Origin of the sequence: Hamadaea tsunoensis DSM 44101, assembly GCF_000428945.1 — a bacterium.
GTDB lineage: Bacteria > Actinomycetota > Actinomycetes > Mycobacteriales > Micromonosporaceae > Hamadaea > Hamadaea tsunoensis.
This window is the reverse complement of the sequence record NZ_AUAX01000038.1, coordinates 1-57671: the sequence shown is the minus strand read 5'-3', so window position 1 is coordinate 57671 and position 57671 is coordinate 1. Positions and strand designations below refer to the sequence as shown.

General features: G+C 71.8%; 47 protein-coding genes, 1 pseudogene and 2 riboswitches (1 of these 50 running past the window's edge). Of the genes and pseudogenes, 9 read left to right on the top strand and 39 right to left on the bottom strand.

What is annotated here, in order from left to right:
- A protein-coding gene (gene dnaE / locus G401_RS0135500) for a DNA polymerase III subunit alpha (protein ID WP_027346219.1) crosses the window boundary here: on the top strand, nucleotides 1–694 show its final stretch. It extends 2840 nt beyond the left edge of the window; 694 of the gene's 3534 nt are visible here — the last part of the coding sequence; its start codon lies beyond the left edge, outside the window; the stop codon is at nucleotides 692–694.
- A 45-nt stretch (nucleotides 695–739) separates the two neighbouring features.
- Here the strand turns inward: dnaE and G401_RS50735 are convergent.
- The 27 genes and pseudogenes from G401_RS50735 to G401_RS0135360 all read right to left on the bottom strand — a co-directional run.
- Nucleotides 740–1573, bottom strand: a pseudogene (locus tag G401_RS50735) (MinD/ParA family ATP-binding protein); the annotation flags it as partial.
- A gap of 291 nt (nucleotides 1574–1864) precedes the next feature.
- Entirely contained in the window at nucleotides 1865–2674 is an 810-nt protein-coding gene (locus tag G401_RS50730) for a hypothetical protein (protein WP_051367668.1), read from the bottom strand.
- Nucleotides 2671–3603, bottom strand: a complete 933-nt coding sequence (locus G401_RS0135485; RefSeq protein WP_027346218.1) for an RluA family pseudouridine synthase — start codon at nucleotides 3601–3603, stop codon at nucleotides 2671–2673. The genes G401_RS50730 and G401_RS0135485 overlap by 4 nt, the downstream gene beginning before the upstream one ends.
- Complete coding sequence (gene lspA / locus G401_RS50725; RefSeq protein WP_051367666.1) at nucleotides 3600–4217, bottom strand: signal peptidase II; 618 nt, start codon at nucleotides 4215–4217, stop codon at nucleotides 3600–3602. The genes G401_RS0135485 and lspA overlap by 4 nt, the downstream gene beginning before the upstream one ends.
- Nucleotides 4218–4661, bottom strand: coding sequence for a TraR/DksA family transcriptional regulator (locus G401_RS0135475; protein ID WP_027346217.1), 444 nt, complete (start codon nucleotides 4659–4661; stop codon nucleotides 4218–4220). It abuts the gene before it with no gap.
- Between the two features lie 992 nt (nucleotides 4662–5653).
- Complete coding sequence (locus G401_RS0135465) at nucleotides 5654–7171, bottom strand: potassium/proton antiporter (protein WP_027346216.1); 1518 nt, start codon at nucleotides 7169–7171, stop codon at nucleotides 5654–5656.
- The gene (locus tag G401_RS0135460; protein ID WP_027346215.1) at nucleotides 7172–7468 is read right to left on the bottom strand and encodes a DUF167 domain-containing protein; all 297 of its coding nucleotides are present in this window, start codon (nucleotides 7466–7468) and stop codon (nucleotides 7172–7174) included.
- A gap of 73 nt (nucleotides 7469–7541) precedes the next feature.
- Complete coding sequence (locus G401_RS0135455; RefSeq protein ID WP_027346214.1) at nucleotides 7542–8159, bottom strand: hypothetical protein; 618 nt, start codon at nucleotides 8157–8159, stop codon at nucleotides 7542–7544.
- Between the two features lie 184 nt (nucleotides 8160–8343).
- Nucleotides 8344–9141: a DivIVA domain-containing protein gene (locus G401_RS50710; RefSeq protein ID WP_034594084.1), complete on the bottom strand. Its 798-nt coding sequence runs from the start codon at nucleotides 9139–9141 to the stop codon at nucleotides 8344–8346.
- Between the two features lie 51 nt (nucleotides 9142–9192).
- The gene (locus G401_RS0135445) at nucleotides 9193–9492 is read right to left on the bottom strand and encodes a YggT family protein (protein WP_027346213.1); all 300 of its coding nucleotides are present in this window, start codon (nucleotides 9490–9492) and stop codon (nucleotides 9193–9195) included.
- Between the two features lie 26 nt (nucleotides 9493–9518).
- Nucleotides 9519–10289, bottom strand: coding sequence for a cell division protein SepF (locus G401_RS0135440; protein ID WP_027346212.1), 771 nt, complete (start codon nucleotides 10287–10289; stop codon nucleotides 9519–9521).
- Between the two features lie 125 nt (nucleotides 10290–10414).
- Nucleotides 10415–11137 carry a YggS family pyridoxal phosphate-dependent enzyme gene (locus tag G401_RS0135435; RefSeq protein ID WP_027346211.1) on the bottom strand — a complete coding sequence of 241 codons (723 nt, stop codon included), beginning with the start codon at nucleotides 11135–11137 and terminating at the stop codon, nucleotides 10415–10417.
- A gap of 67 nt (nucleotides 11138–11204) precedes the next feature.
- On the bottom strand, nucleotides 11205–12308 hold the full coding sequence (gene ftsZ, locus G401_RS0135430; protein ID WP_027346210.1) for a cell division protein FtsZ: 1104 nt from the start codon (nucleotides 12306–12308) through the stop codon (nucleotides 11205–11207).
- Nucleotides 12309–12560: 252 nt separating this feature from the next.
- Nucleotides 12561–13334: a cell division protein FtsQ/DivIB gene (locus tag G401_RS0135425; RefSeq protein WP_027346209.1), complete on the bottom strand. Its 774-nt coding sequence runs from the start codon at nucleotides 13332–13334 to the stop codon at nucleotides 12561–12563.
- A gap of 22 nt (nucleotides 13335–13356) precedes the next feature.
- Complete coding sequence (gene murC, locus G401_RS0135420) at nucleotides 13357–14805, bottom strand: UDP-N-acetylmuramate--L-alanine ligase (RefSeq protein WP_034594083.1); 1449 nt, start codon at nucleotides 14803–14805, stop codon at nucleotides 13357–13359.
- 20 nt (nucleotides 14806–14825) lie between these two features.
- A complete protein-coding gene (gene murG / locus G401_RS0135415; protein WP_027346207.1) occupies nucleotides 14826–15938 on the bottom strand; it encodes an undecaprenyldiphospho-muramoylpentapeptide beta-N-acetylglucosaminyltransferase in 1113 nt (370 codons plus the stop codon).
- Nucleotides 15935–17365: an FtsW/RodA/SpoVE family cell cycle protein gene (locus G401_RS50705; RefSeq protein WP_064741939.1), complete on the bottom strand. Its 1431-nt coding sequence runs from the start codon at nucleotides 17363–17365 to the stop codon at nucleotides 15935–15937. The genes murG and G401_RS50705 overlap by 4 nt, the downstream gene beginning before the upstream one ends.
- 11 nt (nucleotides 17366–17376) lie before the next feature.
- Nucleotides 17377–18831: a UDP-N-acetylmuramoyl-L-alanine--D-glutamate ligase gene (gene murD / locus G401_RS50700; protein ID WP_064741938.1), complete on the bottom strand. Its 1455-nt coding sequence runs from the start codon at nucleotides 18829–18831 to the stop codon at nucleotides 17377–17379.
- 75 nt (nucleotides 18832–18906) lie between these two features.
- Entirely contained in the window at nucleotides 18907–20025 is a 1119-nt protein-coding gene (gene mraY / locus G401_RS0135400) for a phospho-N-acetylmuramoyl-pentapeptide-transferase (protein ID WP_027346206.1), read from the bottom strand.
- Nucleotides 20022–21419 carry a UDP-N-acetylmuramoyl-tripeptide--D-alanyl-D-alanine ligase gene (locus tag G401_RS0135395; RefSeq protein WP_027346205.1) on the bottom strand — a complete coding sequence of 466 codons (1398 nt, stop codon included), beginning with the start codon at nucleotides 21417–21419 and terminating at the stop codon, nucleotides 20022–20024. Before G401_RS0135395 ends, mraY begins: the two co-directional genes overlap by 4 nt.
- The gene (locus G401_RS0135390; RefSeq protein WP_084557994.1) at nucleotides 21416–22984 is read right to left on the bottom strand and encodes a UDP-N-acetylmuramoyl-L-alanyl-D-glutamate--2,6-diaminopimelate ligase; all 1569 of its coding nucleotides are present in this window, start codon (nucleotides 22982–22984) and stop codon (nucleotides 21416–21418) included. Before G401_RS0135390 ends, G401_RS0135395 begins: the two co-directional genes overlap by 4 nt.
- A gap of 55 nt (nucleotides 22985–23039) precedes the next feature.
- Nucleotides 23040–25070: a peptidoglycan D,D-transpeptidase FtsI family protein gene (locus G401_RS0135385; protein WP_064741937.1), complete on the bottom strand. Its 2031-nt coding sequence runs from the start codon at nucleotides 25068–25070 to the stop codon at nucleotides 23040–23042.
- A complete protein-coding gene (locus G401_RS50695) occupies nucleotides 25070–25558 on the bottom strand; it encodes a hypothetical protein (protein ID WP_051367661.1) in 489 nt (162 codons plus the stop codon). The genes G401_RS0135385 and G401_RS50695 overlap by 1 nt, the downstream gene beginning before the upstream one ends.
- The gene (gene rsmH, locus G401_RS50690) at nucleotides 25555–26532 is read right to left on the bottom strand and encodes a 16S rRNA (cytosine(1402)-N(4))-methyltransferase RsmH (RefSeq protein ID WP_034594096.1); all 978 of its coding nucleotides are present in this window, start codon (nucleotides 26530–26532) and stop codon (nucleotides 25555–25557) included. The genes G401_RS50695 and rsmH overlap by 4 nt, the downstream gene beginning before the upstream one ends.
- Nucleotides 26533–26734: 202 nt before the next feature.
- The gene (gene mraZ / locus G401_RS50685) at nucleotides 26735–27208 is read right to left on the bottom strand and encodes a division/cell wall cluster transcriptional repressor MraZ (protein WP_051367659.1); all 474 of its coding nucleotides are present in this window, start codon (nucleotides 27206–27208) and stop codon (nucleotides 26735–26737) included.
- Between the two features lie 501 nt (nucleotides 27209–27709).
- The gene (locus tag G401_RS53730) at nucleotides 27710–28459 is read right to left on the bottom strand and encodes a C40 family peptidase (protein WP_051367657.1); all 750 of its coding nucleotides are present in this window, start codon (nucleotides 28457–28459) and stop codon (nucleotides 27710–27712) included.
- Nucleotides 28460–28465: 6 nt separating this feature from the next.
- Nucleotides 28466–28640: riboswitch (cyclic di-AMP (ydaO/yuaA leader) on the bottom strand.
- Between the two features lie 242 nt (nucleotides 28641–28882).
- Entirely contained in the window at nucleotides 28883–29563 is a 681-nt protein-coding gene (locus G401_RS0135360; RefSeq protein ID WP_051367655.1) for a C40 family peptidase, read from the bottom strand.
- A gap of 4 nt (nucleotides 29564–29567) precedes the next feature.
- Nucleotides 29568–29709, bottom strand: a riboswitch (cyclic di-AMP (ydaO/yuaA leader).
- Between the two features lie 319 nt (nucleotides 29710–30028).
- On the opposite strand from G401_RS0135360, the gene G401_RS0135355 reads away from it, so the two are divergent.
- The 4 genes from G401_RS0135355 to G401_RS0135335 all read left to right on the top strand — a co-directional run bounded on the left by G401_RS0135355 (nucleotide 30029) and on the right by G401_RS0135335 (nucleotide 33302).
- Nucleotides 30029–31228, top strand: a complete 1200-nt coding sequence (locus G401_RS0135355; RefSeq protein ID WP_084557992.1) for a MurT ligase domain-containing protein — start codon at nucleotides 30029–30031, stop codon at nucleotides 31226–31228.
- Nucleotides 31221–31928: a type 1 glutamine amidotransferase gene (locus G401_RS0135350; RefSeq protein ID WP_407636966.1), complete on the top strand. Its 708-nt coding sequence runs from the start codon at nucleotides 31221–31223 to the stop codon at nucleotides 31926–31928. Before G401_RS0135355 ends, G401_RS0135350 begins: the two co-directional genes overlap by 8 nt.
- Before the next feature lie 185 nt (nucleotides 31929–32113).
- Entirely contained in the window at nucleotides 32114–32776 is a 663-nt protein-coding gene (locus tag G401_RS50675; protein WP_034594082.1) for a TVP38/TMEM64 family protein, read from the top strand.
- Nucleotides 32777–32837: 61 nt separating this feature from the next.
- Nucleotides 32838–33302 carry a DUF2231 domain-containing protein gene (locus tag G401_RS0135335; protein WP_027346199.1) on the top strand — a complete coding sequence of 155 codons (465 nt, stop codon included), beginning with the start codon at nucleotides 32838–32840 and terminating at the stop codon, nucleotides 33300–33302.
- A gap of 276 nt (nucleotides 33303–33578) precedes the next feature.
- Here the strand turns inward: G401_RS0135335 and leuS are convergent, their stop codons facing one another.
- Nucleotides 33579–36407 (bottom strand): leucine--tRNA ligase, encoded by a 2829-nt coding sequence (gene leuS, locus G401_RS0135330; protein ID WP_027346198.1) that lies wholly within the window; start codon nucleotides 36405–36407, stop codon nucleotides 33579–33581.
- Between the two features lie 422 nt (nucleotides 36408–36829).
- Here leuS and G401_RS50670 point away from each other — a divergent pair, with 422 nt between their 5' ends.
- The 3 genes from G401_RS50670 to G401_RS0135315 are packed head-to-tail and all read left to right on the top strand — an operon-like array spanning nucleotide 36830 to nucleotide 41590.
- Entirely contained in the window at nucleotides 36830–37810 is a 981-nt protein-coding gene (locus G401_RS50670; protein ID WP_051367651.1) for an AAA family ATPase, read from the top strand.
- Between the two features lies 1 nt (nucleotide 37811).
- Complete coding sequence (locus G401_RS0135320) at nucleotides 37812–39119, top strand: DUF58 domain-containing protein (protein WP_027346197.1); 1308 nt, start codon at nucleotides 37812–37814, stop codon at nucleotides 39117–39119.
- On the top strand, nucleotides 39116–41590 hold the full coding sequence (locus G401_RS0135315) for a transglutaminase TgpA family protein (protein WP_027346196.1): 2475 nt from the start codon (nucleotides 39116–39118) through the stop codon (nucleotides 41588–41590). Before G401_RS0135320 ends, G401_RS0135315 begins: the two co-directional genes overlap by 4 nt.
- 86 nt (nucleotides 41591–41676) lie before the next feature.
- Here the strand turns inward: G401_RS0135315 and G401_RS0135310 are convergent, their stop codons facing one another.
- From G401_RS0135310 to G401_RS50650, 9 genes are all read right to left on the bottom strand, one after another.
- Complete coding sequence (locus tag G401_RS0135310; protein ID WP_027346195.1) at nucleotides 41677–42072, bottom strand: DUF3040 domain-containing protein; 396 nt, start codon at nucleotides 42070–42072, stop codon at nucleotides 41677–41679.
- Between the two features lie 220 nt (nucleotides 42073–42292).
- Nucleotides 42293–43600, bottom strand: coding sequence for a DNA polymerase IV (gene dinB, locus G401_RS50665; protein WP_064741936.1), 1308 nt, complete (start codon nucleotides 43598–43600; stop codon nucleotides 42293–42295).
- A gap of 10 nt (nucleotides 43601–43610) precedes the next feature.
- On the bottom strand, nucleotides 43611–44765 hold the full coding sequence (locus G401_RS50660) for an alkaline phosphatase family protein (protein ID WP_034594081.1): 1155 nt from the start codon (nucleotides 44763–44765) through the stop codon (nucleotides 43611–43613).
- Nucleotides 44765–45460 carry a class I SAM-dependent methyltransferase gene (locus G401_RS0135295; protein WP_027346194.1) on the bottom strand — a complete coding sequence of 232 codons (696 nt, stop codon included), beginning with the start codon at nucleotides 45458–45460 and terminating at the stop codon, nucleotides 44765–44767. The genes G401_RS50660 and G401_RS0135295 overlap by 1 nt, the downstream gene beginning before the upstream one ends.
- Before the next feature lie 59 nt (nucleotides 45461–45519).
- Nucleotides 45520–46266 (bottom strand): PASTA domain-containing protein, encoded by a 747-nt coding sequence (locus G401_RS0135290; protein WP_027346193.1) that lies wholly within the window; start codon nucleotides 46264–46266, stop codon nucleotides 45520–45522.
- A gap of 85 nt (nucleotides 46267–46351) precedes the next feature.
- Nucleotides 46352–47635: a chymotrypsin family serine protease gene (locus G401_RS0135285; protein ID WP_027346192.1), complete on the bottom strand. Its 1284-nt coding sequence runs from the start codon at nucleotides 47633–47635 to the stop codon at nucleotides 46352–46354.
- 301 nt (nucleotides 47636–47936) lie between these two features.
- Complete coding sequence (locus tag G401_RS0135280) at nucleotides 47937–51344, bottom strand: error-prone DNA polymerase (RefSeq protein ID WP_027346191.1); 3408 nt, start codon at nucleotides 51342–51344, stop codon at nucleotides 47937–47939.
- A 9-nt stretch (nucleotides 51345–51353) separates the two neighbouring features.
- Nucleotides 51354–52910 (bottom strand): Y-family DNA polymerase, encoded by a 1557-nt coding sequence (locus G401_RS50655; RefSeq protein ID WP_051367649.1) that lies wholly within the window; start codon nucleotides 52908–52910, stop codon nucleotides 51354–51356.
- 5 nt (nucleotides 52911–52915) lie between these two features.
- Entirely contained in the window at nucleotides 52916–53572 is a 657-nt protein-coding gene (locus G401_RS50650) for a hypothetical protein (protein WP_157546703.1), read from the bottom strand.
- A 138-nt stretch (nucleotides 53573–53710) separates the two neighbouring features.
- On the opposite strand from G401_RS50650, the gene G401_RS0135265 reads away from it, so the two are divergent.
- Nucleotides 53711–54694, top strand: a complete 984-nt coding sequence (locus tag G401_RS0135265) for an Acg family FMN-binding oxidoreductase (RefSeq protein WP_245601982.1) — start codon at nucleotides 53711–53713, stop codon at nucleotides 54692–54694.
- A gap of 13 nt (nucleotides 54695–54707) precedes the next feature.
- On the opposite strand, the gene G401_RS0135260 is transcribed toward G401_RS0135265, so the two are convergent.
- Nucleotides 54708–55493: a class I SAM-dependent methyltransferase gene (locus tag G401_RS0135260; RefSeq protein ID WP_027346189.1), complete on the bottom strand. Its 786-nt coding sequence runs from the start codon at nucleotides 55491–55493 to the stop codon at nucleotides 54708–54710.
- Nucleotides 55494–55538: 45 nt separating this feature from the next.
- On the bottom strand, nucleotides 55539–57014 hold the full coding sequence (locus G401_RS0135255; RefSeq protein ID WP_169734289.1) for an FAD-dependent monooxygenase: 1476 nt from the start codon (nucleotides 57012–57014) through the stop codon (nucleotides 55539–55541).
- Nucleotides 57015–57671: the final 657 nt, after the last annotated feature.

The window sequence follows — 57671 nt, the reverse complement described above, 5'->3', positions numbered from 1 at the left end:
CATGCCGACCGAGGACACCGTGGTCGGGCTCAACCTCAACATCCGCGACCAGGAGTGGGACCGCAAGACCCTGCTCACCTTCGAGCGCGAGATGCTGGGGCTCTACGTCTCCTCGCACCCGCTGGCCGGCACCGAGCGCATCCTGCGGTCGGCCGCCGACCGCACGATCACCGAGCTGCTCGACAGCGAACCCTCCGACGGTACGCAGGTCTCGCTGGCCGGCATGCTGGTCGGGATCCAGCGGCGGACCACGAAGCAGGGCAAACTGTGGGCGTCGGCCACCCTGGAGGACCTGGCCGGCTCGATCGAGGTGCTCTTCTTCCCGAACACCTACGAGCTGGTCGGCCAGCAGCTGGCCGAGGACCTGATCATCGCGGTCAAGGGCCGGATCAACAAGCGCGACACCGGTACGCTCTCCGTCTTCGTGACCGACATGGCGATCCTGCAGGTCTCCGACGCCGACCTGGACGCGCATCCGCCGGTGGTGCTCTCGATCGCCATGGAACGCGTGACCAGGGACTTCGCCGACGACCTCCGCAAGATCGCCGACACGTACCCGGGACAGCACCCCGTGCACCTGCGGCTGCGTACGCACGGCGGGGGCGGGCTCTACGCGCTGCCGGTCAACGTCAACCCGGACGGGGCCTTCCGCTCCGAGATCAAGCACCTGATCGGGGCGGGCGCCTTCGCCTAGCGGTCCGAACGGCTCAACGGCTGAACGGCTCAGCGACTGAACGGCTCAGCGGCTGAACGGCTCCAGCATCAGGGCGGCCGCGGTCAGCCACGCCCGCCTGGTCACGGGCTGCAGAGCGGTGTACTCGATCGACGACCCCGGCTCCAGGGCCGGGTCGTAGGGCACGACGGCGACCCCGCGCGTACGCGTCGCGAAATGCGCGCGCAGGTCCTCCAGCAGGGCGGACGGCCCCGGCGTCGGGCAGGACAGCAGCGTGACCGCGTTGTCGGCGAGCCGGCCGAGGCCGACCTCGTGCAGCAGGTCGATCATCCAGTCGGCGGTGAACGCCGCGTCCTCGCGGGGCACCGTGGTGACCACGAGCTGGTCGGCGGCCTGCAGGACGGTCTGCCAGTTCGGGCTCTCGACGTTGTTGCCGGTGTCGATGCAGATGACCTCGTGCGTACGCGTCAGCAGGTCGAGCACCCGCCGCACGGTGTACGAGTCGAGGCGCTGGGCGAACCGCGGGCTCTCCTCGCCGGCGAGCACGTCGTAGGAGCCGTCCGACGCGTGCCGGAGGTAGGCGTCCAGCAGCTCGGGGATCTCGTAGCTCGGCGCGTTCTCGATGCTGACCAGGTCGGCCAGCAGATGCCGGATCGTCCGCGCGTGCCGGGCACTGCCCGCCCGCAGGCCGAGGGTGCCGCGCAGCTCGTTGTCGTCCCAGGCGATCACGCCCCGGCCGCGTACGCTGCCGATGGTCGCGGCCGCGAGGACGGTCGCGGTGGTCTTGTGCACGCCGCCCTTCGGGTTGGCGAAAGCGATCACCTTGGGCCCGTGCAGCTCGCCGCGCAGCATCGCCAGCTCGCGCTCGGGGCCGCCGGTCGGCTGCGGGCGCCACTCGATGCCACCGGGCATCGGGCCGCCCGGCATCGGGCCGCGCTGCGGTGGGAGCGCCCGATCGAGCAGGACACGCCAGCGCGAGGGATCCTGCGATGGTGTGCCTTCCACGATCTTGTCCTCCCAGTGCAGCCCGCTGCCCCGGCCGAGTGCCGACGGCCGGGGTACCCGGTCAACCTTAAGCGGTCGGCCCCCCGTTGCCATCCGGCCGTCGGCCTATTGTGGGGCCGCTGCTTGTCGAAGATCCGGCTCCTGCCGATGATCCGGGACCTGCCGAAGATCCGGCTGTCCGCCGGTCTAACGATCCGCTCCGGCGGCCGGAGTTCCCTCCACCGGGGTCGCCCGGTCCCGCTGCTCGGGCAGCGGCGGCAGGAAGACCGCCCGGTCCAGGCGTACCACCTCCGGCGCCGGGTCCACGATCCGCACGTTCGCGCGCTGTGCGAGCTGCGCCAGCAGCATCGGGGTCGCGCGCACCACCGCGGCGTACGCGCAGGCGCAGTGAGCGGCGTACGCGGCCTGCTCGGCGCCGGCCATCCGCTCGCCCCGCTGGTAGACGGCGGTCATGTCGGCGTCCTGCACGGTCTTCAGGCGGTCGGCGTAGTCCGCGGCCTCCTGGCGCTTGCGGGCGGCGACCTCGTCCATCCCGGTCACGACGTCCACCGGTACGCGGTTCGCCGGCACCCGGACGATCTCGGTCTGCTCCCCCGCGATCGGTACGCGCACGTACACGGCCGCGATGCTCAGCCCGCTCAGGATCGGGACCAGGCCGTCGGGCGCCACGTAGCCGGAGAAGCTGACCAGGGCGTAGGTCTCCGCGGCCGGACCGGTCCCGGCGGCGAGGCCGGCCAGTCTCCGGCGGCTGCTCTCGGCGTACTCGGGAATGGAAGATCCCTGAGTGACGCCGACGCGGACGGACTGGCCGACGGAGGTGTCGGGGGCGGGCGCCGCGCGGTCGGCCTGCCAGACGGCGACCGAGACGGCCGCCGCGACGACGAGGCACGCGGCGACCGTGAGACTGTGCGGGCGGGGACGGTCGGCGAACAGCCGCCGCCAGCCGCGGGCGATCGGGGTGAGCAGCAGCTCGTCGAGCGCACGCAGACGGTTCACCCGGCGGCCCGCAGCAGGGCGAGGGCGTGCGCGAGATCCTCGGGGTAGGGCGAGACGAACCGGACGGTCTCCCCGGTCGCGGGGTGCTCGAAGCTCAGCTCGCGGGCGTGCAGCCACTGCCGGGTGAGCCCGAGCCGCGCGGACAGGGTCGGGTCGGCGCCGTAGGTGGTGTCGCCGACGCACGGGTGGCGCATCGCCGAGAAGTGCACCCGGATCTGATGCGTACGCCCGGTCTCCAGGTGCACGTCGACCAGGCTCGCCGAGGGGAACGCCTCCAGCGTGTCGTAGTGCGTGATGCTCGGCTTGCCGCCGGACATGACCGCGAACCGGTAGTCGTGGTTCGGGTGCCGGTCGATCGGCGCGTCGATCGTGCCGCGCAGCGGGTCGAGATGGCCCTGCACGACGGCGTGATAGCGCTTGTCGACCTCGCGGTACTTGAACGCCCGCTTCAGGGCGCTGTACGCGTGCTCGCTCTTGGCCACGACCATGACGCCGGTCGTGCCGACGTCGAGCCGGTGCACGACGCCCTGGCGCTCGGCGGCGCCGCTGGTGGCGACGCGGTGGCCCATGGCCGCGAGGCCGCCGATGACGGTCGGGCCGGTCCAGCCGGGGCTGGGGTGCGAGGCCACGCCCACCGGCTTGTCCACCACCACGATGTCGTCGTCGCTGTAGATCACGACGAGGCCCTCGACGTTCTCCGGCACGATCTCGACCGCGTTCGGCGGGGCGGGCATCGTGACCTCCAGCCACGAGCCGCCGTTGACCTTCTCCGACTTGACCCGGGCCGCGCCGTCGACCAGCACGTCACCGGCCTCGACCAGATCGGCGGCGACCGTCCGGGAGAACCCGAACAGCCGGGAGACCGCCTGGTCCAGGCGCATGCCGTCGAGCCCGTCGGGAACCGGCAGCGAGCGCTGCGGACGGGTCATTCGCTCTTCTCCCCGGACTTCGGCGCACCGGAGTTCTGGGCGGTGGCCCGGGTGCCGTCGCGCATCCGGCCGGTGAACTCCAGCAGGATCGCCAGGATGACGCCGAAGGTCAGGGCCATGTCCGCGACGTTGAAGATCGGGAACCGCTGCCCGTACGGATTGAACAGGCTGATGAAGTCCACGACGTGCCCGGAGAACGCGCCCGGCGTACGGAACAGGCGGTCGACCATGTTGCCGAGGGCGCCGCCCAGGATCAGGCCCAGCGCCACCGCCCACGGCAGCGACCGCAGCTTGCGGGCCATCCAGCCGATCCACACGGCGACCGCGAGGGCCACGATCGGGAACACGAAGGTGTATCCGCTCCCGATGCTCCACGCGGCCCCGCCGTTGCGGGTGAACGACAGGTACACGGCCCCGCCGAGCAGCTTCACCGGGCTGTGCCCCTCCAGCGAGTTCGTCGCCAGTTCCTTCGTGAGGCTGTCCAGTCCGATGATGCCGACCGCCACCACGGCGAGCGTCAGCACCGCCCGGCGTACGCCGACCCGCCGGGCCGCGGCCGGGGCCGGTACCGTCTGTCCGCCGTCGACCACCGTCGCGCTCCCCAGGTCACTCATTCAGCGCCGCTCCTCCAACTGCTTGCACGTCACACAGAGTGTGGCAGACGGGAAAGCGGCCAGGCGCTCGACCGGGATGGGATTGCCGCAACGCTCACACCAGCCGTAGCTTCCCTCGTCGAGTCGCTCCAGGGCACGCTCGACCTGGTTGATCCGCTCCAGGATGTTGTTCGCGAGCGTGATCTCCTGCTCCCGTTCGAAGGTCTTCGTGCCGGTATCGGCCTGATCGTCCCCGGCCGAGTCGGTGAGCCGGTCGCGCTGCGACTCCGCGGCGGCGACCAGGGTCTCCTCGTGCTCCTCGCGCAACTCGTCCCGGCGGGCGGACAGCGCGGCCCGGATCTTCTCGGTGTCCGCCGCACTGCGGGTCTGCTTCACCGCCGTCCCGGCCTTCGCGGTGGTGGCGCCGGCGGGGGTGGCCGTCTTCGGTGTGGTCTGCTTCGCCATCATCGCTCCCTTGGCCGCGCTGCCGGCGGCACTCTCGTGTGCTGGGACAGGGGGTGCTTGCTTCGCGGACGCCTTCTTCGCGGTTGCGCGCTTCCCGGCTGCCTGTTTCGCCGGCGCCGTCTTCGCCGGCTCCCGCGGTGCCGTCGCCTTCGCGACCGGCGCCTTCTTCGCAACGGCCGACTTCGCCGTCGGTGTCGCCTTCGGTCCCGCCGTCGCGGCGGGCTTCGCCCCGGCGGACGCCGCCTGCCCGGCCGGCGGCGCCTGCGCGGCCCGGACGGCCTTCTTCGCCGGTGTTCGCCGGTCCGGCGCGGCCTCGCGCGCCGGTTGCTTCTTCGGTGCGGCCTTCGCCGTCGACCGCGTCGCGGTCTTCTTCGCGCCGGGCTGCGCGCCGGGCTGCGCGGTGGCCTTCTGCGCGGTGGCCTTCTGTGCGGTGGCCTTCTGTGCGGTGGCCTTCGTCGCGGCTGCCTTCGTCGCGGTGGTGATCTTCTTCGCGACGGTCTTCTTCGCGGCCGGTCTCGTCGTGCGGTCCGGTTCCGTCCCGTGCGCCGGCTCCGTCGTGCGGTCCGGTTTCGCCGCGCGGACCGGCTTCGTCGCGGGCGCGGCGGATTTCACCGGTGTCGCGCTCTTCGTACCGGCCTTGGCCCGGCCGCCCGCGGCGGCCTTCTTCGCACCCGAAGCGGCCTTGCGCGCCGAAGCGGCGGCCGCGTCCGACGTCCGCACGGCGGCCTGGTCGCCACCCGCGACGGCCTTCGCGGGCGCCTTGCGAGCTGCGGTAGCAGCCATGGGACACCCCCACATGCAAAACGGGCGCGCGGCGGGCGCCGCGCACTCGGAGTAGGTTGGCAAGAATACGGAAGCCGGTGGCCACCGACAAACATGCCACTCGTTGTGTGCCGAAATCGGACAGTGCCGCCCCGCCCCGTCCGGCCCGCCGACCGGTGCGGTCCGGCGGCTCCTACCGCGCCGGTTCACTAGGTAACGGACATTAGCCGCTAATTTTCCACCGTGCCCGCTTTTCCGGTAATCCAACGCGCGAGTCTTCCTGCCTTACCCACCTCACGCAGGCGTTGAACGGTGGCCTCGCGTACTTCGTCGGTCGCGACGATCAGCAGGCTGTCGCCGGTACGCAACCGGGTCTGCTCATGCGGAACGAAGCCGGTCCCGTCCCGGAGCACGAGCGTGATCACCGCCCCGACAGGCAGCCGCAGTTCGTCCACGTGCACGCCGGACAGCTGCGATCCGACCGGGATCTCCAGCTGCATCAGGTCGGCCCGCATCCGTTCCAGCGGGGCGGTCTCGACGCGCAGTTCGGTCGGCTCGGCGGCCGCGGTGACGCCCAGCCGCCGGGCGAGCGGCGGCAGCGTCGAGGCCTGGGCGAGGGTGAACACGACGACGAGCACGAAGACCGCGTCGAACAGCCGTTGCGCCCCGGGTACGCCCATCGACTGCGGAATCGTCGCCAGCACGATCGGCACCGCTCCCCGCAGACCGGCCCAGCTGAGGAACACCTTCTCCCGCCAGCCGAAGCGCAGGACCCGGCGGACGGGCAGGAGGGACAGCACCACCGAGACCGGCCGGGCGAGCAGGAGCAGGGTCACGCCGATGACCAGCGCCGGGACGAGGGCGCTCGGCAGCCGGCTGGGCGAGACGAGCAGGCCGAGCAGGACGAACAGGCCGATCTGGGCGAGCCAGGCCAGGCCGTCGGCGAACCCGAGGATCGCCTGCCGGTGCGGCAGCCGGGCGTTGCCGAGGACCAGCCCGGCCAGGTAGACCGCCATGAAACCGGAGGCGTGCAGGACCGTGCCGGCCGCGTACGCGAGCACGGTCAGGCCCACCGCCGCGAGCGGATAGAGGCCGGCGGCGGGCAGGGCGGCCCGCAGCAGCGTCCAGCGCCCCGCGAAGCCGACGGCCACGCCGATCAGGGCGCCGACCGCCAGCTCGTACACGATCTTCTCGGCGTCCGTCAGAGCGCTGTCGCTGAACGCGTGGCCGAGGCCGGGCGTGGCCAGCAGGGTCACGAGCAGGACGGCCGGGGCGTCGTTCATGCCCGACTCGGCCTCCAGCGTGGCCATGATCTTCGGCCGCAGCCGCAGCCAGCGCAGGGTCGAGAAGACCGCGGCCGCGTCGGTCGACGAGAGCACCGCGCCGATCAGCAGGCCGTCGCGCAGCGAGAAGCCGAGCAGGTAGTGCACGACGACCCCGACGACGGCGGTGCTGACGAAGACGCCCAGCGTCGCGAGGCTCACCGCGGCCGGCAGCACCGGCCGGATCGTGGACCACCGGGCGGTCAGCCCGCCTTCGGCGATGATCAGGACCAGCGCGCAGGTGCCGAGCGTACGCGTCAGCGCGGCGTCGGAGAACTCGATGCCGAAGCCGGACTCGCCGAGCACCATGCCGAGCGCCAGATAGACGAGCAGGCTGGGTACGCCGAGCCGGGTCGAGAAGCGTACGGCGGCCACGGCGACCAGCAGGACGGCCGCGCCGACGAGCAGGGAGACCTCGAACGTCATCTAGGCGTCCCGCAACGCCGCCGCCCGGGCGGCCACCGCGGCGGCCTCGCCGGGACCGGGACAGTCCACGGTGAACAGTTTGTCGCGGCCGGTCGCGCCCTTGTGCAGAGCCACGTCGCGGGCCGGGAGATCGAGGGCGGCGGCGAGCGCGACGCGGACGGCCTCGGTGGCCTTCCCGTCGACGGGTGGCGCCATGACCGCGATGACCAGGGCCGGACCGAACACGCCTTCGTGCCGGCCACCCACCCGCGTACGCGATGATCCCGGCTTGACCCGCACGGCGATCGTCGTGACCATGCCTCATCCTAGGGGCCTCATCAACGAAGCAGGCCCGCCGCCCCGGGGGGAGCGGCGGGCCGAGGACGGTGCGTCAGACGCGGCGCGCGTCGGCGAGCAACGCGCTGTCGGGCTCACACAGCCCGCAAGGGCTGAAGCCCAGCTCCACGGCCTCGTTGACCGGGAGCGGTTCGTTCGGGCGACCGAGCAGGTGCACACAACCGGCGACGTGGTAGCGCGGCCGCCCGTCGATGACCAGGACCTCGGTGCTCATCCGGGCGATCCGGGCGGCCTCGGCGGGTGCCACCCGCTGCGCCACCGGCTCGTCCGGCGGGTCCTCGTCGTCTTCCGGGTCGGTGAGCGTGCCCACCTGCGCGGGAATGCTCACCCCCGCGGACTCCGCCAACCGGCGCTCCGGTTCGCGGATGACCGGTTCACGGACCGCGGTCTCCCTGACCGCGTCCCGTGCCCCCCGCGACCGGACCGGCTCTTCGTAGTCGTCGCCATAGTCGTCGTCGGCGTCCTGCGCGTCCTCGCCGTACTCCGCCTCAGCACGGGCGGCGGCGGCCTGCCGCGCGCCCACCACGAGGGCGACCGCGGCGAGCAGGCTGGCTCCGATGGAGGCGACGAGCAGTCCGCTCGCGCCGTTCACCAGACCCAAAACCAGCAGAACGACCGCGACGACGATGAGCAGCAGACTTGCGACAATCACAGCTCACCCCCGCCGAGATCGGCATCCAGGTGTCATCCCGGCTCGGGGTTCCGCGCCGGGTCTCACAGTGGGTGTCGGGGTGGTACTTGTGGTGCGGACCGCGAGGGGTCGCGGCCATGGAGGGGCCTGGCGCGGGCCGGATCGACCCGCACCAGGATGGTGCGACTTGCTACCCGTGCGCGGCTTAGCGGCTCGCGCCGAAGCCGGCGCCGGACGTCACGCCGGCGGTCACCGCGCGGCCGTTCTCGGCCCGGGTGATCTCCGCCTCCAGCCCCTGACCGCGACCCTCGAGGTCGCGCAGCTGGCTTTCGAGGTACGCCTTGAGCCGCGTGCGGTACTCGCGCTCGAACTGCTTGAGCTCCTCGATGTGCTTCGACAGCGCCGTACGCTTCGCGTCGAGGCCGCCCATGGCCTCCTGGTGACGCTGGCGGGCGTCCCGCTCGAGGGCGTCGGCCTTGGCGCGCGCGTCCCGCGTGACCTCTTCCGCCTTGGCCCGCGCCTCGGAGAGGACCTTGTCGGCCTCCCGGCGCGCGTCGGAGACGTGGTCGTCGGCGGTGCGCTGCGCCATCATGAGGACGCGCAGTGCCTGCTGCTCGCCATCCGGTCCGACGGCCGCCAGGCCGGCGTTGCCGGGGGGGCCGCCGGCGGGTCCGCCCGTGCGGACGGAGTCCAGCTCGGCCTGCATCGACCGGGCGGCGCGCTCGGCCTCGGCCTTGTCGCGCTGCGTCCGGTCGAGCTGCATCTTGAGCTCGTTGAGTTCGGCCGCCAGCCGCGGGTCGGCGCCGGGGCCGGCCGGAGGACGACCGCCGCCACCACCACGCTCGACCTGGGCACGCAGCTCGTTGTTCTCTTCGATCAAACGAGCGAGCTCGCGCTCAACCTCGTCGAGGAAGGCGTCGACCTCCTCCTCGTCGTACCCCCGCTTGCCGATCGGGGGCTTCTTGAAGGCCACGTTGTGCACGTCGGCCGGGGTGAGCGGCATCGAAACTCCTCGGGTCAGTTGCGGCCGCGTCGGGCGGTGGTCATCGGGTCGCTAGCCTGCCGGTATCAATCTCTGGGCGATCGTCATCAGGACCCAAAGAATAACCAACAGAATCAGCGACGCCAGGTCGACGCTTACGGTACCAATCCGCAACGGTGGGATCACACGCCTCAACGCCTTGAGGGGCGGATCAGTGACGCTCCAGACCACTTCGAGGGCAGCCGCCGACCCCCGACCCGGGTGCCACCATCGCCCGTACGCGAGGATCATACTCAGCGTAAACCGGGCCAAAAGGGTCAGCCAAAAGGCGTACAACGCCAGATATACGACTTGGAACACGATCGAGAACACGTCTGATGCCAGGTCCCTCGCGCGGGTTAACTGTGGTGATACCCACCTTCGGCGATCTTGGCCTTCTCCTCCGCGGTCACGGTGACGTTGGCCGGAGAAAGCAGGAACACCCGGTGGGTAACGCGCTCGATCGTACCCCGAAGACCGAATGCGAGTCCTGCGGCGAAGTCGACCAATCGCTTCGCGTCGGCCTCGTCCATCTCCGTGAGGTTCATGATCACCGGCGTACCGTCGCGGAAGTGCTCCCCGATCGTCCGTGCCTCGTTGTACGTGGTGGGGTGCAACGTGGTGATCTGGTACCGGCGGTCCTCGTCCGGGGTCGCGACGACACGCGACGGCGGCGGCGCGGCCGGCTCGCTCTCGGGCGCGAGGGCGAGACTGTCACGGGACCCGAACAGGCCGCCTGAACGGCCCGTGGAGCCGGTCGGAGCGGCCGGCGCGGACCCGGCCGTCGACGGCCGGGTGATCGGACGCACGGTGGAACCACGGCCGGACTCGTAACGGCTGTCCGGCCGGCCCGCCGGCGTCTGGGGCGCGCGCTCCTCACGGGAGGACCGCTCCTCGCGCATCCGGTCGGCGTACCGCGAACGCGGGACGGACGGGAGTTCCTCCTCGTCCTCCTCGTCGTCGTAGTCGACGTCATAGTCGTCACGGGCCGTCGCCCGGCGCCCATCGCGGTACGCGCTGCTGCTGCGGTCGCGGTAAGCGGACGCGTTGTAGCCGCGGTCGTCGTACTCGCGCTCGTCGTCGTCTTCGACGAGACCGAGCCAGACACCCGCCTTACGCAAAGCGCTCATCAGTGCCACCGCCCCCTAGTGTCCTTCGGGCGGCGTTCGCGGCGCCACCCTGTGACGGCGAGCCGCCCGCCGCGGAAGCCGTCTGCGGTCGAAACGACACGGATGTAGTTTCGCCCGCCGCCAGGCTACCCGAGCTGGGCGCGCTTTCCGAGCAACGCGCTACCGACGCGTACATGTGTCGCGCCGTGGAAGATGGCCTCTTCCAGGTCACCGCTCATGCCGGCCGAGATGACCGTCGCATTCGGATGGTCGGATCGGAGCGTCGCCGCCACCTCCGACAGCCGGGCGAAGGCCGGTCCGGGCGGCCCGTCGAGCGGCGCGACCGCCATGACGCCCCGCAGCCGGAGCGACCGCGTGGCGGCGATCGCCGCGGCGAGCTGTCCTACCTGGTCGGTGGGGGTGCCGCCACGATCACCGGGGTCGGCGTCCAGGCTCACCTGGATCAGCACCTCCAACGGCTCGGTACGCCCGTCCGCCGCCTTCTCCAACGCCGTGACCAGCGAAATCCGGTCTACAGAGTGGACCATGGCGGCGTACGCGGCGACGGATCGGGCCTTGTTCCGCTGAAGTTGACCCACGAAATGCCAGCGGACGTCCACTCCCGCGGTACGCACTTCGGCCGCCTTCGGGGCGGCGTCCTGGTCCTTGTTCTCGCCGACGTCGAGGATGCCCAGGGCGGCGAGGTGGAGGACGTCGGTGGCGGGGTAGGTCTTGGTGATGGCGACGAGGGTTATCTCGTCGGGGGAACGTTCCGCAGCAACGCAGGCGGCCGCGATGCGTTCCCGCACCGCGGCCAGGTTGGCTGCGATCTCTTTGTATCGGTCCACAGCTCCGTCGTTCAGGCTCATCGCGACTTCGTCGCGATCGTTCTTCAGGCTGTGCTAGCTGGTTCTTGAAAAACGGTTCGCTCCTTCGTCACGAACCGTTTTTCAAGAACTCCGGCACATCCACATCGTCGAAGAGCACCTTGCGCGGCTGGCGCGGCGGCTCATTGGTCGGGACCGGGTTGCGGATCGTGGTCTCGACCGGCGGCGTCACGCGACGGATCTCCGACACCGGCTTGTAGGTCGGCGAGCCGCCGTCGAAGCCGGCCGCTATCACCGTGACGCGGACCTCGTCGCCGAGCGCGTCGTCGATGACCGCGCCGAAGATGATGTTCGCCTCCGGGTGGGCCGCGTCGGTGACCAGCTGGGCCGCGTCGTTGATCTCGAACAGGCCGAGGTCGGAACCGCCCGCGATGGACAGCAGGACGCCACGCGCCCCGTCCATGCTCTGCTCCAGCAGCGGGCTGGAGATCGCCCGCTCGGCGGCCTCGACCGCGCGGCTGTCGCCGCGGGCGCTGCCGATGCCCATGAGAGCGCTGCCCGCCCCGCTCATGACGCTCTTGACGTCGGCGAAGTCGAGGTTGATCAGACCGGGGGTCGTGATGAGGTCGGTGATGCCCTGGACACCCGAGAGCAGCACCTGGTCGGCCTGGCGGAACGCGTCCATCATCGTGATGCCCCGGTCGCCCAGGGCCAGCAGCCGGTCGTTCGGGATGACGATGAGCGTGTCGCACTGGTTGCGCAGCTCCTCGATGCCCGACTCGGCCTGCACCTGGCGGCGCTTGCCCTCGAACGAGAACGGCCGGGTGACCACGCCGATCGTGAGCGCGCCGAGCTTGCGGGCGATGTTGGCCACCACGGGCGCGCCGCCGGTACCGGTACCGCCACCCTCGCCGCAGGTCACGAAGACCATGTCGGCCCCCTTGAGGACCTCCTCGATCTCGTCGCGGTGGTCCTCGGCGGCGTTCTTGCCGACTTCGGGGTTCGCACCGGCGCCGAGGCCGCGGGTCAGCTCGCGGCCGACGTCGAGCTTGACGTCGGCGTCGCTCATGAGGAGCGCCTGGGCATCGGTGTTGATCGCGATGAACTCGACGCCCTTGAGGCCAACCTCGATCATCCGATTGACGGCGTTGACGCCACCGCCGCCGATGCCGACGACCTTGATGACCGCGAGGTAGTTGTGCGGAGGTGTCATCGGGCCTTCCTTTCGAGGTTGGAGACGCCGCCGGTCCGGCCGGGCCCGGTGGCGCTTGGTGCAACCAGAAGACGATTACGCGGCGAGACGATCACGCTGCGATCGGAGAGGAAGACCCTCACCCTCTAGTTGAGCCTTAGAGTTTTGTCAACTATGCGGCTTAGACGAAAACGTAGGCGTCCGCGCCCCGTGATCCAAGGACCCGGGACGGCGTGTCGGCGGTGCTCCATTATGGAGCGTGTCGGAGAGGCGTCAGGAAATGGTGACCACCTCGGGCGCGCTCACATCTATCTGGGTACCGGACCGAGTCAAGAGGACGGTCGCCACGCGGGCCTTGGTCGCCCCCTCGGACGTGTCCCCCCAGATGATCGTCCGGCCTTTGCGCAGCTCCAGGCGTATCCGCGCGGGTGCTTCCACGACCAGCCGGGTCAGTTCGGCCCGCAGCTGCGGGGTCAGCACGGCCAGCACCGCCAGCGCGGCCTTCGTCTCCGGATTGTCCGGTCCGGGCTGGGCCAGCGCGACGAGCGGCAGTCCCGACGGCCGGGCGTCCACCGTGAGAAACGCCACGCCCGCCCGGTCGAGCAGCAGGAACTTCTTGTCCTGGGCCACCACCGCCACCGGTACGCGTTCCCGCACGGCGATCGTCAGCGTTCTCGGATAGCTGCGTCCGACCTCGACGGAGGCGACCGGCGCCAGCGCGCGTACGCGGCCCGCGACCGAGTCGGTGTCCACTCGGGCCAGTGGTGTGCCGGCCGGGACGTCGGCGGCGGCGCGTACCTCGTCCGGGGTCAGGATGGACACCCCGGTCACCTGGATGACGTTCACTCCGAAGACGGACGTCCGCAGGGCCAGCCAGCAGCCGCCCGCGATCAGCAGCACGACCAGCAGCCCGATCCCCCACGGGGCGACGGCGCGCAACCGGCGCCGCCGGGCCCTGGCCATGAACCGGCGGACGGAGGCGGGCACGGCGTCCCGCGAGGCGCGTACGAGCCGCCATCGGCGCAGCCCGTCCGGTGTCTCCGACATCCCCCGCCCCTGTCCGTCGCCGTCAGTCCTTGGAGTGCTTCGCGTGGTAGTCCGAGGAGTCGGTTTCCGCCTCGGTGGTGAGGGCGGCCAGCAGCTCGTCGCCCATCAGCGAGATCGGCGGGGCGCCCATGGTCACGACGACGTCGCCGGCCTGCGCGCGGCGTACGACCTCGCCGGGAACGTCCTCCCACGACGGTACGAAGATCTTCGCCTCGGCCGGCAGGTCGATCGCCGCGGTCAGCGCCACACCGCCCTGGCCGGGCTCGCGTACCTCGCCGGGGCCGAAGACCTCCAGCACGATCGCCTCGTCGGCGATGGCCAGCGCGGTCGCGATCTCCGTCTGCAGGTCGCGCGTGCGGTAGACCCGGTACGGCTGGAACACCACGAGCAGCCGGCCGTGCCCGGCGACCTCCCGCAGCGTGCTCAGCGCCGCCGTCATGGAGGTCGGGTGGTACGCGTACTCGTCGTAGACGCGTACGCCGTTGACGATGCCCTTGAGCTCGAACCGCCGGCGTACGCCGGGGAAGGCCGCGAGGCCGTCGATGACGGTCTGGGCGCTCACGCCGAGCTTGAGGGCGGTGAGGACGGCGGCGGCGCTGTTGAGGCCGAGGTGGCGGCCGGGCGTGGGCAGCGAGACCTCGCCGATGGACTCGCCGTCGAGGGCGGCGTGGTAGCGCACGCCCGCGGCGCCCGAGACGATCTCGGTCAGCCGCAGGTCGGCGTCCTCGGCCTCGCCGTAGGTGAACACCGCACGCCCCTCGGCCCGCAGTTCCTCCGCCATGATCCGGGTGTACGGGTCGTCGGCGCAGGTGACGACGAAGCCCTCCGGGTCGGTGAGCCGGGCGAACTCGGCGAAGCCGGCCCGCAGCCCGTCCATCGTGCCGTAGGTGTTGAGGTGGTCGACGTCGATGTTGGTGATGATCGACACGAACGGGCGGTAGACCAGGAAGGTCCGGTCGTGCTCGTCCGCCTCGGCCACGAAGTACTCGCCGGTGCCGTGGTGGCCGTTCGAGCCGACCTCGGAGATCTCGCCGCCGATGAAGAACGACGGGTCCAGCCCGGCGTGCTGCAGGACCATCGTGGCCATCGAGGTCGTGGTGGTCTTGCCGTGCGTGCCGGCGACGGCGATCGTGCGCCGGCCCGTCATCGCGGCGGCCAGGGCCTCCGACCGGTGCAGGATCCGCAGGCCGCGGCTGCGCGCCTCGACCAGCTCCAGGTGGTCGGCCGGGATCGCGGTCGAGTACACGACCGTGTCCACGCCGTCGAGGTTGCCCGGCACGTGCTCCATGTGGATCACGCCACCGAGCGCCCGCAGGGCGGCCAGCGAGGGCCACTCCCGCAGCTCCGAGCCGGTCACCGGGATCCCGCGGGTGAGCAGCAGCCGGGCGAGCCCGCTCATGCCCACGCCGCCGATGCCGATCAGGTGCACCGTGCCCAGCTCCTCGGCGGTCAGTACGCCCGCCGGTGTCATCTGCGCCGTTTCCACAGTCCTCAGCCCTTCACGCCCGCTGCCGTCAACACGAACCTTCGCAGCGCCTCGTCGCCGTCCCGCCGACCGTACGCCGCCGCCGCCTGCCCCATGTCGAACACCCGCCGGGGATCGACGACGATGGGCAGCACGTTGCCGACGATCCACTCCGGGCTCAGTTCGGCGTCGTCGACGATGAGCCCGCCTCCCGCCTGTACGACAGGTAGAGCGTTGCGGCGCTGCTCGCCGTTGCCGTAGGGCAGCGGGACGTAGACCGCCGGTACGCCCAGCGCCGACGTCTCGGCCACGGTGATCGCGCCGCCCCGGACCAGAGCGAAGTCCGCGGCCGCGTACGCGAGTTCCATCTCGTTGATGAACTTGACCGTGACGTAGGGCGCGGACAGGCCGGTGGGCATCTCGACATCCTCGTTGCGGGCGCCGATCACGTGCAGGACCTGGACGCCCGCGTCGGTGATCGTGCGGGCCGCGCCGGCCATCGCCAGGTTGATCGAGCGCGCGCCCTGCGAGGCGCCGAAGACCAGCAGGGTCGGGCGCTCCAGGTCGAGGCCGAAGTGCTTGCGGGCGACGTGCCGCATGGCCGGCCGGTCGATCGAGGTGATCGTGCGCCGCAGTGGTACGCCGACCAGCGTCGCGTCCTTGAGCACCTCGGACTGCTCGATCTGGTGCGGGAAGCCGACGGCCACGTTCTTCGTGAAGCGCATGCCGAGCTTGTTGGCGACGCCCGGCGGGACGTTCACCTCGTGGATCACGGTCGGGGTGTGCCGCCGCCAGGCGGCCAGATAGGCAGGAACCGACACGTATCCGCCGAAACCGACCACGACCTCCGCGTCGACCTCGTCCATGATCGCCCGGGCGGCCCGCGACGAGCGCCACATCCGGTCGGGCGTCCGCACGAGGTCCAGGTTGACCGAGCGCGGCAACTGGTACGCCGGTATGTGCCGCAGGTCGTAGCCGGCCCGCGGGATCAGATCGGTTTCGAGGCCCTTGGGCGTGCCGAGGCAGGTGATCCTGATCGCGGGGTCGTGCCGCCGCAGGCAGTCGGCGAAGGCCAGCAGCGGGTAGATGTGCCCGCCCGTGCCGCCGCCGGCGAGCACCACCGAACGCAACTGACTCACTTTCTCCTCCTCGGTACCGTCGGCCGGCGCGGTCCCGGCACCCCGTCGGCGGGGTGCTCCGGCTCCGGCGGGCCGGCCGCGTCCCGGGGCCGGTTGCTCCGCGCGATGGCGGGCAACGGCGCCCAGAGTAGCTGGACCCATTTCCCGCTCGGACGGGCGTGCAGGGCGGCGGCCGCCTCCGGCTCGGTACGCGCGAACGAGGCGAGCATCCCGACGGCGGCCAGCGACACCACGAGGGCGCTGCCGCCGTGCGAGATGAACGGCAGGACGAGACCGGTGACGGGCACCAGCCGGATCACCCCGCCGATGTTGATCAGAGCCTGGCCGACGAACCACAGCGTGACGGCCGAGGCCGCGAGCCGGCGGAAGTTGTCCGGCACCCGGCGGGCGATCCGGAACCCCGCGTACGCGAGCACGGCGAAGAGCGTCACGACGGTCACGCAGCCGACGACGCCCAGCTCCTCGGCGATGACCGCGAAGATGAAGTCGTTGTGCGCCTCGGGCAGCCAGTTCCATTTCAGGGTGCCGTCGCCGAGGCCCACGCCGAACCAGCCGCCGTGGGCGATCGCGTACCAGCCCTGCTTGATCTGGAAGCAGTCGTCCTGGTTGCAGTGGGCGGGATCGAGGAACGCCGTGAACCGGTCGATCCGGTAGCCCTTGCCGGGGGCGAAGACGAGGCCCATGACGCCGACCAGGGCCACGCCGAGCATGACGCCGAACACCCGGCCGCGTACGCCGGCCACGAACAGCATGCCCACGAAGATGGTCAGCAGGACGAGCATGGTGCCGAGGTCGGCGTACCCGACGAGGACGAACAGCAGGCCGACGACCGGGAACAGCGGGTTCATCAGCTCGCGCCACTCGACGATCCGCTCGCCCTTGCGGACCAGCACGTCGGCGCCCCAGATGACCAGCGCGAACTTGGCCACCTCGGAGGGCTGCAGGACGACCGGTCCGACGTTGAGCCACAGGCCGCTGGCCTGGATCGGGCCGAGGTGCGGCGACGACGCCGTGCCCGCCGAGAGCAGGATGATCAGATCGAGCATGGCCAGCAGCGCCATCGAGATCATCAGCAGCAGCCGGGCCATCGCCCGATAGGTCCGCCGGGGCAGCCGCTGGCAGGCCCAGAACGCGATCAGGCCCACCCCGGCCGCCGCCAGCTGCTGCACGAGCAGCGAGTACGGGCTGTGGCCGAGGCCGTACTGGGTCACGGCGGTCGCCGAGAACACCATGGTCAGGCCGATGACCAGCAGCAGCCCGACCGTCGCCAGCAGCAGGTAGTACGAGGCGAGCGGGCGCTCCAGCAGGCCGCGGACGGCGGAAACGAACACCGCCGGGCCGGGCGCGCGGGGTCCGGCCGGGCGCGCCGGGCCGTCGGCACCCCGATCGGACGGCCCGTCGTGCGCCGTTCCCGGAGCGTCCGTCACGTGGCTCATCGCTACGGCGCCCCCGTAGCGTCCGGTGTCGGCGCGGTGTCTGCCGCCGGCCCAGTGTCTGCTGTGGGCCCAGTGTCTTCCGTCGGCGCGGCGGGCCGGAGAGTGCGGACCGCGGCGGCGAACGCGTCGCCCCGCTCGTCGTACCCGTGGTACATGTCCTTGCTCGCCGCGGCGGGCGCGAGCAGGACCGTGTCACCCGGTTGCGCGAGCCCGGCGGCAGCGGCGACGACCTCCCCCATCGCCCCATCATCGGTCCTCGCGACGTCAACCACGGGCAGGCCGGGCGCGTGTCGCGCGAGCGCCGCCGCGATCTGCGCGCGGTCCACCCCCAGGAGCACCGCCCCGGCGAGCCGGCCGGCCACGCTGCGTACCAGGTCGTCGATGTCGACGCCCTTCAGCTGGCCGCCCGCCACCCACACGATCCTCGGGTACGCCGACAGCGAAGCGGCCGCCGCGTGCGGATTGGTCGCCTTGGAATCGTCCACGTAGGACACCCCGTCGACCGTGGCCACGTACGCGTTGCGGTGCGGCTCGGGTTCGTAGCCGGCGAGCCCGTCCCGCAGCGACGCCACGGCCACCCCGTACGCGGTCGCCAGCGCGCACGCGGCGAGCGCGTTGGCGACGTTGTGCACACCGGCCGGGCGGATCCGGTCGGCCTCGATGATCTGCGTACCGTCGGGGGTGACGAGCCAGCCGTCGGCCAGGCCGAACGCGCCGGCGGGCGTGCCCTCCACAGTGAACCCGATCGGATCCGGGCCACCCGCGCGGGCCAGCGCCGCCGCCACGATCGGATCGTCGAGGTTGCCGATCGACCGGCCGTGCCCGGCGCGCCCGGCCCGCCAGACGGCCTCCTTCGCCGACGCGTACGCGGCGAAGTCGCCATGCCATTCGAGATGGTCGTCGGCCAGGTTGAGCAGCGCACCGGCCGGGACGGCGAGCGTCGAGGACCAGTGCAGCTGGAAGCTCGACAGCTCGACCGCGATCACGTCGAGCCCGGCCGGCAGGTCCACCAGCGGTACGCCGATGTTGCCGAACGCGCCCGTCTTCAGCCCGGCCGCGCGCAGAATCGACGCGAGCATCGTGACCGTCGTGGTCTTGCCGTTGGTGCCGGTGAGCCCGAGCCAGGTCGGGGCGTCCGGGCCGCGCAGCCGCCAGGCCAGCTCGGGTTCGCTGTAGACGTCCACGCCGTCGGCCACGGCGGCGGCCGCCACGGCGTCGTGCGGCGGTACGCCCGGCGACACCACGAGATGGCGTACGCCGTCCAGCAGGGCGGTCGGCGGCTGTGCGGCCACCACGACCTTCGCGCCGGCCGCGGCCAGCTCCTGCAGGGCCGGGCCGTCCTTGCGGTCGACCACGGTCACGTGGGCGCCGTGCCGCAGCAGTGCGCGGGCGCTCGCCGCGCCGGCCATGCCCGTCCCCATCACGAGGACGGGCACCCCGTCGTACTCGAAGCTCATCTGGTCCCCCGAGCTCAGGTGGTTGCGGATTTCTGAGCCTGTCTCCCGGATCTCGCGGTCCGTCGGCGACCGGCCCTAGGGTGAGACCGCGCTCAGGAAGTCGGCGTAGAAGATGCCCAGGCCGAGCGCCACGCCGATGCCGCCGATGATCCAGAACCGGATCACGATGTTGACCTCGCTCCAGCCCACCAGTTCGAAGTGGTGCTGCAGGGGTGACATCCGGAAGACCCGCTTGCCGGTCGTCTTGTAGGAGATCCGCTGGATGATGACGCTCATCGTGACGATGACGAACAGCAGGCCGAAGATCGGCAGCAGCAGCGTCGTGCGGGTGGCCATCGCCAGGCCGCCGATGAGACCGCCCAGGCCGAGCGCGCCCGTGTCGCCCATGAAGATCCGCGCCGGCGAGGCGTTCCACCACAGGAAGCCGACACAGGCCGCCGCCGCGGCCGCCCCGATCATCGCGATCTCCAGCGGGTCGCGTACCGAGTAGCAGTAGTTGTTGTGCAGCGCGTACGTCGGGTCGGCGCACCAGTGGCGGTACTGCCAGAAGCCGACGAACGAGTACGCGGCGAGCACCATCACCGAGGTGCCGGTGGCCAGGCCGTCGAGGCCGTCGGTCAGGTTCACGCCGTTGGAGGCGGCCAGGATCACCAGGATGAAGACGATGATCGCGCCGACCTTGCCCAGTTCCAGCCAGTCGATGTCGCGGATGAACGACAGCTTGGTGGAGGCGACCGTCTCGGAGTTGGAGCTCTTGAAGGCGGCCGTCGGCCAGATCGCGATGACGCCGAACACGGCGCCGACGATCAGCTGGCCGAGCAGCTTGCCGCGCTCCTTGAGGCCCTCGCTGTTGCGCTTGCGGATCTTGAGGAAGTCGTCGATGAAGCCGACCGCGCCGCAGAACACGAACAATCCCAGCAGCACCAGGCCGGAGATGGTCGGGTTGACCTGGCCGATCTGCTCCTTCGGCAGCGTCGTCAGCGCGATGTGCCCCGCCACGTACGCGATCACGGTGGCCAGGATGAACACGACACCGCCCATGGTGGGGGTGCCCTTCTTGCTCATGTGCATCTGCGGGCCGTCCGTGCGGATCGGCTGGCCGGCCTTGAGCCGGGTGAACGCCTTGATGGCGATGGGCGTTCCGAACAGCGAGAAGCCGAACGCGACGATGATCGCGATGATGATCGCTCTCATGATGCCGCTGCCTCGGCGCGCAACCCGTCGGCCACCTGCCAGGTCCGGTACCGCGAGCCCTTCACCAGCACCACGTCGCCCGGCCGTAACCGGGCGCGCAGCGCCGCCAGGGCCTCGTCCTGATCGCTGACCTGCACCGAGTCTCCTCCCCATTGAGCATTGGACAGCGCGCCGTCACGGATCGGCGCGGCGTTCTCGCCCACCACGACCAGCAGGTCGACGCCCAGCTCCGCGGCGAGGCGGCCCACCTCTTCGTGGCCCGCCCGCTCCTGTTCGCCGAGCTCGGCGTGGTAGCCGAGGACGGCGATCCGGCGCCGGTCCGTCCGTGTACCGCCCAGGGTGGCCAGCGCGCGCAGCGCCGCCGCCGTCGAGGCGGGATTCGCGTTGTACGAGTCGTCGATCACCGTGACACCGTCGGCACGGTGGATCACATCCATTCTTCGGCTGGAGACCGTCCGCAACCCGGACAGCGCGGGACCGCATTCGGCTACCGGCAGGCCCGCGGTCAGCGCCACCGCCGCGGCCGCCAGGCTGTTGCCCACCTGGTGGGCCCCGGTCACCGCCAGCGTCACGGCAGTCGTCCCCTCAGGGCACACCAGGGTGTACGCGGGGCGCCCGAACTCGTCGATCGTCACGTCCACGGCGCGGACGGCGGCCGCCGGGGACTCCCCGACCCCGACCACCCGTGCCCGGGTCCGGGCGGCCATCGCGGCGACCCGGGGATCGTCGACGTTGAGGATCGCGACGCCGTTCTCCGGCAACGCCTCGACCAGCTCGCCCTTGGCCACGGCGATGTTCTCCACCGAGCCGAACTCGCCGATGTGGGCCACGCCGACGTTGATCACGACGCCGATCCGGGGCGGCGCGATGCCGGTCAGGTAGGTCAGGTGGCCGATCCCCCGGGCGCCCATCTCCAGCACCAGGAACTCGGTCTTCTCGTCGGCCAGCAGCACGGTGTGCGGCAGGCCCAGCTCGTTGTTGAACGAGCCGGCCGGGGCGACCGTCGGGCCGAGGCGGCCGAGCAGCTGGCCGATCATGTCCTTGGTCGTCGTCTTGCCGCTCGAACCGGTGATGCCGACGATCGTCAGCTTCGGCAGCCGGTCGACGACGGCCCGCGCCAGCAGTCCGATCGCGGTCAGCACGTCCTCGACGAGGATCATCGGAACGCCGTCGACGCTGCGGCTGCCCAGGGCCGCCACGGCTCCGGCGGCGATCGCGACGGCGGCGAAGTCGTGGCCGTCGACCTTCTCGCCGGGGAAGGCCAGGAACAGCCCGCCCGGGCCGATCTTGCGGGAGTCGTACTCGACGCCGCCGGTCACCACGACCGCCGGATCGGCGTTCACGAGCGTGCCGGAGACGGCCGAGGCGATCTCGGCCAGGGTCAAGGGGATCATGCGGTACGCCTACCCTCCGCCAGCGCGGCCGCCAGCTCGATCCGGTCGTCGAACGGCAGGATCTCGGTGCCGACCTCCTGCCCGGTCTCGTGGCCCTTGCCGAGGACGGCCACGACGTCGGCCGGCCCGGACTCGCGTACGGCGGCGTCGATGGCGGCCCGCCGACCGGCGATCTCGAACACCTCGGCACCGCCGGCCACGTCGGTCGCACCGTCGAGGACGCCCGCGCGTACGCCGGCCGGATCCTCGGTACGCGGATTGTCGTCGGTCACGAAGAGCACGTCCGACCCCTCCGCCGCGGCCTGGCCCATCGGCCGGCGCTTGCCCGTGTCCCGGTCGCCGCCCGCGCCGAGGACGGTGATGATCCGCCCGCCCCGGTGGTCGGCCAGTTCACGCAGCGCCTTGAGGACGGCCACGATCGCGTCCGGCTTGTGCGCGTAGTCCACGATGCCGAGCGGCGAGCCCTCGGGCCCGGCCACCTGTTCCAGCCGCCCCGGTACGCCCGGACAGGCGGCGACCCCGTCGGCGGCGGTCTGCCCCGGCACGCCGACCGCGACGAGCGACGCGATGGCCAGCAGGGCGTTGGCGACGTTGTGCCGCCCGGCGAGGTTCACCCCGGCCGACAGCTCCTGCCCACCCGGCCCGTACGCCGTGAACCGCTGCTCGGAGCCGCCGGAGACGTCCTGCGCGTACCAGGTGGCGGCGGTGTCGCCCGCGGCCGAGTAGGTGACCGTCGCCGGCTTCGTCAGGCCGGTCGTGGCGGGCTCGTCGAAGTTCAGGATCTCGGTGCCGGCCCGCCCGTCGAAGAAGGAGGCCTTGGCCGCGAAGTACTCCTCGGTCGTGGCGTGGAAGTCGAGGTGGTCGAGGCCGAAGTTGGTCCACCCGGCGACCGCGAACCGGACGCCGCCCACCCGCCCCAGGGCGAGGGCGTGGCTGGAGACCTCCATGACGAGGGCGGTGACCCCGCGTTCGCGGGCGACCGCGAGCAGGGCGTGCAGGTCGGTGGCCTCGGGGGTCGTCCGCTTGCTGGTGACCGCGAGGTCGCCGAGCCGGGTCTCGACCGTGCCCAGGATGCCGGTGACGTGCCCGGCCGCCCGCAATCCCGACTCCACCAGGTACGCCGTCGACGTCTTCCCCGCGGTCCCGGTGATGCCGATGATCGTCAGCGCCCGGCTGGGCTCGCCGTAGACGCGGTCGGCCACGAGACCGAGCACCGCCCGGGGATCGTCGACGACGAGAGCGGGCAACCCGGATGCGGCGGCCAGAGCGGCCCCGGCGGGATCGGTCAGGACGGCGACGGCACCCGCCGCGGCGGCCTGTGCGGCGAACTCGGCACCGTGCCGGCGGGCGCCGGGCAGGGCCGCGTACAGGTCACCGGCGACGACCTCGCCACTGGCGTGCGTCACGCCCGTCACCTGCGGATCCACCGCCGGAATCGGCCGGCCGAGCAGCTCGGCCAGCCCGCTCAACGGGACGGGAGCACAGGTCGCGGGACGCACGGTGACTGGCACGCTTGAGCACCCTACCTGAGATCTCTCGCCGGCCCGAGGAGCCGGTGCCCCCATGACCGCGAGCCCACCCGCGGCCATGCGCGCACCGGCCCCGCAGGGCGCGACGGAATCACTGCCCTATGAGTTGGAAGGTCGGTGCCTTGACACCCGTCGGCGGCACGCGGAAGTGCTTGAGGGTGAACGACATCATCTCCTGGAACGCCGGACCGCAGACCACGCCGCCGTTACCGCCCGGCGTGTACGCGAACACCCCGATCACGTACTTCGGATTGTCGGCCGGGGCCATGCCGATGAACGAGGCGACCTCGCCCGGCTGGTAGCCGCCGTTCTTGAAGTACGCGCCGGTGCCGGTCTTGCCCGACACCCGGTAGCCGGGGATGGCCGCCGACAGCCCGGTCGCGTGCGGGACGGTCGTGACCGCTTCCATGATCGTACGCAGCTCCTGCGCGTGCTGAGCGCTGATGACCTGGTGCGACTGCGGCGACTCGGCCGGCTGGACCTTCCCGTCCGGCCCGATGATGTCGCGGACGAGGTGCGGCTGGACCCAGACCCCGTTGTTCGCGATGGCCGCGTACGCCGCCGTCATCTGCAGGGGGGTGACCGAGACGCCGTTGCCGATCGGGATCGAGCCGAAGTCCGAGCCCTGCCATTCGCTCGCCGGCCGGACGTCGCCCGAGGCCTCGCCCGGGATCGAGATGCCGGTGGGCTGGCCGAGCCCGAACAGCTTCTGATACTTGTACAGGTTGTCGGCGCCGAGCTGCTGCGAGATCTTGATGACGCCGACGTTGGACGAGAACGCCATGATCGCCGGCAGGGTCAGCTTGGTCCCCGGGTCGAACGGGTGCGTGTCCTTGTACGTCTTGTCGGCGACCTTGATGGTCGGCGCGACCGGAACCGTGGTGGACGGCGTGATCACGCCTTCCTGCAGGGCGCCCGCGAGGACGATCGCCTTGTGCACCGAGCCCGGGTCGACCAGCTCGTTGCTGGCCACGTCGCCGCGGTCGGCGGGCTTGCTGTCCAGCGGGTTGCGCGCGTCGTAGGTCGGCCAGCTGGCCTGGGCCAGCAGTTCGCCGGAGTGCGCGTCGAGCACGGTGGCGCTGCCGAAGGTCGCGTGCACCTGCAGCATCTTCTCCTTGAGGATGCGCTGCACCTCGTACTGCAGGTCGCGGTCGATCGTCAGCTCCAGCGAGGAGCCGTCGCGGGCCGGCGTCACCTTGTGGTAGCCGCCCGGGATCTCCTTGTCGTACTCCTCGCCCCGGCCGACCTCGTAGACGCGCTCGCCGTTCTTGCCGGCGAGCAGCGTGTCGAACCGGGCCTCCAGGCCGACCAGGCCGCTCTCGTCGTCGGCGGCCGTGAAGCCGATCAGGTTCGCCCCGACGTCCTGGCTGAGCGCGTCCCGCTTCTCCGTGCGGTCGACGCCGATCCCGTTGAGCCCCAGGCGCTGCACCGCCTCACCGGTCTCGATCGGTACGCTGCGGGCCAGCACCTCGTACCGCTGCGGGTTGGTGGAGTTCGGCTGGTTGTGCGGGCTGACCAGGGGCAGGAGCGTCGACACCGGTACGCCGAGCAGCGGCGAGAGCTCGGCGGCCGCCGCCTGGGGATCCTTGACGTCGGTGGTGTCGGCGAAGACCGTCCGCGCCTCGATGCTGTGTGCCATCACCGCACCGTTGCGGTCCAGGATGGACCCGCGGGACGCGTACAGGATCTGGTGCTGCAGGCGCTCGTTGAGGCCGGCGGCCGCCGCCGCGGGGGCTCCCTCGAACTGCAGCTCGACGACGCGGATGCCGGCCGCCGCGAACATCAGCAGGGCCAGCATGGTCGCCAGGCGCAGCCGGCGCTGGGAGTTGCCCCTGCGCGCGGGCGGGCGTACGGGCGCCACGCGGATGGCCGGGCCGCGCGGTGCGCGTACCCGGCCACGATCCGATGTGGACTTGCGTTCGGCGGGCGGCTCGACCGGTCGCCGGCGGGCCGCCTTGCGTACCGGCGGCTCCGGCGGCTCCGGCTCCGCGACGACCCGCAGATCGGGGTTGTCCCGGACGGTACGCCCGCGCGGTGTGTACGCGCGGGCGTTGCCCAGTCCGCTGCGCCGTCGACCGGACGGCTGGCTGCCGGTGGGCTCCTCCCCGCGCCCGCCCGCCATCAGCCGGCCTGCCCCGTCGTCCCGGTGCCGGTGCCGGCCCCGTTCTGCGTGCCGTCCTGGCTGGTGATCGCGGGCGTGCCCGACGCCGGCTGCGGTACGCCGATGATCCGGCCGTCCGGCAGCAGGATGAACGCCGGCGCGCCGGCCGGGACGAGGCCCAGCTTGCGCGCGGCGGCGGCCAGGTTGCCCGGCGCCTCCTTCTCGGCGATCTGCTCGTCGAGCTGATCCTGCTGGCGGTCGAGGTTCACCTGCTGGTCCTGCAGGTGCGACAGCTTGAACGCGTTCTCGTTGATCTTCTGGTTCAGCGCCAGGATGCCGATCACGCCCGCGATGACGAGCACCACGATCATGACCACGAACGGTACGCGCGGCCCCCGCACCGGCGCGGGCGGCGCGAGCCGCAGCCTGGTCTTCTTCGGCTCGGGCTGGGTACGCGGCGACGGCGACGCGTCGAAGCGTGGATCCCGGGCCGCGTTGGAAGTCGTCACGACTTTCCCCCGATCTTTTCCGCCGCCCGCAGCTTCACCGAGGCGGCCCGCGGGTTCTCCGCGACCTCGGATTCGCTGGGCGGTTCCGCCCCCCTGGTCAGCAGGCGCAGCGTCGGCCCGGTGCCGGGCAGTTCGACCGGAAGGTCGATCGGTCCGGTCGACTTCGCCCGGGCCGCGAACGCCTGCTTGGTGATCCGGTCCTCCAGCGAGTGGTAGGACATGACCACGATTCGCCCGCCGGACGACAGCGCGTCCAGCGCCGCCGGCAGCGCTGCCTCCAGCACCACCAGCTCCCTGTTGACCTCGATACGCAGCGCCTGGAAGGTCCGCTTGGCCGGATGCCCGCCCGTACGCCGCGCCGGCGCCGGTATCGCGTCGCGTACCAGCTCGGCGAGGCGGGCCGTGCTCCGCCAAGGTCCCTTCCTGCGTTCCGCCACGACGGCCGCCGCGATCCGGGAGGCGAACTTCTCCTCCCCGTAGACCCGCAGCACTCTGGCCAGCTCCCCCGCTGGATAGGTGTCGAGGATCTCCGCGGCTGTGACGCCCGATTTCTGGTCCATCCGCATGTCGAGCGGGGCGTCCTGCGCGTACGCGAAACCGCGGTCCGCCTCGTCCAGCTGCAACGAAGAAACCCCCAGGTCGAAGAGGACCGAGTCGATACGCTCGATCTTGAGCTTCGCCATTACCTCGGGCAGTTCGTCATAAACCGCATGAACGAGATGAATCCGGTCGGCGTACGCGGCGAGCCGATGGCCGGCGTGCGCCAGCGCCTCGGTGTCCCGGTCGAGTCCGATGAGGATGGTGTTCGGGTGCCTGGCCAGTACCGCTTCGGCATGGCCCCCCAGCCCCAGGGTGGCGTCCACGTGCACCGTGGACCGCCCTGGCGGCGTGACCTGACGGTCGAGTGCGGGAGCGATGAGGTCGAGGCAACGCTCGAGCAGCACCGGTACGTGCGCACCGCGCGGCTCTGGCATTGTCGACCCCCTCTGCTGTTTGTCCCGGCGTACCGCCAGATCCCCATCCGCTTCTCGTCGCTTCGTCCTCCGGCGGAGAACGACGGAGAAAGCAGTACGCCTGGCACCGGGGAAGTGATGCCAGGAGCCGACAAGCGGCTGGAGATCTCGCGGTACGCCGGTGTCCGGTGCGACGTTCGCGGCATCGCACACGGTCCCGCCCTCACTGTCCGGCCGGCGCCACCCCCTGGTGCGGGTCGTCTCCCGGCTGGGATCCGTCCCGTGGAGGGACATCCACGTCGGCGAACGCGTCCTCGCTGTCGTCGAGGTACGCCTCCCACGCCGCGGCGCCCCAGATCTCGACCCGGGTGGCGGCCCCGATGACCACCAGATCCCGTTCGAGTCCCGCGTACGCCCGCAGCGGCGGGGGTATCGTCACCCGGCCCTGTTTGTCCGGCACCTCGTCGTGCGCGCCGGAGAAGAGGACCCGCGTGAACGCCCGCGCCGCCTTGTCACTCATCGGCCGGGCGGACTGCTCGGCGGCGTACCGCTGGAACTCGGCGGTCGGGAACACGTAGAGACAGCGCTCCTGTCCTTTGGTGATCACGACACCTCCCGCCAGTTCGTCACGGAACTTCGCCGGAAGAATCAGCCGGCCCTTGTCGTCCAGCCGTGGGGTGTGCGTGCCGAGAAACATCGGCCCCACCCCCCGGTGACGCGATCAGGGCGGTCGTTCGCGGCGATCCGCCCATTGGGCCGGCAAAGCCTCCAGCTCCGCCAGTGGTCCCCACTTTACTCCACTTCCCCCCACCGTCAACCAAAATCAACGGGTCGGACGGGCTTGGCCCTCCCCATTACGCCTGGTCAGGGTGGGTCCGTTCGGAGGGAGGGTCGACGTGAAGATCAACACGGTCCGCTTTCCGACACGACCATCACCCCATCGACGAGTGACTCGTTGAACTCGGGTGACTCACGTGAGTGACCCCTCGAACGGGTGACTCACTCTTCCGTGCGCCTTCCGCACCCCACCACCCCGCGAATTTCCGACGATCTTGCGCCAATGTCTCGAATTTCGTCCGGAGTACCCGGATTGCCCGGACATTCGCGCAAGATCGTCGTCGTCGGGGGGTAGCGGCGATCAGGCCCGCACTCACGAGGAGTGCGGGCCTGATTCTGGGGAGGGATGGGTGTCGAGTCTCTAGACGAGGCGCCGGAACTCCACACGGGAGCTCCAGATGTTGTGCAGGCCGGTCTTCTTGCCGTAGGTCGGCGCGTCGTACATCTTGTTGCCGCCGGCGTAGATGCCGGCGTGGAAGACGCGGCCGGACGAGTCGCGGAAGACCACGAGGTCGCCGGGGCGGGCACTGGAGCGGGCGACCTTGCGGCCCTTGACGCCCTGCGCACCGCTGTGCGGGAGGCTCACTCCGACCTTCTTGTAGATGTACCGCGTGAAGCCCGTGCAGTCGAAGGCGCTCGGCCCGGCCGCGCCCCAGCGGTACGCGCGCCCGCTGTACTGCCTGGCGAGCGCGATCACCTTCTGGGCCCGGGTCTGGACCTGGGCGACCTGCTTGACGGTCACCTTCGTCAGCGGGGCGGTCTTGGCGACCGCGGCGGGCGCGCTCAGCGGAGCGAGCCCGGTCGTGGCCGTGGCCGGCCCCGTCGCCACACCGGCATTCTGCGCGGCGGCGCTTGCCGTGGCAGTGCTTGCCGTGGCAGTGCTCTCCGCGAGAGTGCTTGCCGCGGCGATGCTGTCGGCGGCGGCCACCGCGTCGACGGCCGCCGTGGCCGCAGCGGCCGTCGCGGTGACGGGAGTGGGGGTGGACGCGGACGCGGGGCTCGCGAGGAGGGTGGTGCCGACGGCCGCGGCGCCCAGAACGAGGGCGATACGGGCGGCGTTGCGGCCCGGCACGGTCCGGCCGGTGCCGGGATGACCCGAGGGTGTCATCATCGCTGGAATTCCTTCCGGCACGCCTGCGAGGTGAGCTGTCGGGTTCGGGCGCCGAAATTGCCCGGCCGCGTGACGCGGCTTCACCCCAAGCCGGAGACCGCGATGTCACCGCGGTACGCCGGCACGAGTGGTTCCCCCATCCCCGCCCGTCCACTGCATCGTGGGTACGCGACGCGGACGGGCGGGGCTCGGCGTATCCGCGGCGGACCGGTCGGGACGACCCGTCCGGCGATTCGTTTCTACCGAGAACCTGCGTATTGGCCAAGGTTCTGAATAGTGGCTGTGAGCTGGGAAAACTACCCTTTGACACCGGTCACGGCAGCGGTGTCCGCAATTGTGGCCCCGGCTGTCCGGTTCGGGCGTGACGCAGCCCACATCCACACCGTGACGGTGGGGTCAGCCGAACAGCCGAGGGGTGGTCGGTCAGAAGAGCTGCCCCACCAGGTACGAATCGCTCCAGATCGTGTGCAGTCCGACGGTCTGGCCCTCGGTCGGGGCGTCCCACATCTTGTTGTTCCCGGCGAAGATCCCCACGTGGTACGCGAAGTCGCCGTCCATGAAGAACAGCAGGTCCCCCGGCCGGGCCTTCGACCGGGCGACCACCTTCGCCTTGTCGAGCTGGGAGGGGACGTAGTCGTCGAGGTGGATGCCGAGCTTGGCGTACACCCACTGGGTGAGGCCCGCGCAGTCGAACGAGTCCGGGCCGGTCGCCGCCCAGACGTAGGGCTTGCCCGCCTGCTTGGCCGCCTCCCTCAGGACGGTCGCGAGCTTCGCCTGCACGGTCGCCGAGGTGGTGGCCGCCTTCGGCTTCGCAGCGGCCGGCTTCGGCGTGGTCGCGGCGGGCTTCGGCGCCGTGGCCGAGGCGCTCGCCGATGCCGTGGCGCTGGGCGAGAGCGACGCCGACGGGGTTGCCGAGGCGGTCACGAGGGCACCCTGCGACACGTCCGAGGGGAGCAGAGCGGCTGAACTCGCGTACTCGGGAAGGGATGTGGGGGTGGGCTGGGCCGCGAGGGCCGGGATGCCCACGGCGGCGGCGATCGCGACGCCGGCGGCGACGACGAGGGTTCGGTTGCGGTGTTCGGTGAGCAGCGTGCGCACGCGCATGCGGAGGTCCTTCCGGCACGCCTGCGAGGTGAGCTGTCGGGTTCGGGCGGGAAGGTGCCCGGCCACTGTGTGGCTTCACCCCGAGCCGTCGAGGGGGCGACGGCGAGAGTGGTTCCCCCACCCCTGCCCGGATGCGTTTCGGGGGTGAGCGGACCGGCCGGGCAGGGCTCGGCGTGCCGGTACGCCCGCCGGCGATCAACCGGCTTCGTTTTTCTAGCCCACGCAGGACTCTCGACCAAGTCACCGATCAAGCCCGTGACGTGCGCAGATGCGGCGCAGGTCGACCAGATGTCCGATATGTCCGCGGCTATTGGCCGGATATGAGAGTGACTCACGGCACACAATTCAGCGACCCGCTCGATCGCGTAACCTAAGCCCGTGTCTGACGATCGGAAGCCCACCGAACTCCCGGCCCCGCGCGCGAGCACTCCCCGGCTTCCGCTGCGCACGGCGCTCGCGGCGCAGGTGTCGCGGACCGCGGCCGCGCTGTCTCGTGCCACCGGCCGGGGCGACGGTTCGGTGATCGGCGGCCGGCTCGGGATGATGATCGACCCCGACCTGCTCGCCCGGCTCGCGGACGGCCGGGAGATCGCCCTGGTCTCGGGCACCAACGGCAAGACCACGACGACCCGGTTCACGGCCGCTGCGGTCGGCGTCCTGGGCGATGTCGCGACGAACTCCTTCGGCGCCAACATGCCCACGGGCCACACCTCGGCGCTCGCCCGCGCGGGCGACACCCGCTACGCGGTGCTGGAGGTGGACGAGCACTACCTCCCGCAGGTCATCAAGGCCACCCTGCCCAAGGTCGTGGCGCTGCTCAACCTCTCCCGCGACCAGCTCGACCGGGCCAAGGAAGTCGCCATGATGGCCCAGCTCTGGCGGGACGCGCTCGACGCGTACCCGGCCGTGCACGTCGTGGCCAACGCCGACGACCCCATGGTGGTGTACGCGGTCGGCGACCATCCCCCCGCCCGGATCACCTGGTTCTCGGCGGGCCAGCGGTGGCAGGACGATTCGCACGTCTGCCCGGCCTGCGGCGGCCACATCGAGCGCTGGTCGGACGGCGGCTGGTTCTGCGGCAACGGCGACCTGCGCCGGCCCGAGCCCCAGTGGCGGCTCGCCGACGGCAAGGTGGTCGACGCCGACGGCGTGGCCCACGAGGTCCCGCTGCAACTGCCCGGCACGGTCAACCTCGGCAACGCCGCGACCGCCCTGGCCGTCGCGGCCCGGTTCGGCGTACGCACGGCGGACGGCATCCCGCGGCTCGCCACGGTGGCCAGCGTCGCCGGGCGGTACGCCCAGGTCGACCGGGACGGCCGCCTGATCCGGCTGCTGCTGGCCAAGAACCCGGCCAGCTGGCTGGAGGCGTTCGACATGGCCGACGACGCCCCGACGCTGCTGTCGATCAACGCCCGGGACCCCGACGGCCTCGACACGAGCTGGCTCTACGACGTCGACTTCAGCCCGCTGCGGGGCCGGCAGGTGCTCGTCACCGGCGACCGCGCGATGGACCTCGCCGTCCGGCTGGAGATCAACGAGGTCCCGTTCAGCCACGTGCGCACGTTCGGCGACGCCGTCGCCGCCGTGCCGCCCGGCCGGCTGGAGGTCATCGCCAACTACACCGCGTTCCAGGACATACGGGCGGAGCTTGATCGAGTTGTCTGAGCTGACGATCGTCTGGGTCTACCCGGACCTGCTGTCGACCTACGGCGACCGCGGCAACATGCTGATCCTGCACCGCCGCGCGCTCGCCCGGGGCATACCGGCCCGCACCGTCGAGGTGCGCTCCGACGAGAAGCTGCCCGCGCACGGCGACATCTACCTCATCGGCGGCGGCGAGGACGGCCCGCAGGCCTCGGCCGCCGAGCGACTGATCGCCGACGGCGGCCTGCACCGCGCCGCCGCCGACCGGGCGGTGATCTTCGCCGTCTGCGCCGGCTACCAGCTGCTGGGCAGCAGCTTCTTCGCCAAGGGTGAGAAGTGCGCCGGCCTCGGCCTCGTCGACCTGCACTCCGACCGCGGCCCCTCGCGCGCCGTCGGCGAACTGGCCGGCGACATCGCACCCGAACTCGGCCTGCCCCCGCTGACCGGCTTCGAGAACCACGGCGGGCGTACGCACCTGGGCGCCGGTGTCCGTCCCCTCGCGACGGTCACCACCGGGGTCGGCAACGACAGCGTCGGCGAAGGCGTCTGGGCCGGCACGATCCTCGGCACGTACGCGCACGGCCCCGCGCTCGCGCGCAACCCCGCCCTGGCCGACCTGCTCCTGCGCTGGGCCACCGGCGAGGAGAACCTGGCCCCGCTCGACGAGACGTGGACGGGGCGGCTGCGCGCGGAGCGGCTCGCCGCCGTCGGGCGCTCGTGACGGAGTCCGCGGTCTCCTCGCCTGCGCCGCCCGCCGATCCGCCTTCGCTCGCCGAGTCGCCTGCTGCCGGGTCGCCTGCTGCCGGGTCGGCTGCTGCCGGGTCGGCTGCTGCCGGGTCGGCTGCTGCCGGGTCGGCTGCTGTCGGGTCGGCTGCTGTCGGGTCGGCTGTTGCCGGGTCGCCTTCGGTGGCCAGGGGGCGGCTGCTGCTGCGGCTCGGGTCGCTGGCACTGATCGTCGGGCTGCTCGCACTGGCATCCAGCCGGCTTCCCCTGGCCGAGGCCGCCGAACGGCTGCGGTCGTTCGGAGCGGTCGGCCCGGCCGCCGGGATCCTGCTCGGCGCGGTGCTGCTGATGGTGCTGATTCCGCGTACCGCGCTGTCCCTGGTCTGCGGCGTGCTCTTCGGTGCCCTCGCCGGCGCGGCCGTGGCCCTGAGCGCCGCCGTGCTGGCCGCGGTCGCCACCTTCTGGCTCGGCCGCTGGGCCGGCCGCCGCGCGATCGCCGCCCGGCTGGGCGGCCGCTGGTCGCGGATCGACGGCTGGCTCGCCCAACGCGGGGTCCTGGCCGTCGTCGTGGTCCGCCTGCTGCCGATCGCGCCCTTCGGCCTCATGGGGTACGCGTACGGCACGTCGTCGACGCGTTTTCGCCACTACGTCATCGGCACCGCGATCGGCGCCACCCCCAGCGCCTTCGCCAACACGGCGATCGGTGCGGCGGTCGTCTCCCCGCACGGCGCCACCCTGCTGACCTACGCCCCCGCCGCGATCAGCTTCTGCGTCATGGTCGGCGCCACCCTCTACTGGAGATACTCGGGCAGATCCCGCCACCCGGAGACCGCCCAAACTCGCTGAACCAACGCCCAATCCGGACGTTCGGCGCACACAGGCCCCCCTGGGCAGCAATGATCGGGGCATGTTCAGCACGGTGTTCGGCGTACCGGCGCATCCGCTGTTCGTGCACGCGGCCGTCGTCTTCATCCCGCTGCTCGCCCTGTTCGCGGCCGCGTACGCGCTCCTGCCCCGCTGGCGGGGGCGTACCGGCTGGCTGGCGGCGATCCTGGCGGCGGTCGGACCGCTGGCGGCCCTCTTCGCCAAGCTGTCCGGCGACAAGTTCATCAGCTACCGGTTCCCGCAGGGCGCACCGGCCAATGTCCTGCACCATCGCTCGCTCGGGACGGCGACGTTCTGGTTCACGCTGGGGCTGGGGCTGGCGACCGCGTTGATGCTGTGGGCGTTGCAGGATTCGCCCAACCATCCGCGGCCGGCCTGGGTCAAGGGCGGCCTGCGGGCGCTGGTGCTGGTGCTCGCGGTGATCGCCGTGGTGGAGGTGGCCCGGACCGGGGATTCGGGGGCTGCGGCGGTGTGGGGTCGGGCTTGAGAGCCGGCCCTCGGGGGGGAGTGCCCTCGGGGGGCAGGGCCCTCGGGGGCATTGCCATCGGGGGCATTGTGAAGGTTGCTGCTGGTGCGGTCGGCGCTCCGGACCCCTTATGCACCGCCCGTCAGCTTCAGAGATCCTCGACTTCGTCGCGGATCTTGTGCGCTGCCGGGCGGCGCGGGTCCGGGCTTCTCCCTTACGCGGCGGGGGTGTCCTTGTCCGTGGTGGTACAGGGCCACCTGGGGGTTCCGGTGGGTGGAGACGTCGGCGTGTTGGCTTTTAGACGACCACGCTGACCATGCGGCCGGGGATGACGATGACCTTCTTTGGCGCTCGGCCGGCCAGGGAGTCGGCTACGGCGGCCAGGGCGGCTTCACGGACCGCGGCTTCCGTCGTGTCGGCGGGGATGTCGATCTTGCCGCGCAGCTTGCCGTTGATCTGGACCGGGTAGGTGACCGTGTCCTGGACCAGCAGCGCCGGGTCCGCCTCCGGGAAGTCGGCGTACGTCAGCGAGCCCTCGTGGCCCAGCTTGGACCACAGCTCCTCGGCGATGTGCGGCGCGAACGGGGCGACCATCAGGACCAGCGGCTCGGCCACCTCGCGCGGCGTACGCCCGGCCTTCGTGACGGCGTTCGTCAGCTCGATCAGCTTGGCGATCGCCGTGTTGAAGCGCAGCTCGGACATGTCCTCCCGGGTCCCGGCGATGGTGCGGTGCAGCAGGCGGCGGGTGGCGTCGTCGGCCGGCTCGTCGACGACGACCAGGTCACCGGTCTCCTCCGCGACGACGGCCCGCCACACGCGCTGCAGGAAGCGCTGCGCGCCGACGACGGCCCGGGTCTCCCACGGGCGCGACACCTCCAGCGGGCCCATCGACATCTCGTAGACGCGGAACGTGTCGGCCCCGTACTGCTCGCACATCTCGTCGGGGGTCACCACGTTCTTCAGGGACTTGCCCATCTTGCCGTACTCGCGGCCGACCTTCTCGCCGTGCCACTGGTAGACGCCGGCCGGGTCCTCGGTCACCTCTTCGGCGGGAACGTAGACGCCCCGGTCGTCGGTGTACGCGTACGCCTGGATGTAGCCCTGGTTGAACAGGCGGTGGTACGGCTCGAACGAGGAGACGTGGCCCAGGTCGAACAGCACCTTGTGCCAGAAGCGGGCGTACAGCAGGTGCAGGACGGCGTGCTCGACACCGCCGACGTACAGGTCGGTGCCGCCCGACGCCATGTCGGGGTACGGGCCGACCCAGTAGGCCTCGTTCGCGGGGTCGACGAACGCCTGCTCGTTGGTCGGGTCGATGTAGCGCAGCTGGTACCAGCAGGAGCCGGCCCACTGCGGCATCGTGTTGGTCTCGCGGACGTAGCGCTTCAGGCCGTCGCCCAGGTCCAGCTCGACCTCCACCCACTCGCGGTTGCGCGACAGCGGGGTCTCGGGCACGGTGTCGGCGTCGTCCGGGTCGAACGTCTTCGGCGAGAAGTCGGCGACCTCGGGCAGTTCCAGCGGCAGCATGCTGTCGGGCAGCGGGATCGGCTGGTTGTCGACGTCGCCGTCGGCGGTCACCGCGTAGACGACCGGGAACGGCTCGCCCCAGTAGCGCTGCCGGCTGAACAGCCAGTCGCGCAGGCGGTAGGTGGTCGCGCCGCTGCCGTGGCCCTCGGCCTCCAGCCACGCGATCATCTTCTTCTTGGCCTCGGCGATGCCCAGCCCGTCCAGCATGCCGCTGTTCACGGCCGGGCCTTCCCCGGTGTACGCCTTGCCCGCCCAGCCCGCCGGGGGCTGGACGGTGCGGATGATGGGCAGCTCGAAGACCTCGGCGAACTCCCAGTCGCGCTCGTCCTGGCCGGGGACGGCCATGATGGCGCCGGTGCCGTAGCCGGCCAGCACGTAGTCGGCGATGAACACCGGTACCTGGCGGCCGTCGACGGGGTTGGTCGCGTACGCGCCGGTGAAGACGCCGGTCTTCTCCTTGGCGTCCGCCTGGCGCTCGACCTCGGACTTGCCCGCCGCGAAGGCCCGGTACGCCGACACTGCCTCGGCCGGGCTCGCGTGCCCGCCCGTCCAGACGGAGTGGGTGCCCTCGGGCCAGGCCGCCGGAACCAGCGAGTCGACCAGCTCGTGCTCGGGTGCCAGCACCATGTAGGTCGCGCCGAACAGGGTGTCGGGGCGGGTCGTGAACACGGTGATCGGGCCCGCGTCGCTGACGAAGTCCACGTGCGCGCCGTAGGACCGCCCGATCCAGTTGCGCTGCATCATCTTGATCGGCTCGGGCCAGTCCAGGGTGTCCAGGTCGTCGATCAGCCGGTCGGTGTACGCGGTGATCCGCATCATCCACTGCCGCAGGTTGGCCTTGAAGACGGGGAAGTTGCCGCGCTCGCTGCGGCCGTCGGCGGTGACCTCCTCGTTGGCCAGTACCGTGCCCAGCCCGGGACACCAGTTCACGGGCGCGTCCGACGCGTACGCCAGGCGGTGCTCGTTGATCACGGCGCGCCGGTCCGACGCCGACAGGTCCGCCCAGTCCCGGCCGTCCGGCGTGGCGCGGGTGCCGTCGGCGTACTGGGCCTCCAGCTCGGCGATGGGACGCGCCTTGCCGGCCGCCTCGTCGTACCACGAGTTGAAGACCTGCAGGAAGATCCACTGTGTCCACCGGTAGAACCCGACGTCCGTGGTGGCCACGCTCCGGCGCTCGTCGTGCCCCAGACCCAGCATCCTCAGCTGGGCCCGGTAGCGCTCGACGTTCTGCTCGGTCGTCACCCGCGGGTGGGTGCCGGTCTGGACGGCGTACTGCTCGGCGGGCAGGCCGAAGGCGTCGAAGCCCATCGTGTGCAGCACGTTGTGCCCGGCCATCCGCTGGAAGCGGGCGAACACGTCGGTGCCGATGAAGCCCAGCGGGTGCCCGACGTGCAGCCCGGCCCCGGACGGGTACGGGAACATGTCCAGCACGAACTTCTTGGGCGCGCCGGAGCGGGGGTGCGACGGGTCGCTGAGCGGGCCGACCGGGTTCGGGGCGTGGAAGGTGCCATGCGCGGACCAGTAGTCCTGCCAGCGCTTCTCGATCTCGTTCGCCAGGGCCGCGGTATACCGGAACGCGGGGGCGTCGGCCTCGCTCATCGTCTCCACCATCTCTCGCACATTCGTCGGACTCTGATCTGGATGCGGGCATAAAAAAGCCCCTCGCACAGGGAGGGGTAGCCGTGCTCACGCTGCTGTCAGCGTCAGCACGGCCCGCTAAGAAGGAGCCCGAAGAAGCGGGTCATATGCGCAGTGTACCCCCGCTCCTGCGAACCGGTCGAACCGGTTGACACGCTCAGCAATCCCCGAGGTGTGTTGCTGAGGTATCCGTTACGGGAGGAGACTTCACCCACACCCCGGGCGTCACCAAGCGTCCACGGACGGTCTGCCAACCCGTCGGGACACTTACCGCGTCTAACAGGGCGCATACCCGGTTCCGATCATGAGGAGGCCCGTTGACCACCCGAAACCCCCTACCTGCTGGGTCATGGGACGGCGGTCGCGAAGACCTCGGCGCCACGATGTCCGCCGAGGAGTTCAGCGCCGCGACGGAGGCGATCGTCGCCAACATCGAGCAGGTGATCGAGGGGAAGACGGCCACGGTGCGGCTGGCCCTCGCGGTCCTGCTCGCCGAGGGCCACCTGCTCATCGAGGACGTGCCCGGCGTCGGCAAGACCAAGCTCGCCAAGGCGCTGGCCCGGTCGATCGACTGCTCCGTCCGGCGCATCCAGTTCACGCCTGACCTGCTGCCCAGCGACGTCACCGGCGTGAACGTCTACAACCAGGAGAACCACGACTTCGAGTTCAAGCCGGGCGCGGTCTTCGCGAACCTGGTGGTCGGCGACGAGATCAACCGCGCGTCGCCGAAGACCCAGTCGGCCCTCCTGGAGTGCATGGAGGAGCGGCAGGTCACCGTCGACGGCGTCACCTACCCGCTGCAGACGCCGTTCATGGTGATCGCGACGCAGAACCCCATCGAGATGGAGGGCACCTACCCGCTGCCCGAGGCACAGCGCGACCGGTTCACCGCGCGCATCGCGATGGGCTACCCGGACGCCAAGGCCGAGCTGGCCATGCTCGACGTCCACTCGTCGCAGGACCCGCTGGACGTGCTCACCGCCGTCTCCGACGCGGCCACCGTCCGCCGGATGATCGCGACCGTACGCGACGTGCACGTCTCCGACGCCGTCAAGCAGTACGCGATCACGCTGGTGACCGCCACCCGGGAATCGCCGGACCTGCGACTCGGCGCGTCCCCGCGGGCCAGCCTGCAGCTGCTGCGTACCGCGAAGGCGATCGCCGCCCTGGAGGGCCGGGACTACGTGCTCCCGGACGACCTGCAGGCGCTGGCCGTGCCGGTCATGGCGCACCGCATCATCCCGACCGCCGACGCGCAGCTGGCCCGGCGGACCACCGACGCGATCGTGGCGGACATGGTGCACCGGCTGCCGATCCCGACCGACCGGCGCAGCGGCACGCAGCCCTACGAGCGGAGGCGCTGACGTGCGTGAGGCGCTGGGCGGACTGACGACCCGGGGGCGCGCGTTCTTCGCCGCGGCCGCGGCCGCCGCCATCGCCGCCCTCATCCTCGGCGAGCGGGACCTGTTGCGGGTCGCCGTGCTGCTGGCCGTGCTGCCGCTGCTGGCGGCGGCGTACGTGGGCCGGTCGCGGTACAAGCTGTCGTGCACGCGGGCGCTCGAACCGCACCGGGTCCCGGTCGGCTCGGCGTCCCGCGTGGTGCTGCGGCTGTCGAACATGTCCCGGCTGCCCACCGGCACGCTGCTGCTCGAGGACCGCCTCCCGTACGCGCTGGGCTCCCGGCCGCGGCTGGTGCTCGAACGGCTGGGTGCGGGACAGGCCAGTTCGGTCGCGTACACGGTCCGGGCGGACGCACGCGGACGCTACGAGGTCGGGCCGCTGTCGATCCGGATGACCGACCCCTTCGGGCTGTGCGAGCTGACGCGGGCCTTCCCGAGCACCGACCACCTGGTCGTGATCCCGCAGGTCGTCCCCCTGCCCTCGGTACGCCTCGCGGGCGAGTTCGCGGGCTCCGGGGATTCGCGGGCGCGCTCGGTGTCGGTGCACGGGGAGGACGACGCCGCGACGCGGGAGTACCGGCACGGCGACGACCTGCGGCGGGTGCACTGGCGCTCGACCGCCCGCGTCGGCGAGCTCATGGTGCGCCGCGAGGAGCAGCCGTGGGAGAGCCGGGCGACCGTCCTGCTCGACACCCGGGCGAACGCGCACCGGGGTGAGGGCCCGACGGCCAGCTTCGAGTGGGCGGTCTCCGCCGCGGCCAGCATCGCGATGCATCTGCGCGAGGCCGGCTACCGCGTACGCCTGGTCTCGGACGGGTCGATCGACATCGACGTGACCGACGCGGCCGGCGAGGCGCACATGATGGACCGGCTGGCCGAGGTGAAGCTCAGCAAGGCCAGCGGGGTCGCGCCGCTCGTGCAGCACGCGCGGCGGCGGGCCGACGGCGGCCTCATCCTGGCGGTGTTCGGGCAGCTCAGCGATGTCGAGGTGCAGATGCTCGCGGGCCTGCGGGGCAGCGGTACGACGTGCGTGGGCTTCCTGCTCGACACGTCGACGTGGCTGAACCTGACGCCGGAGGCGCGCGCCGAGGCCGATCAAGCGCGGTCCGCGACCGCGCTCGGCATGCTGCACACGGGCTGGCGGGTGGTCGGGGCCGAGCACGGCTCGAAGCTGCCCGCGCTGTGGCCGGCCGCCGGCCGCGGCTCCGCCGGGTTCGCCTGGCGGGCGGCGCTGGCCGAGACCGCCCTGCCGACGACGGGGGGCCGGCGATGAACAACCGGCGCAACCTCGGGTTCATCGCGGGCGCGGCGACGATCATGTCCGCCGTGCCGCTGGCCGGGATCTTCCAGCACTGGACCTGGATGGTGCAGTCGATCTTCGCGGTCGGCCTGATCACCGCCACCGCGACGGGCGTACGCGCGCTGCGGGGACGGGTCGCCACCCAGGGCCTGGCCATGTTCCTGGTGCTGTTCCTGACGCTGACCCTGCTGTTCTCGAACGGGCACTCGCTGCTCGGCTTCATCCCGACCCCGGAGACGGTCGCCTACTTCGGCAGGCTGCTCGGCGACGCCGGTACGCAGATCCGCGACAACGGCGTACCGGTCGAGGATCTGAGCGGACTGCTGTTCCTGACGGTGTTCGGGATCGGGGTGGTCGGCATCCTGACCGACCTGTTCACGGTCGGGCTGCGCCGCCCGGCGCTGTCAGGGCTGCCGATGCTGGCCATCTACGCGGTGCCGGTCGCGGTGTTCCCCGACTCCGTCTCGATCTTCCCGTTCATGATCGGCGCGGTCGGCTACCTGTGGCTGCTCGTGGCCGACAACACCGACCGTGTACGCCGTTTCGGCCGCCGCTTCACCGGCGACGGCCGGGACGTCGACGCGTGGGAGTCGTCCCCGCTGACCTCGGCGGGCCGGCGGCTGGCCGTGGTCGGCGTGCTCGCGGCGGTCGTCCTGCCGGTCATGGTGCCCACGTTCAGCACCAGCGTCTTCGACTCCTTCGGCGGCGAGGGCAACGGCCCGAACCGGGGCGGCAACGGCAAGGGCGGTCCGGCGACGGTCAACCTCTTCGCCGACCTGGCCGGCCGGCTGAACCAGACCTCGGTCCAGGATCTCGTCAAGGTGACCACGACCGAGGGCGACCCGTACTACCTGAAGTTCGGGGTGGCCGACGAGCTGACGTCCAGCGGGTTCAAGACGCGTACGCCGTCGGGGCAGGCGATCGGCAGCGCCGACCTGCCCGACCCGAACCAGCGCCCGTCGTTCGGGGTCAGCCGGGAGAAGTACACGGCACAGGTCCAGATCGGCAAGAACTTCGACATGCCGATGCTGCCCGTGTACGCCGAACCGGTGTCCACCCAGAAGATCGGCTCGGACTGGGCGTACGACCCGAACATGGGGATCGTCTTCTCGCTGCGCTCGCGGTCGGGCGGCCGGTCCTACCAGTTCGACTACGTCCGCTCGATCTACACGCCGGACGAGCTGAACAGCTCGCCGGAGCTCAGCGCCGACAACGCCCTGCGCCGGCAGTACACGCAGGTGCCGCTGGTCGTCGAGGTGAACAAGCTGGTCGAGGACCTGACGAAGAACGCCAAGACCCCCTATGAGAAGGTCCGGGCGCTCTACGACTACTTCTCGACCCGCAACGGATTCCGCTACTCGCTGTCGACCGTGGAGGGCACGTCGGGTCAGAAGATCGTCGACTTCCTCCACAACAAGACCGGCTTCTGCGAGCAGTACGCCGCGGCGCTGGCCTGGATGGTGCGTACCGCGGGCATCCCGGCCCGGGTGGCGTTCGGGTTCACCCGCGGCAGCAACGTCCGCACCGAGAACGGCCAGAACGTCTACCAGCTGACGAACCGCAACCTGCACGCCTGGACCGAGGTCTACTTCGAGGGCTTCGGCTGGGTGCCGTTCGACGCGACGCCCAGCACCTACGTGGCGGGCTCGGTGGCCTCGGACTGGGCGCCGGACGTCAACCGGCCGACGGCCGCGCCGAGCGTCTCGCCCGGTTCGGTGGTCCCGGGCGGCGGGGGCGACGACGTGAACCCGCGCGGCGACAACAACCACGACCCGAACGCCGGACTCGACGCGAACGGGCAGCCGATCACCCCGGCCCCGGTGTGGCCGTGGTACCTGCTCGGCGGCGTGGTGCTCGTCATCGTCGTGCTCAGCCTGCCGATGCTGCTGCGGCGGCGGCTGCGCCGACGGCGGTCCCGGCAGGTGAAGGCGAGTCAGGCGGCCGACCTCGGCGAAGTCGTCGGCGCGGTCCCCGACCAGCCGGGCGTCATGGTGATCGTCTCCGACAGCGGCGCCGACCGTGCCCGGGAACTCGCCCACGAAGCGTGGGACGAACTGCTGGACACGCTGATCGACTTCCGCGTACCGGCGGACGCGGCGGAGACTCCGCGTACGGCCGTCCGGCGCCTGATCGAGCAGCAGGAACTGCCGGCCGAGGCGGCTACGGGCGCCCGGCAGCTCGCGATGGCCGAGGAGCGGGCCCGGTACGCGCGTACCCCGCTCGATCCGGAGCCGCTGTCGGGTTCGCTGCGGGCGATCCGGCGCTACCTGATCAGCACGTCCGAGTGGCGCGTACGCGTGTACGCGGTGCTCATGCCGCCCTCGGTGACGGCACGGTGGCGGCTGGCCTTCCTCGACGGGGTGAGCGGGACAGCGGTGAAGCTCAGCCGGATGCGGGTGTGGCTGTCGCGGTTCAACCCGCGCCGCGTGTTCTCCCGCGGCTGAGGCCGCACCGGAAGAGCAGCACAGCGAAAGACAGCGACAAACACAAGGCCCCCGTCGTCCGGCGGGGGCCTTGTGTTTGAGCCGTTCTAGAAGCGGCCTTCCGGCCGGTTGCGCCAGCGCTCTTCCAGCCTGGCCAGCAGTCCGCCGCTGGTGCCCCCGCCACCGCCGCGCGTACGCCGCGAGGCGGTGCCGCCGACCGAGCGCAGCTCGGAGACGTGCGCCTTGCGCTGCGACTGGATGCCGAAGGCGGCGGCGAGCAGCATGACCAGGAAACCCGCCACACCGATGAACGTGTTGCTGTCGACGGCGGCGTACACCACGAGCGCCAGGCCCGCGAGCACGACGACACCTGCGACGATCATGCGCCGGCGCGCGTGGAAGCGCGGATCGGTGCTACGCACCGCCGAGGCGAACTTGGGGTCCTCGGCCAGGGACCGTTCGATCTGCTCGAACAGTCGCTGCTCGTGCTCTGACAGCGGCACGGGCACTCCTCCCCGGTGATCGCCGGGCCGGCTCCCGTCGCCGTTCGGATGAGCGTCCACCCTCGCGGATGGGAACTCACCGACCGGGCCGGCGACGCTGGGGCCGACAAGATCTCGCAGCAGCCAGGCGGCCGCTGTCCCCCAAGTCTACGAGGCAGGTGAGCCGTCGGAAAGCGGGTCGAGACTACCCGGCCCACCGGTTTTGTCGCCAAAGACCGGCTTAGGGCCCGGCCGCCGGGTTCGCGGGGGCATCGCCGTGGGCGTCCCGGGGCGTTTCGCCGGGCCGCCGGCCGCCGCGCCGCTGCGGCACGCCGCCCTTCAGCAGGCTCGCCGGGCCGACGACGGCCTGCCCGAATCGGGACGCCGCCGCGTCGACCGCCTGCTCCGCTTCACGCCAGCCGCGCTCCTTCTCCCCGAATGCCAACTGCCGGGCGGTGCCGGCGGCCGCCGCGAGGCCCTCCACGCGTACGCCGATGAGCCGGATCGGGTCGGTGTCGCCGAGGGCCGTGTAGAGAGCCCACGCGGTCTCGAAGATCTCTTTGGTGACGTCGGTGCCGTCGCCCAGCGTCCGGGACCGGCTGATCGTCCGGAAGTCGGCGAACCGGACCTTGATCGCGACCGTCCGGCCGAGCTGCCCCGAGGCCCGCAGCCGGCCGCCGACCTGCCCGGACAGGGCCAGCAGGGTCTTACGCAGCCGGCCGGCGTCCTCGACGTCCACGTCGAAGGTGGTCTCGGCGCCGACCGACTTCTCCTCCCGGGTGGTGGTGACCGTACGCGGGTCGCGGCCGGAGGCCAGCTCGTGCAGGTGGTGCGCGGCGGCGTCGCCGACGGCCGTGCGCAGCAGGGAGATCGGCGTGTTCGCGACGTCCGCCACGGTACGCAGGCCGAACCGCTGCAGCCGCTCGGCGGCCTTCTCCCCCACGCCCCACAGCGCGGTGATCGGCAGCGGGTGCAGGAACTCCAGGACGCGATCGTGCGGGATGAGCAGCAGCCCGTTCGGCTTGGCCCGGGTCGAGCCGAGCTTGGCCAGGAACTTCGTCGGGGCGATCCCGATGGAGCTGGGCAGGCCGAGTTCCCGGGCGATCCGCTCCCGCAGGTCCGTCGCGATCCTGACCGGCGGGCCGAGCAGCCGCCGGGCGCCGCTCACGTCGAGGAACGCCTCGTCCACGCTGAGCTGCTCGACCAGCGGCGTCACGTCCCGGCACATCGCCATCACGGCCGTCGACGCCGCGTGGACGGCCTCGAAGTCGGCCGGCAGGAAGATCCCCTGCGGGCAGAGCGCCCGGGCCCGGGACGTGGGCATCGCGCTGCGTACGCCGAACGCGCGGGCCTCGTAGCTGGCCGAACTCACGACGCCCCGGATCCCGGTGCCGCCGACGATCACCGGCTTGCCGCGCAGTTCGGGCCGGCGGCGCACCTCGACGGAGGCGAAGAACGCGTCCATGTCGACGTGCAGGATCGGGGCGCCCGAGTCGTCGCCGTCGGGACCGAAGTCCCGCTCCTCGCGACCGCCGCGCTCCCGTCCCATGCCGCGAAATCTAGCGCCCGGGTGCGACAGAATGCGCCACCAGCAGCGGGATCTCCATCTCGATCCGGGTACGCGCGCCGTGGTAGCCGATCAGCCGGGCGGCCCGCTCGGGTTCGCGGGCGGTGGCCTGCAGCGACCAGTCCCCCTCGCAGATCACCATGACGTCGCCGAGCCGCTCGGCGTGCCCGGGCGCGAACGGGCCGTACCAGCCGGTGGCGACGGCTTCGTCCCGCGTACCGACCCAGGCGACCTTGCCCAGCCTCTCCCGGTACGCGGCCAGGACGTCCGCCTCGGCGCCGGGAACCGCGTGGATGTGGCGTACGCGGGGTTCGCCGGCGATCGCCCGGACCCCGGCCGTCAGCTCGGGAACGGCGTCCAGGTCGAGACGATGCTCCGGGGGCGACACGAGGTGGCCGTGGTCGGCGGTGATCACGAGGGCCGCACCCGGAGGCAGCGCCTCGATCAGCCGCACGACCAGCTCGTCCGTCTGCCGCATCGCGGTACGCCACACCGGCGACCCGTATCCGTACTCGTGCCCGGTCGCGTCGACCTCGGGATGGTAGGTGTAGATCAGCCGCTTGCCGGCGGCCAGCTCGGCGGCGACCGCCTCGACCAGCTCCGAGGAGTCCTGGATCGCGTGGTAGTCGCGGTGGCCGGTGATCACCTTGGTCAGCCCGGTCCCGGCGAACATCGCCCGGTTCACGGCGACGACGTCCAGCCCGGCCGACCGGGCCCGGTCGAACAGCAGCGGCACCGGCTGGTAGGTGGTCGGGTCGGGGTCGTCGTGCCACATGGTGTGCACGAGGACGGTGTCCGTGCCGGGCAGGACGCTGGTGAACGCGAGCAGCCCGTGCGCGCCGGAGGCGGCCCCGGTGCCCAGGCTGACCAGGCTGGTCGGGGTGGTCGACGGGAATCCGCACGTGATCGGGCGGCGGGTCGCGGCCAGCGCGGCCAGCGTCGGCGCCTCGTCGACCCCGGCGGCGATCTGGTGCCAGCCGAGGCCGTCGACGAGCAGCACGACCACCTGGCGTACGCCGGCCAGCTCGGCGGACAGGCCCAGCGGATCCGCCAGCCCCGGCAGGCCCAGCGCCGTCAGCGCTCCGGGCAGGACGTCGCCGAGCCAGCCCGTCGCGTACGCGGGGTCGATCGTCTCGAACCGGTCCATCAGGCGCGGGCCAGCAGGTGCAGTTGGGTGGCGATGTCCCGGTAGGGCGGCAGCGCGGCCGCCGCCAGCTCGAATTCCAGCAGCGCCTCGGGGTCGGCGTCGGCCGCCTGGCCGGGCACGAGGTCCGCGATCACGCGTACACCGTGCGTCGCCTCGACCCGGAGACCCGCGGAGCTCAGCAGCGCGGCGGCGGTCTGGGCGTCGTAGCGCCGCCGCCCCTCGCCCCGCAGCAGCGCGGCGGCCTCGTCGATGCGGCCGGCGGCCGCGCGGGCCAGGACGGCCGCGGCGCGGTTGGCGACCACGACGCTCGCGGCGCCGCCCGGTCGCAGCGAGGCCGCGAGGGCCGCGGCGACCTGGTGCGGGTCGTCCACGATCTCCAGCACCGCGTGGCAGAGGACGAGGTCGACGCTGCCCGGCTCGATCAGCTCGGCCAGGCCGTCGGCGTCGCCCTGCACGGCCGTGAGCCGCACGTTCGCATCGGCCGCCCGCCGGGTGGCCGCGGCGAGCGCGTCCGGGCTCGGGTCCACGAGGGTCACCGCGTGGCCGGCCTCGGCGAGCGGGATGGCGAAACCACCGGTCCCGCCGCCCACGTCCACGACGCGCAGCGGCCGCCCCGCCCGCTCCAGCTCCGCGCGCAGCACGTTCCACACCACGCCGGTACGCGCCGACTGGCCTCGTGAGAGAGTCCGCTCCATGCCGCCAGCCTACCGATGATCCGGGTGTCTCCGGGGCTACGCCTGCCGCCGGACGGCCGTCAGCCCTGGCCGACGGTGATCGCCGGACCGTAGTGGTCGAGCAGGGCCTGCTTGTCGGCCGCCGAGAAGTTCCCGGTCAGGCGCAGCGAGCAGGACGCCGGATCGATCTCACCGGAGTAGGTCAGGTTCGCGACGTCGGGCAGCACGTCGGGCGGGATCGGCGACAGCTTCGTGGCCAGCGACTTCAACTCCCCGATGCCGTGATCGCAGCGGCGGACCGTGTACGCGCCACCGCGGGCGGCGGCGTCGAGGCGGTCGGACCAGTCGACGGGGTTCACGCCGGGGTTCAGCGCGACGACGATCGGGTCTCCCTTGTGCGCCGGCGCCACCACGCCGAGGAACACGTCCTCCCGGGCCGAGGCCAGCTCCGACAGGGCGGCGACGGCCGGATCGGGATTCGTGCTCTTGTGGTCGTACGCGCCCGCCACCACGACGATCACGACGTCCCCGGCGGCCATCGTGGCACCCGCCTTCGGCACGGTGAGGATGACGGTTCCCTTGCCGGTCAGCACTTCCGGCGCGTACCGGACCACATAGGTCAGGTGCGCGCCGTCCAGCCGGAGCTGCGCGCCCTGCCGGTCGAGGCCGCTCACGTCGGGCACGACGACCCCGGCCGCGGCGGCCCCCGTCGCGGACGCCTCCGGGGCCGGCGCCGAGTCGGCCGCGGCCGCCGTACGCGTGTTGCAGCCGCTCAGCAGCAGGCAGCCGAGCGCGAGGCCGGCGGCCCCGAGGCGGATCCGATGCATGTGCGCCGATCCTTCCGAAGTACCCCGTCGATGGCGGTGGAGGGCCTGCATTCAGGAGGCCAGGATGCTCAGCAGGTCAGGATGCTCAGGAGGTCAGGATGCTCAGGCCGAGGCCGGCGAAGGCCGAGACGGGTTCCATCAGGATCCTCGTGCCGGTGGTGCTCCGACCGCCCGAGCCGCCGACGATGCTACCGAGCGCGATGGCACTCGCGGTACCCGTCCGCTCGTACACCGGCCCGCCGGAGTCGCCCGCCCGGACGATGGTGTCGCCGTTGCGCGTACCGCTGATCAGGCCCGACGTGCATCCGGCGGAGTCGCAGAGGAATGTGCCGACACTGGTGACCACGATGCTGCACAGCGCGCCCGACACCATGCCGCTGACGCAGACGACGTCGTTCTGCGCGACCATCCGCGTCCCGACGACGGTACGCGTACACGGCGAGCACGGCTCCACGTGGATGACGTTGTCGTAGGTCTCCGACGTGCTGGACACCCACATCAGGTCCCAGGCGGACAGGTCGGCCGGCCGGTCCGTGCCGACCCCGGCGAACTGGGTGGACGAGTAGACCGAGTCGCCGTTGGCGAAGCAGTGCGCCGCGGTGCTCACACCGCGCTTGCCGCCCTTGGACACCACGAAGCCGCTCGTGCAGGTGTTGGACGCGGTGTTCGCGTTGTAGCCCTTGCGGATGCCGGCGCCGCCGTAGTGCGGTTCGCCATCGTTCAACCGCCCGGTACGCCCGACCGCGCCCAGCTCGACCACCACCCGGTCGCCGAGGGCCTGGACGAGGGCGTCGGCGACCTGCGGGTAGGCGGCGTCGACCGTGACGTGGTACCGGGAGTCCGCCGGATCGAGCCCGCCGCTGAAGGACGCCTTGGCCGCGTCCGGATGCCACGCCCGCCCCAGCAGCACGTCCCGCGCCTGGCTCAGCTGCGCGGCCGTGAAGCAGCCCCGCTGGACCCGGGCCCCGGTGCTGCTCGCCAGCCCGGCCGGGTCGGCGTAGTCCGCGGTCACCACGGTCACGATCGACTGGGCGTTCTCGTCGGCCGCGTACCCGACGAGACCGCCGGCGAGCCGGTCGCGATCGGAGCTGCCCTTGATCTTCAGCGCCGACTCGGTCGCGGCCTGCGTCGAGCGGTTCTTCGACTGCGTCGCCGGGTCCACGAGCCACTTCTGGAACGGATAGAGCCCGTCGGAGTCCGGCACGCCCCCGCTCGCCTTCAACGAGGCGGCCGTGCCGGCGGCAGCGCCCGCGACCGTGCAGTCCGCCGCGGGCGGGGCGGCCTGGGCGGTCCCGACGGCGAACGTGCTCAGCAGCACCAGGGCCAGCAACGCGCCGGCCCTCTTCTTCTCGCGTACGCCCACAGTCATCGCATCCTCCGCACAGGACTCGTCGCCGAACTGTCCACATCGTCCGTGCAACTTGCACGCCGCCTGGCGACCGTAGGCGCATAGTGGCAGCCGTGGCAAGGCACATAGCCGAACAGTTGCAGAACAATCGCTGAGAGTAACGGCAGGCCGGTTATCGGGGAAGGGGATCACTGATTTATTGGTATGGACATCTCCATGCGTCGATCAAAGACGCGCCGTTCGGGTGGCGGGTGTCGGTTCACCGTGTCACCGGGAATCCTTCACGGGGCAGCGTGACAGAAAACCCTTCACTGGGAATGCATCACCGGAAGTCGCGGGAGACCGGGCGTACCGCGACCGGCAGCGGCGCGAGCTGGTCCGCGACCAGGTTCACCACCCCTTTCGTCCCCTCCGGCGACACCGTCTCCAGCCGCCCCCGGATGATCAGCGCCGGGCAGGACAGTGCCACTTTGCGGTAGCGCTTCCACAGCCCCGGCGAGCACACGACGTTGAGCGTGCCCGTCTCGTCCTCCAGGCTGAGGAACGTGATGCCCCCCGCCGTCGCCGGCCGCTGGCGGTGGGTGACGAGGCCGCCGACGCGTACCCGGTCGCCGTTGGCCACTGTGGACAGATGTGCCACTGGCAGTGCGCCCTGCGCGGTCAGGATCTCCCGGACCAGCTTGATCGGGTGGCTGTCCGGCGAGAGCCCGGTCGCCCACACGTCCGCCACCAGCCGGTCCGTGTCGTCCATCCCGGGCAGTGCCGGCGCGTGCACCCCCACCGCCGTGCCCGGCAGCCGGTCGGGCGTGTCCGTCGCCGCGGCCCCCGCCGACCACAGCGCTTCGCGGCGGGTGAGGCCGAGGCTCGCGAAGGCGTCCGCCGTGGCCAGTGCTTCCAGATGGGCAGTACGCAGACCGGCCCGCCGGGCGGCGTCGGTGAGCCCCGTGAAATCACCGGCCGACCGGGCGGCCACGATCCGCTCCGCGACCTCTTCGCCGAGCGTACGCACGGAGTCCAGGCCCAGCCGGACGACGGGACCGTCGATGCCCCACTGGGACGGCGGTTCACCGGGCAGGCTGCCGGACCGGTAGCCGGGCGGGTATTCGAGCGTCGCCTTGACCCCGCTGGCGTTGATGTCCGGCCGCAGCACGGTCACCCCGTGCCGGCGGGCGTCGTCCACCAGGGACTGCGGCGAGTAGAAGCCCATCGGCTGGGCGCCCAGCAGCGCGGCGAGGAACGCGGCCGGGTGGTACCGCTTCAGCCAGGCGCTGGCGTAGACCAGGAACGCGAAGCTGATCGCGTGGCTCTCCGGGAAGCCGTAGTTGGCGAACGCGGCGAGCTTCGCGTACACGTCCTCGGCGATGTCCGGCGGGATCCCGTTGGCGGCCATGCCCTCGAACAGCCGCCGGCGCAGGCGTTCCATCTTGTCGGCCGAACGCTTGGCGCCCATCGCCCGGCGCAGTTGGTCGGCCTCGGCCGGGGTGAAGTCGGCGACGTCCACGGCCAGCTGCATCATCTGCTCCTGGAACAGCGGTACGCCCAGCGTCCGCCCCAGGGCGTTGGCCATCAGCGGATGCGGGATGTGCACCGGTTCGTGGCCGTTCTTGCGGCGGATGAACGGATGCACCGAGCCGCCCTGGATCGGCCCGGGCCGGATCAGCGCCACCTCCACGACGAGGTCGTAGAACTTCTCCGGGCGCAGCCGCGGCAGGGTCGACATCTGCGCCCGGCTCTCCACCTGGAACACCCCGACGCTGTCGGCCTCGCACAGCATCGCGTACACCTCGGGGTCGTAGGGTTTGAGATCGCCCAGCTCCAGCTCCTGGCCGAGGAACTGGAAGGCGTAGCGCAGGGCGGAGAGCATGCCGAGGCCGAGCAGGTCGAACTTGACCAGGTCGATCGCGGCGCAGTCGTCCTTGTCCCACTGCAGGACGGTACGCCCGGGCATGCGCGCCCACTCGACGGGACAGACGTCGATGATCGGCCGGTCGCAGATGACCATGCCGCCGGAGTGGATGCCGAGGTGGCGGGGCGCGTTCATCAGCTCCTCGGCGTACCGCAGGACGTGCTCGGGGATGCCGTCGGCCTCGGAGTCCTTCACGCTGGACCACCGGTCGATCTGCTTGGACCAGGCGTCCTGTTGCCCGGCGGAGTAGCCGAAGGCGCGGGCGACGTCGCGTACGGCGGACCGGGGGCGGTAGGAGATCACGTTCGCCACCTGGGCCGCGTGCTCCCGCCCGTGCTTGCGGTAGACGTACTGGATCACCTCCTCGCGGCGGTCGGATTCGATGTCCACGTCGATGTCGGGCGGCCCGTCCCGCTCGGGCGCGAGGAACCGCTCGAAGATCAGGCCGGCGCCCCACTCGTCGCCGAGCGGGTCCACGTTGGTGATCCGCAGCGCGTAGCAGACGGCCGAGTTCGCCGCGGAACCCCGGCCCTGGCAGTAGATCCCCGCCTGCCGGCAGAACCGGACGATGTCCCAGACCACGAGGAAGTAGCCGGGGAAGCCGAGATCCTCGATGATCCCCAGCTCCCGGTCGATCCGCTCATACTGGTCCGGATTGGACCGACGCGGCCCGTACCGCTGCGCGGCCCCCTCGTACGCCAAGCGCCGCAACAGTTCCGGCTCGGTCAGGCCAGCGTACGGGGGCTCGTCGTAGGGCGGCTCGGTGGCCGTGAACGGGGGCAGCTTCGGGGCGAGCAGCCGCAGGTCGAACGCGAGTTCCCGGCCGATCGCGGCGGCCCGTTCGACCGCGCCGGGATGGGCCGCGAACCGCGCCGCCATCTCGTCCCCCGAGCGCAGGTACGCCGCGGGTGTGTGCAGGTACGGCTCCATGACGTCAAGGCTGCTGCGGGCGCGTACGGCGGCGACGACCGAGGCGAGCCGACGCCGCGCGGGCGCGTGGAAGTGCACGTTGCCGGTGGCCACGGTGGCCAGGCCGGCCCGTTCGGCGAGCGCGGCCAGGGACTCGTTGCGGTTGCGGTCGGCCGGGTTCGCCTGGTCGATCAGCTCGACGAGGACGTTCTCCCGGCCGAAGTCGTCGACCAGCTGATCGAGGGCCCGCCGGGCGGCTTCCGGGCTCTCCCGCAGCCCCCGCGCGACCGTCCCCTTGCGGCAGCCGGTCAGGACGACGGCCTTGTCCCGCAGGTCTTCCACGAGATCCCCGTAGTCGTAGACCCGCCGGCCCTTCTCCCCGCCCCGCAGGTACGCCCGCGCGATCTGGCGGGACAGGGCGGCGTACCCGGTCTGACCGCGGGCGAGCACCAGCAGGTGTACGCCGTCCGGATCCGGCGGCCCCGCACGCTCGGCCCCGGTGAGGCCGAGTTCCGCCCCGAACACGGTCTTCAAGGCGCGGTTGCGGGCCGCCTCGGCGAACCGGACCACGCCGGAGAGGTTGTCGTGATCGGTCAGCGCCAGCGCCTCCAACCCCAGCCGGTACGCCTCCTCGACCAGTTCCTCCGGACTCGACGCGCCGTCGAGGAACGAGAAGCTGCTGTGGCAGTGGAGTTCGGCGTACGGGACGAGGCTGTGGCCGCGCTCGATGCGCTCGTCGGCCTCGAACTCGGGCCGGTGCCGGGAGAACCCGGGCCCGTCCCCGCCATCCGCTGTCAGGCGATACTGGCGACCTCCGTCGAGCCTACGGTCTGCGGAAAGCGGGTCGACGACCTGGCCGTCCATCGCCCCGCGCAGCTGCGCCCAGGTGAGATGCGAACCGCCGCTCCAGCTCATGAACCGCTCCTAGTCGAAGTCCGCTACGGCGGACCAGGTCGCGCGGTGGTGCTCGAGGAGCAGCTGGCGGCCGTCGCCGAGGACGACCTGGAAGCGGACCCGGGCCCGGCCGCGGCGTACGTCCCACCAGCGTTCGTCCAGGGGGAACGGACCAGTCCAGGCGAGGATCGGCACGCCCGACACCAGCGCGGGGATCCCCGAGAGCGCCAGCCGCCCGCTGACCGCCACCGGTACGCCGGCCAGATCGGTCACCTCGACGGCCACCGGGGCCGGCAGCAGCACCGGGAACGGCGAGAGCAGCCGGTCCGGCCAAGGGCCGTCGGGGCTGGCCGGGACGTACTCCTCACCCCAGGGGACGAGAGTCGCCCGGCGCGCCGGATCGGCCCCGCCGCCGAGGACGCCGCGCAGGACCGCTTCCGGACCCAGAAGGCCCTGGACCCGGTGCATCGCGCGGTGGGCCCGGTCGCGCTCGGCGCCCGCCTCGCCCCACAGCCCCGGCTGCAACCCGACCTGCGCGAGGACGCCCTCCGGCGCGAGTCGCAACAGGACGATCCCACCCGCGGGTTTATTCTTGTTCGACAGCTGCGATTCCTCGCCGACGGCAAGCCGCCGGCGATCACGGCTGCCGTACACACGTGTAGACAGCCAGCCGTCGAGTTGCCAGCGGGTGCGGTCGGCGATGGCGGTCGCGGTGAGGATGCCGTCGTGGCGCCATTCGCGGTGCAGTTCCCGGCCGTCGGCGGTGACGGCGGTGATGGCGAGCCGCGTACACGCCAGGCCGTAGGCGGCCAGCTTCTCGTGCAGCCGCTCGGCCAGCGCCCGCGCCGCGAACGCGGCCACGTCGACCCGCTCGATCGGCTCCTCCGGCCGCTCCTCCACCTCCAGGTCGGGCGGCGGGCTGCGGACCGCCAGCGGCCGGTCGTCCTTCCCGGCCGCGAGGCGGTGGGCGAGCGCCCCGTCCAGGCCGAACCTCGCCAGCACGTCCGCGGGGTTCAAGGCGGCGAAGGCGCCCAGCGTACGCACGCCCAGCCGATCGAGCAGGCCGACCAGGGCCGGGCGTTCCAGAGCGGACACGGGCAGCTCGGCCAGGAAGGCGGCCGTACGCCCAGCCGGGACGTGCCGGCCGAGCCGGGCGGCCAGCAGGGCGGCGAACGTGCCGTCGGCCACCCCGATCTGCGCCTCCACCGCGCACTCGACGGCGATCTGCTCGACCACCCGTTCCGCGGCCGCCTCCTCGGTGCCGAAGTAGCGGGCCGGTCCCCGGGCGGTGAACGCGCACACCCCGGGGCGTACCACGGCGACCCCGGCGACGACCTCCTCGACGGCCGCCACGACGGGCTCGAACGCACGGGCGTCGCGGGCGGGATCGTCCGGCACGACGACCAGCTCCGGACAGCGGGCCTGAGCGTCCCGCTTGCGCAGGTTCCGGCGTACACCGGCGGCTCGGGCCGAGGGCGAGCAGGCGATCACCCGGTTGTCGCCGACGACCGCGACCGGGCCGGCGGCCGGCGCGCCGTCGACGATGCCGGCGGCGATCACGGGCCAGTCGGGACACCAGACGAGCATGGTCCTCACCGCACGACCCGCAGGCGCTGGGTTTCTTCCTCGACCGGCGGGCCGGGCAGCCAGACCTGGCCGCGGCGCGGGCGGGCGGCGGCGCCGCGGCCGCGGGCGGCGACGGTGATCCGGCGGCGGGACCCCTCGCCCACGCCGTACCAGCGGCTCTCGGTGACGCTCAGGGTGACCTCGGCACCGTCCCAGCCGGACCCGAAGGGCACCAGGACGCTGCCGCGCTGCCGTGCCCGGGCGGCGAGCTGGGCGCACACGCTCGCGGCGATGTCTTTGACGGAGACCACCACCAGGTCGAAGCCGTCGAGCAGGGTGGCGGCGACGGCCGGCCACTCAGGACCGGGATGGGGGACGACGGCGAACCGGTCGAGGGCGATGCCGAGTTCGGACGCGGCGAGCAGCCCCAGCGCCGGTACGCCGACCACCGCGCACCAGGAGCCGGCCCGGGACGCCTCGGCGAGCAGGGCGAGCAGGAGGGACGTGGTACCCGGGGCGCCGGGGGCCACCGCGACCGTGCTCCCGCGGCGCAAACCGTAGCCGGGCAACAGATCCCGCAGCTGGGAGGCGACCGGCAGCAACCGGTCGGTGCCCAGCCCGGCGGCGGCCGGGCCGAGGTCGCTGGCCCGCCGGACGAGGTCGGAAAGGGCCGCCGGCTGCATGAATTGGAACACTAGTTCTATTGAGTCATCAAAGCAACCGTGACCTGCGCGAACTTCTGCCGCATACCCCTCAAACCCGGCAAGTGGATCTCCGAGTTGCCGGTGTGTGCCTCCGTTTCGGATGGAAGACTCAGGACGGTGAGCACTCACACCGAACGGCTGCCCGCCGCCGTTCTCGTCGAAGCCGCCGAGGCCGCCGGGCGCGCCCCGTCCATCCACAACACCCAACCGTGGCGCTGGCACGTCAGCGGCGACACGATGGACCTGCACGTCGACCGGACGCGTACCCTGCCGATCACCGATCCCGACGACCGGATGCTGCTCATCAGCTGCGGCACGGCCCTGCACCACGCCCGGGCCGCCCTGGCCGCCCAGGGGTACGCCGACGTGGTCGAACTGCTCCCCGACCCCGAAGAACGCGACCACCTCGCCCGGCTGACCCTGAACGACCCGATTCCCGTCACGCCCGAGGCGATGCGGCTGGTCCAGGCGATGGACCGGCGGCACACCGACCGCCGCCCCACCAGCGAGACGCCCCCCACCCGGGACCAGATCGAGGCGCTGCGCCAGGCCGCCACCGGGCAGGGCGTCGACCTGCACAAGTTCACCGCCGACCAGCTGACCGACCTGGTCGTGGCCGTCTCCCGGGCCGAGGACATCGCCGCCGGGGACGAGGCGCTGCGGGCCGAGACGGCGTACTGGCGCGGCCCCGACCGGCCGCCCGGCACCGGCCTGCCCGCCGACGTGATCCCCGGCAGCCGCCCGCAGACCGACGTCGGCGAGCGGGACTTCGGCGGCCCCGGCACCCTGGAGGTCGGCGAGGAGCACGACAAGCACGCCGCCTTCGTGGTCCTCTTCAGCGCCGGCGACGACCCGCTCGCCTGGCTGAACGCCGGCCAGGCCCTCTCCGCCGTCTGGCTGACCGCCACCGACCTCGGCCTCGCGGTGCTCCCGTTCAGCCAGGTCGTCGAGATCGACGCGACCCGGGCGCTGATGCGTCAGATGCTGGCCGGCCTCGGGTACGCCCACATCGTCCTGCGGATCGGCGTGGCCGACCCGGACTCGGCCAACCCCGGACGCACACCGCGCCTACCCGCCACCCAGACCATCACAGTGGCCTGATCCGGTCTACGGTCTACGGTTTGCGGGCGCGGGTGGCGAAATACCCGGGCATGTACTCGGCGGTCTTGTCGGCGTGATGCGGCGCCTCGGCGAATCCCGTCAGGACGAACCCGGCCGCGAGCTGCCCGCCGATCTGCGTACCGAGCGTGTGGCTGTACTCCACCGGCGCGTCCGCTCCGAACTTGCGGGCCCGCTCCTCCGGTGTGTAGTGGGTGACGTCGCTGTACGGCAGTCTGTGCGCGACCACGAACTCGCCCCGCTGGTCGAGTGCCTCGTGGTCGAACAGGTACACGTCCGGGTTGAGGAAGCCGGCCAGCAGCGTCCCGCCCGGCCGCAGGACCCGGAAGCACTCCCGCCAGACCGGGGTCACGTCCGGCACGAACAGGTTCGACACGGGATGGAAGACGAGGTCGAACGACGCGTCCTCGAACTCGCCGAGGTCCCGCATGTCGCCCAGCCGCGTACGCAGTTCCAGGCTGTCGCGTACGGCCACGGACTCGTCCTGCGCCAGCTGTTTCGGCGAGTTGTCGAACACCGTGACCCGGGCGCCCGCGGCGGCCAGGATCGGCCCCTGCTGCCCGCCGCCGGAGGCGAGGCACAGCACCTCCACGCCGGTCAGGTCGGCCGGGAACCAGGACCGGTCCACCGGCTCGTACCCGATCAGCACCACCGACCAGTCGCCCTGGCGGGCCCGCTCGACCTGCTCCGGGGTGACCGGGCGGGACCATTCGTTGCCCTGCTCGACGTACGCGTCCCAGGCGGCCCGGTTATGGGCGGCGGGGTCGAAGGCTGCTTCCACGAACGCCGACTGTAACCGCCCGCACCCCCGCCCACGAGCGGTTTGTCAGGAGGGGACCAGTGCCAGCAGGTCGTCGCGCGCCGGCGGCCGCTCGGACTCCGGTCGCGGGCGGCCGCGGACCACCCGGGCCGCGGCCGCCGCGTCGGTCCGGAAGGGCTCGTCGGCGTCGATCGCCGCGGCCGGGTCCAGGCACCCGGCCCACCGGCCCTGCCGCTGATGCGCGAGCGGGGCGGCCTGCGCGGCGGCGCTCAGGCCGCGCATCCGGAAAAGATCGGGTTCCATCGTGTACGCGAGAACGTCCACCTCCTCGCCCGCCCAGATCCGTTCGATCCCCCGGTCGAGCGCCACGCCGGAACCGAAGCGGTCCTCGACCAGCGGTCCGGTCCGCCGGGCGTACGCGCCTTGGGCGGCGACCACGTCCCCGTCGTGCCCGGCCAGCACCGCCGGCAGCGTGAACGCCTGCGACAGGGCCAGCGACGCCCCCCACCCGTACGCGGGATTGGTGTGGCACAAGGCATCCCCGACGGTGAACACGTTGCGGGCGGTGAGCCGGCCGTCGTCGGTGACCGGCCGGCGCCACGACGCCCGCAGGCCGCCCATCGGGCGTACCGGGGTGACCGGGTCGGCGAGGCCGGGGCCGATCACCCGGGCGAGCGCCGGAGTCGCTGCGACCACCCGGTCGTAGAAGTCCTCGTCGCGCAGCGCCTTCAGCTCCTGATCACCGGCCGGTACGCTGATCACCAGGCCGACCAGCTGTTCCCCGGCTTCCTTCTCCGCCCAGAACAGGACGCCGGACGCGTACCCGAAGTCGGCGGCGGCCGCCACGAAATGGTGTCCCGGTCGCGCCGGGTTCGCCGGCCGCAGGCGGTAGTACCGGCTGTAATACGCCATCCCGCAGGGGATCCCGCGCGCCACCTCGTACGCCGCCCGGCCGGTGAAGCGCGGCACGAGCACCTCTCCCGGCACCGCCCCGTACGCCCGCGCCAGGTCCGCCAGCAGCCCCGGCATCGGCGACGTACGCCCCAGCGCGTCCACGACGACGTCGCCGGTCACGAGTCCGGCGTCGGTGATCAGCCCCCACACGTTCACGCCGGGCGCCGAACCGTCGTCGTACGCGAGATTGCGTACCGTGTCGCCGTGGCGGACGGTCACCGACTCCTCGTCCGCCAATGCCCTGCGCAGCGCCCATTCGAGCACCGGCCGGCGTACGCACAGCGCCCGCAGGTCGGGATCGGCCACGGCGTCCGGATGGCTGCCGAGGATCTCCGTGGCTCCCGCTTCGAGCAGGCAGGCGTACACGTCGGGGGCGTGTACGCGCAGCTCGCGACAGGCCAGCGAGACCAGGACGTGCGGCTGCTGGAACTGCGGCACCCCCGCCCGTTCCCAGGAGAACGCCCCCCGCGGATCGTCCAGCGCCCCCGCGGGGTCGCGTTCCACCACCACGATCTCATGTCCCGCTCGGGCCAGCCCCAACGCGCAGGCCAGCCCGGCGATCCCCCCGCCCGCAACCGCGACCCGCATACGGATCCCCCGTCCAGCAACCATTCCCAGCGTCCTCGATGGTGCCACGGCAAACTCCCGGCAACCTCCCGATGACGCCAGTCCGACACCCCCACCCCACTTCCCCGGTCGTTACCACCACAGCAAACAGGGACGTACCGCAACCACTCCCGCCACCCCCGGGACGAACCGCAACCACTCCCGGCACCCCCCCCGGACCTACCGCAACCACTCCCAGCAACCCCCCAGACCTACCGCAACCACTCCCGGCAACCCCCCGGACCTACCGCAACCACCCACCTCAACCCCCCAGGTGGCCCTGTACCACCGCCCACAAGGACACCCCCGCCGCGTAAGGGAGAAGCCCGGACCCGCGCCGCCCGGCAGCGCACAAGATCCGCGACGAAGTCGAGGATCTCTGAAGCTGACGGGCGGTGCATAAGGGGTCCGGAGCGCCGACCGCACCAGCAGCAACCTTCCCCGCCACCACCAAAGACCCCAACCACCAAAGACCCCAAGACCCCAAAGCCCCCAAGACCCCACCCGCAAACAGTCCAGCCCGCCGAGTACCCCGCGGAGGTGGGGCACACGACGAGCTGGACTGTTATCCGGCAATACCGCTCAGGGGAGAGTGCAAACCGGAGTCTCATGGGGATCGCTGCGCGCGACGGCAGCCCT

Coding starts and splice junctions, on each gene's coding strand:
- G401_RS0135485 (WP_027346218.1), bottom strand. CDS start 3,603: ATGACCCGTCCGCAGCGCTCGCTGCCGGTTCCCGACGGGCTCGACGGC.
- lspA (WP_051367666.1), bottom strand. CDS start 4,217: ATGAGTGACCTGGGGAGCGCGACGGTGGTCGACGGCGGACAGACGGTA.
- G401_RS0135475 (WP_027346217.1), bottom strand. CDS start 4,661: ATGGCGAAGCAGACCACACCGAAGACGGCCACCCCCGCCGGCGCCACC.
- G401_RS0135465 (WP_027346216.1), bottom strand. CDS start 7,171: ATGACGTTCGAGGTCTCCCTGCTCGTCGGCGCGGCCGTCCTGCTGGTC.
- G401_RS0135460 (WP_027346215.1), bottom strand. CDS start 7,468: ATGGTCACGACGATCGCCGTGCGGGTCAAGCCGGGATCATCGCGTACG.
- G401_RS50710 (WP_034594084.1), bottom strand. CDS start 9,141: ATGCCGCTCACCCCGGCCGACGTGCACAACGTGGCCTTCAAGAAGCCC.
- G401_RS0135440 (WP_027346212.1), bottom strand. CDS start 10,289: ATGAGCGCTTTGCGTAAGGCGGGTGTCTGGCTCGGTCTCGTCGAAGAC.
- G401_RS0135435 (WP_027346211.1), bottom strand. CDS start 11,137: ATGAGCCTGAACGACGGAGCTGTGGACCGATACAAAGAGATCGCAGCC.
- ftsZ (WP_027346210.1), bottom strand. CDS start 12,308: ATGACACCTCCGCACAACTACCTCGCGGTCATCAAGGTCGTCGGCATC.
- G401_RS0135425 (WP_027346209.1), bottom strand. CDS start 13,334: ATGTCGGAGACACCGGACGGGCTGCGCCGATGGCGGCTCGTACGCGCC.
- murC (WP_034594083.1), bottom strand. CDS start 14,805: ATGACACCGGCGGGCGTACTGACCGCCGAGGAGCTGGGCACGGTGCAC.
- murD (WP_064741938.1), bottom strand. CDS start 18,831: ATGAGCTTCGAGTACGACGGGGTGCCCGTCCTCGTGATGGGGACGGGC.
- mraY (WP_027346206.1), bottom strand. CDS start 20,025: ATGAGAGCGATCATCATCGCGATCATCGTCGCGTTCGGCTTCTCGCTG.
- G401_RS0135395 (WP_027346205.1), bottom strand. CDS start 21,419: ATGATCCCCTTGACCCTGGCCGAGATCGCCTCGGCCGTCTCCGGCACG.
- G401_RS0135390 (WP_084557994.1), bottom strand. CDS start 22,984: ATGGGGGCACCGGCTCCTCGGGCCGGCGAGAGATCTCAGGTAGGGTGC.
- G401_RS0135385 (WP_064741937.1), bottom strand. CDS start 25,070: ATGGCGGGCGGGCGCGGGGAGGAGCCCACCGGCAGCCAGCCGTCCGGT.
- rsmH (WP_034594096.1), bottom strand. CDS start 26,532: ATGCCAGAGCCGCGCGGTGCGCACGTACCGGTGCTGCTCGAGCGTTGC.
- mraZ (WP_051367659.1), bottom strand. CDS start 27,208: ATGTTTCTCGGCACGCACACCCCACGGCTGGACGACAAGGGCCGGCTG.
- G401_RS53730 (WP_051367657.1), bottom strand. CDS start 28,459: ATGATGACACCCTCGGGTCATCCCGGCACCGGCCGGACCGTGCCGGGC.
- G401_RS0135360 (WP_051367655.1), bottom strand. CDS start 29,563: ATGCGCGTGCGCACGCTGCTCACCGAACACCGCAACCGAACCCTCGTC.
- G401_RS0135335 (WP_027346199.1), top strand. CDS start 32,838: ATGTTCAGCACGGTGTTCGGCGTACCGGCGCATCCGCTGTTCGTGCAC.
- leuS (WP_027346198.1), bottom strand. CDS start 36,407: ATGAGCGAGGCCGACGCCCCCGCGTTCCGGTATACCGCGGCCCTGGCG.
- G401_RS50670 (WP_051367651.1), top strand. CDS start 36,830: ATGTCCGCCGAGGAGTTCAGCGCCGCGACGGAGGCGATCGTCGCCAAC.
- G401_RS0135315 (WP_027346196.1), top strand. CDS start 39,116: ATGAACAACCGGCGCAACCTCGGGTTCATCGCGGGCGCGGCGACGATC.
- dinB (WP_064741936.1), bottom strand. CDS start 43,600: ATGGGACGGGAGCGCGGCGGTCGCGAGGAGCGGGACTTCGGTCCCGAC.
- G401_RS50660 (WP_034594081.1), bottom strand. CDS start 44,765: ATGGACCGGTTCGAGACGATCGACCCCGCGTACGCGACGGGCTGGCTC.
- G401_RS0135295 (WP_027346194.1), bottom strand. CDS start 45,460: ATGGAGCGGACTCTCTCACGAGGCCAGTCGGCGCGTACCGGCGTGGTG.
- G401_RS0135290 (WP_027346193.1), bottom strand. CDS start 46,266: ATGCATCGGATCCGCCTCGGGGCCGCCGGCCTCGCGCTCGGCTGCCTG.
- G401_RS0135285 (WP_027346192.1), bottom strand. CDS start 47,635: ATGACTGTGGGCGTACGCGAGAAGAAGAGGGCCGGCGCGTTGCTGGCC.
- G401_RS0135280 (WP_027346191.1), bottom strand. CDS start 51,344: ATGAGCTGGAGCGGCGGTTCGCATCTCACCTGGGCGCAGCTGCGCGGG.
- G401_RS50655 (WP_051367649.1), bottom strand. CDS start 52,910: ATGCTCGTCTGGTGTCCCGACTGGCCCGTGATCGCCGCCGGCATCGTC.
- G401_RS50650 (WP_157546703.1), bottom strand. CDS start 53,572: ATGCAGCCGGCGGCCCTTTCCGACCTCGTCCGGCGGGCCAGCGACCTC.
- G401_RS0135255 (WP_169734289.1), bottom strand. CDS start 57,014: ATGCGGGTCGCGGTTGCGGGCGGGGGGATCGCCGGGCTGGCCTGCGCG.